At 69.7% G+C, this 56874-nt stretch carries 50 protein-coding genes and 2 pseudogenes (2 of these 52 only partly in view); 34 read left to right on the forward strand and 18 right to left on the reverse strand.

Annotated features, from left to right (window positions below; translation table 11 throughout):
* From AB0M62_RS09840 to AB0M62_RS09860, 5 genes are all read right to left on the reverse strand, one after another.
* Positions 1-545, reverse strand: the 5' portion of a protein-coding gene (locus tag AB0M62_RS09840; protein WP_366073612.1) for an ABC transporter permease. 274 nt of this gene lie to the left of the window's left edge; the window shows 545 of its 819 coding nt (coding positions 1-545); it begins with the start codon at positions 543-545; its stop codon lies beyond the left edge, outside the window.
* Positions 546-548: 3 nt separating this feature from the next.
* Complete coding sequence (locus AB0M62_RS09845; protein WP_366073613.1) at positions 549-1319, reverse strand: ABC transporter permease; 771 nt, start codon at positions 1317-1319, stop codon at positions 549-551.
* Positions 1316-2260 (reverse strand): ABC transporter ATP-binding protein, encoded by a 945-nt coding sequence (locus AB0M62_RS09850; protein ID WP_366073614.1) that lies wholly within the window; start codon positions 2258-2260, stop codon positions 1316-1318. The genes AB0M62_RS09845 and AB0M62_RS09850 overlap by 4 nt, the downstream gene beginning before the upstream one ends.
* 100 nt (positions 2261-2360) lie before the next feature.
* Positions 2361-3446, reverse strand: a complete 1086-nt coding sequence (locus tag AB0M62_RS09855) for a sigma-70 family RNA polymerase sigma factor (protein WP_366073615.1) — start codon at positions 3444-3446, stop codon at positions 2361-2363.
* A 54-nt stretch (positions 3447-3500) separates the two neighbouring features.
* Entirely contained in the window at positions 3501-4589 is a 1089-nt protein-coding gene (locus AB0M62_RS09860) for a lytic murein transglycosylase (RefSeq protein WP_366073616.1), read from the reverse strand.
* A 180-nt stretch (positions 4590-4769) separates the two neighbouring features.
* Here AB0M62_RS09860 and AB0M62_RS09865 point away from each other — a divergent pair, with 180 nt between their 5' ends.
* The 7 genes from AB0M62_RS09865 to AB0M62_RS09895 all read left to right on the forward strand — a co-directional run bounded on the left by AB0M62_RS09865 (position 4770) and on the right by AB0M62_RS09895 (position 10721).
* Entirely contained in the window at positions 4770-5018 is a 249-nt protein-coding gene (locus AB0M62_RS09865) for a hypothetical protein (RefSeq protein WP_366073779.1), read from the forward strand.
* A complete protein-coding gene (locus AB0M62_RS09870) occupies positions 5015-5392 on the forward strand; it encodes a helix-turn-helix domain-containing protein (RefSeq protein WP_366073617.1) in 378 nt (125 codons plus the stop codon). The genes AB0M62_RS09865 and AB0M62_RS09870 overlap by 4 nt, the downstream gene beginning before the upstream one ends.
* A 154-nt stretch (positions 5393-5546) precedes the next feature.
* Positions 5547-6059 carry a 2-oxo-4-hydroxy-4-carboxy-5-ureidoimidazoline decarboxylase gene (gene uraD / locus AB0M62_RS09875; protein WP_366073618.1) on the forward strand — a complete coding sequence of 171 codons (513 nt, stop codon included), beginning with the start codon at positions 5547-5549 and terminating at the stop codon, positions 6057-6059.
* Positions 6056-6460, forward strand: coding sequence for a hydroxyisourate hydrolase (uraH, locus tag AB0M62_RS09880; protein ID WP_366073619.1), 405 nt, complete (start codon positions 6056-6058; stop codon positions 6458-6460). Before uraD ends, uraH begins: the two co-directional genes overlap by 4 nt.
* Positions 6461-6465: 5 nt before the next feature.
* Positions 6466-7389 (forward strand): factor-independent urate hydroxylase, encoded by a 924-nt coding sequence (gene pucL, locus AB0M62_RS09885; RefSeq protein ID WP_366073620.1) that lies wholly within the window; start codon positions 6466-6468, stop codon positions 7387-7389.
* A 237-nt stretch (positions 7390-7626) separates the two neighbouring features.
* Entirely contained in the window at positions 7627-9003 is a 1377-nt protein-coding gene (locus AB0M62_RS09890; protein ID WP_366073621.1) for an 8-oxoguanine deaminase, read from the forward strand.
* A gap of 272 nt (positions 9004-9275) precedes the next feature.
* The gene (locus tag AB0M62_RS09895; protein WP_366073780.1) at positions 9276-10721 is read left to right on the forward strand and encodes a nucleobase:cation symporter-2 family protein; all 1446 of its coding nucleotides are present in this window, start codon (positions 9276-9278) and stop codon (positions 10719-10721) included.
* Positions 10722-11021: 300 nt separating this feature from the next.
* Here AB0M62_RS09895 and AB0M62_RS09900 read toward each other — a convergent pair whose 3' ends face one another.
* Complete coding sequence (locus AB0M62_RS09900) at positions 11022-12134, reverse strand: catalase family protein (protein WP_366073622.1); 1113 nt, start codon at positions 12132-12134, stop codon at positions 11022-11024.
* 120 nt (positions 12135-12254) lie between these two features.
* A complete protein-coding gene (locus tag AB0M62_RS09905) occupies positions 12255-12713 on the reverse strand; it encodes a MarR family transcriptional regulator (protein ID WP_366073623.1) in 459 nt (152 codons plus the stop codon).
* A gap of 47 nt (positions 12714-12760) precedes the next feature.
* Between AB0M62_RS09905 and AB0M62_RS09910 the strand changes: the two genes are divergently transcribed.
* Positions 12761-13444, forward strand: a complete 684-nt coding sequence (locus tag AB0M62_RS09910; RefSeq protein WP_366073624.1) for an alpha/beta hydrolase — start codon at positions 12761-12763, stop codon at positions 13442-13444.
* A gap of 89 nt (positions 13445-13533) precedes the next feature.
* Here AB0M62_RS09910 and AB0M62_RS09915 read toward each other — a convergent pair whose 3' ends face one another.
* Entirely contained in the window at positions 13534-14133 is a 600-nt protein-coding gene (locus AB0M62_RS09915) for a 3'-5' exoribonuclease (protein ID WP_366073625.1), read from the reverse strand.
* Positions 14134-14294: 161 nt separating this feature from the next.
* Here AB0M62_RS09915 and AB0M62_RS09920 point away from each other — a divergent pair, with 161 nt between their 5' ends.
* Complete coding sequence (locus AB0M62_RS09920) at positions 14295-14915, forward strand: 2-dehydropantoate 2-reductase N-terminal domain-containing protein (protein WP_366073626.1); 621 nt, start codon at positions 14295-14297, stop codon at positions 14913-14915.
* Complete coding sequence (locus AB0M62_RS09925; protein WP_366073627.1) at positions 14821-15240, forward strand: ketopantoate reductase C-terminal domain-containing protein; 420 nt, start codon at positions 14821-14823, stop codon at positions 15238-15240. The genes AB0M62_RS09920 and AB0M62_RS09925 overlap by 95 nt, the downstream gene beginning before the upstream one ends.
* Positions 15241-15323: 83 nt before the next feature.
* Here AB0M62_RS09925 and AB0M62_RS09930 read toward each other — a convergent pair whose 3' ends face one another.
* Positions 15324-15938 carry a TIGR03086 family metal-binding protein gene (locus AB0M62_RS09930; protein ID WP_366073628.1) on the reverse strand — a complete coding sequence of 205 codons (615 nt, stop codon included), beginning with the start codon at positions 15936-15938 and terminating at the stop codon, positions 15324-15326.
* A 53-nt stretch (positions 15939-15991) separates the two neighbouring features.
* Positions 15992-18061, reverse strand: coding sequence for a neutral/alkaline ceramidase (locus tag AB0M62_RS09935; protein ID WP_366073629.1), 2070 nt, complete (start codon positions 18059-18061; stop codon positions 15992-15994).
* Positions 18062-18321: 260 nt separating this feature from the next.
* Between AB0M62_RS09935 and AB0M62_RS09940 the strand changes: the two genes are divergently transcribed.
* Positions 18322-19395 carry an AraC family transcriptional regulator gene (locus AB0M62_RS09940; RefSeq protein WP_366073630.1) on the forward strand — a complete coding sequence of 358 codons (1074 nt, stop codon included), beginning with the start codon at positions 18322-18324 and terminating at the stop codon, positions 19393-19395.
* 104 nt (positions 19396-19499) lie between these two features.
* On the opposite strand, the gene aceB is transcribed toward AB0M62_RS09940, so the two are convergent.
* Together aceB and AB0M62_RS09950 are read right to left on the reverse strand one after the other, a co-directional pair.
* Positions 19500-21125 (reverse strand): malate synthase A, encoded by a 1626-nt coding sequence (aceB, locus tag AB0M62_RS09945; RefSeq protein ID WP_366073631.1) that lies wholly within the window; start codon positions 21123-21125, stop codon positions 19500-19502.
* Positions 21126-21384: 259 nt separating this feature from the next.
* Entirely contained in the window at positions 21385-22023 is a 639-nt protein-coding gene (locus tag AB0M62_RS09950; RefSeq protein ID WP_366073632.1) for a nucleotidyltransferase family protein, read from the reverse strand.
* 154 nt (positions 22024-22177) lie between these two features.
* Between AB0M62_RS09950 and AB0M62_RS09955 the strand changes: the two genes are divergently transcribed.
* The gene (locus tag AB0M62_RS09955) at positions 22178-22537 is read left to right on the forward strand and encodes a DUF5955 family protein (RefSeq protein ID WP_366073633.1); all 360 of its coding nucleotides are present in this window, start codon (positions 22178-22180) and stop codon (positions 22535-22537) included.
* A gap of 257 nt (positions 22538-22794) precedes the next feature.
* Here AB0M62_RS09955 and AB0M62_RS09960 read toward each other — a convergent pair whose 3' ends face one another.
* The gene (locus tag AB0M62_RS09960; RefSeq protein ID WP_366073634.1) at positions 22795-23607 is read right to left on the reverse strand and encodes an IclR family transcriptional regulator; all 813 of its coding nucleotides are present in this window, start codon (positions 23605-23607) and stop codon (positions 22795-22797) included.
* 329 nt (positions 23608-23936) lie between these two features.
* On the opposite strand from AB0M62_RS09960, the gene allB reads away from it, so the two are divergent.
* Together allB and alc are read left to right on the forward strand one after the other, a co-directional pair.
* Positions 23937-25283 carry an allantoinase AllB gene (gene allB, locus AB0M62_RS09965; RefSeq protein ID WP_366073636.1) on the forward strand — a complete coding sequence of 449 codons (1347 nt, stop codon included), beginning with the start codon at positions 23937-23939 and terminating at the stop codon, positions 25281-25283.
* 4 nt (positions 25284-25287) lie between these two features.
* A complete protein-coding gene (gene alc, locus AB0M62_RS09970) occupies positions 25288-26412 on the forward strand; it encodes an allantoicase (protein ID WP_366073637.1) in 1125 nt (374 codons plus the stop codon).
* Between the two features lie 73 nt (positions 26413-26485).
* On the opposite strand, the gene AB0M62_RS09975 is transcribed toward alc, so the two are convergent.
* Positions 26486-27226, reverse strand: coding sequence for an SDR family oxidoreductase (locus AB0M62_RS09975; protein WP_366073638.1), 741 nt, complete (start codon positions 27224-27226; stop codon positions 26486-26488).
* 232 nt (positions 27227-27458) lie between these two features.
* Between AB0M62_RS09975 and AB0M62_RS09980 the strand changes: the two genes are divergently transcribed.
* Complete coding sequence (locus AB0M62_RS09980) at positions 27459-28760, forward strand: hypothetical protein (protein WP_366073639.1); 1302 nt, start codon at positions 27459-27461, stop codon at positions 28758-28760.
* Positions 28761-28777: 17 nt separating this feature from the next.
* On the opposite strand, the gene AB0M62_RS09985 is transcribed toward AB0M62_RS09980, so the two are convergent.
* A complete protein-coding gene (locus tag AB0M62_RS09985) occupies positions 28778-30628 on the reverse strand; it encodes a transglycosylase domain-containing protein (protein WP_366073781.1) in 1851 nt (616 codons plus the stop codon).
* Positions 30629-31378: 750 nt separating this feature from the next.
* Here AB0M62_RS09985 and AB0M62_RS09990 point away from each other — a divergent pair.
* The 4 genes and pseudogenes from AB0M62_RS09990 (at position 31379) to AB0M62_RS10005 (ending at position 33229) form a co-directional block, all read left to right on the forward strand.
* Positions 31379-32314, forward strand: coding sequence for a DMT family transporter (locus AB0M62_RS09990; protein WP_366073640.1), 936 nt, complete (start codon positions 31379-31381; stop codon positions 32312-32314).
* 30 nt (positions 32315-32344) lie between these two features.
* Entirely contained in the window at positions 32345-32731 is a 387-nt protein-coding gene (locus AB0M62_RS09995) for a hypothetical protein (protein WP_366073641.1), read from the forward strand.
* A gap of 4 nt (positions 32732-32735) precedes the next feature.
* Positions 32736-32981: pseudogene (locus AB0M62_RS10000) on the forward strand (response regulator); the annotation flags it as partial.
* Positions 32873-33229, forward strand: coding sequence for a PaaI family thioesterase (locus AB0M62_RS10005; RefSeq protein ID WP_366073642.1), 357 nt, complete (start codon positions 32873-32875; stop codon positions 33227-33229). The pseudogene AB0M62_RS10000 and the gene AB0M62_RS10005, both read left to right, overlap by 109 nt.
* Positions 33230-33340: 111 nt before the next feature.
* On the opposite strand, the gene AB0M62_RS10010 is transcribed toward AB0M62_RS10005, so the two are convergent.
* Positions 33341-34345, reverse strand: coding sequence for a Gfo/Idh/MocA family oxidoreductase (locus tag AB0M62_RS10010; RefSeq protein ID WP_366073643.1), 1005 nt, complete (start codon positions 34343-34345; stop codon positions 33341-33343).
* 146 nt (positions 34346-34491) lie between these two features.
* On the opposite strand from AB0M62_RS10010, the gene AB0M62_RS10015 reads away from it, so the two are divergent.
* From AB0M62_RS10015 to AB0M62_RS10045, 7 genes are all read left to right on the forward strand, one after another.
* A complete protein-coding gene (locus AB0M62_RS10015) occupies positions 34492-35211 on the forward strand; it encodes a GntR family transcriptional regulator (RefSeq protein WP_366073782.1) in 720 nt (239 codons plus the stop codon).
* A gap of 121 nt (positions 35212-35332) precedes the next feature.
* The gene (locus AB0M62_RS10020) at positions 35333-36346 is read left to right on the forward strand and encodes a sugar ABC transporter substrate-binding protein (RefSeq protein WP_366073644.1); all 1014 of its coding nucleotides are present in this window, start codon (positions 35333-35335) and stop codon (positions 36344-36346) included.
* 98 nt (positions 36347-36444) lie between these two features.
* Positions 36445-37452, forward strand: a complete 1008-nt coding sequence (locus AB0M62_RS10025) for a sugar ABC transporter substrate-binding protein (protein WP_366073645.1) — start codon at positions 36445-36447, stop codon at positions 37450-37452.
* A complete protein-coding gene (locus tag AB0M62_RS10030; protein ID WP_366073646.1) occupies positions 37449-38510 on the forward strand; it encodes an ABC transporter permease in 1062 nt (353 codons plus the stop codon). Before AB0M62_RS10025 ends, AB0M62_RS10030 begins: the two co-directional genes overlap by 4 nt.
* Positions 38477-39349: an ATP-binding cassette domain-containing protein gene (locus AB0M62_RS10035; protein WP_366073647.1), complete on the forward strand. Its 873-nt coding sequence runs from the start codon at positions 38477-38479 to the stop codon at positions 39347-39349. The genes AB0M62_RS10030 and AB0M62_RS10035 overlap by 34 nt, the downstream gene beginning before the upstream one ends.
* 256 nt (positions 39350-39605) lie before the next feature.
* The gene (locus AB0M62_RS10040; RefSeq protein WP_366073648.1) at positions 39606-40757 is read left to right on the forward strand and encodes an ROK family glucokinase; all 1152 of its coding nucleotides are present in this window, start codon (positions 39606-39608) and stop codon (positions 40755-40757) included.
* Positions 40757-41332 (forward strand): hypothetical protein, encoded by a 576-nt coding sequence (locus AB0M62_RS10045; RefSeq protein ID WP_366073649.1) that lies wholly within the window; start codon positions 40757-40759, stop codon positions 41330-41332. Before AB0M62_RS10040 ends, AB0M62_RS10045 begins: the two co-directional genes overlap by 1 nt.
* A gap of 675 nt (positions 41333-42007) precedes the next feature.
* Here the strand turns inward: AB0M62_RS10045 and AB0M62_RS10050 are convergent.
* A complete protein-coding gene (locus AB0M62_RS10050; RefSeq protein ID WP_366073650.1) occupies positions 42008-42616 on the reverse strand; it encodes a DJ-1/PfpI family protein in 609 nt (202 codons plus the stop codon).
* A gap of 691 nt (positions 42617-43307) precedes the next feature.
* Between AB0M62_RS10050 and frc the strand changes: the two genes are divergently transcribed.
* The 5 genes and pseudogenes from frc to AB0M62_RS10075 all read left to right on the forward strand — a co-directional run bounded on the left by frc (position 43308) and on the right by AB0M62_RS10075 (position 51401).
* Positions 43308-44537 (forward strand): formyl-CoA transferase, encoded by a 1230-nt coding sequence (gene frc / locus AB0M62_RS10055; protein ID WP_366073651.1) that lies wholly within the window; start codon positions 43308-43310, stop codon positions 44535-44537.
* Between the two features lie 441 nt (positions 44538-44978).
* A pseudogene (locus AB0M62_RS10060) lies at positions 44979-47271 on the forward strand (FdhF/YdeP family oxidoreductase).
* A 566-nt stretch (positions 47272-47837) separates the two neighbouring features.
* The gene (locus AB0M62_RS10065) at positions 47838-49223 is read left to right on the forward strand and encodes an OFA family MFS transporter (RefSeq protein WP_366073652.1); all 1386 of its coding nucleotides are present in this window, start codon (positions 47838-47840) and stop codon (positions 49221-49223) included.
* Positions 49224-49612: 389 nt separating this feature from the next.
* Complete coding sequence (locus AB0M62_RS10070) at positions 49613-50164, forward strand: carbonic anhydrase (protein ID WP_366073653.1); 552 nt, start codon at positions 49613-49615, stop codon at positions 50162-50164.
* Positions 50165-50600: 436 nt separating this feature from the next.
* Entirely contained in the window at positions 50601-51401 is an 801-nt protein-coding gene (locus AB0M62_RS10075; RefSeq protein ID WP_366073654.1) for an acyl-CoA dehydrogenase family protein, read from the forward strand.
* A gap of 264 nt (positions 51402-51665) precedes the next feature.
* Here AB0M62_RS10075 and AB0M62_RS10080 read toward each other — a convergent pair whose 3' ends face one another.
* Positions 51666-52352, reverse strand: coding sequence for a GntR family transcriptional regulator (locus tag AB0M62_RS10080; RefSeq protein ID WP_366073655.1), 687 nt, complete (start codon positions 52350-52352; stop codon positions 51666-51668).
* Positions 52353-52785: 433 nt separating this feature from the next.
* Here AB0M62_RS10080 and AB0M62_RS10085 point away from each other — a divergent pair, with 433 nt between their 5' ends.
* The 3 genes in view from AB0M62_RS10085 to fdhF are tightly spaced (each overlapping or abutting the next) and all read left to right on the forward strand, a layout consistent with a single transcriptional unit that may run on beyond the window.
* Positions 52786-53262 carry a formate dehydrogenase subunit gamma gene (locus AB0M62_RS10085; RefSeq protein WP_366073656.1) on the forward strand — a complete coding sequence of 159 codons (477 nt, stop codon included), beginning with the start codon at positions 52786-52788 and terminating at the stop codon, positions 53260-53262.
* Positions 53262-54875: an NADH-quinone oxidoreductase subunit NuoF gene (locus tag AB0M62_RS10090; protein ID WP_366073657.1), complete on the forward strand. Its 1614-nt coding sequence runs from the start codon at positions 53262-53264 to the stop codon at positions 54873-54875. Before AB0M62_RS10085 ends, AB0M62_RS10090 begins: the two co-directional genes overlap by 1 nt.
* Positions 54872-56874 carry the 5' portion of a formate dehydrogenase subunit alpha gene (fdhF, locus tag AB0M62_RS10095; RefSeq protein WP_366073658.1) on the forward strand. Its footprint extends 814 nt past the window's final position, so only the first 2003 of its 2817 coding nucleotides appear in the window; the start codon lies at positions 54872-54874; its stop codon lies off the right edge, out of view. The genes AB0M62_RS10090 and fdhF overlap by 4 nt, the downstream gene beginning before the upstream one ends.

The raw sequence follows: 56874 nt of genomic DNA on the forward strand, positions 1-56874 counted from the left end.
TAGCCGGTGGTGATCGTCCGCGCGGCGAAGTACGAGGACAGCAGCCCGACCACGTACAGCGGAATCACGGCGACGAAACCGGCGATCATCCGGGTCGTCACCAGGAAGGGCAGCGAGGGGACGCCCATCACTTCGAGCGCGTCGGTCTCCTCACTGATCCGCATCGCTCCGAGCTGCGCGGTGAACCCGGCCCCGACCGTCGCGGACAGGGCGAGTCCGGCCACCAGCGGGGCGATCTCACGGGTGTTGAAGTACGCCGACAGGAACGCGACGAAGTTGGAGGTGCCGAGCTGGTTGAGCGCCGCGTACCCCTGGAGGCCGACCTCGGTACCGGTGAAGAAGGACAGGAAGGCGATGACGCCGACCGTGCCTCCGACCACGGCAAGGGCACCGCGGCCGAAGCTCACCTCGGCCAACAGACGCAGGATCTCCTTCTTGTAGCGGCGCAGGGTGCGGCCGGTCCAGGCCAGTGAGCGCCCGTAGAAGGACAGCTGGGTGCCCAGTTCCTCGAGGCGGTCCAGCAGCAGACGATTCATCAGCGGCATCGGTCAACCCCTCTGCGGAACGACCTGGAAGTACACCGCGGTCATCACGAAGTTCGTGACGAACAGCAGCATGAAAGTGATCACCACCGACTGGTTGACGGCATCGCCCACGCCCTTGGGCCCGCCCTTCGCGGTCAGTCCCTTGTACGAGGCGACGATCGCGGCGATCGCACCGAACACCAGGGCCTTCAGCTCGGCCGCCCACAGATCGGACAGCTGGGCGAGGGTGGTGAAGGAGGCCAGATAGGCGCCGGGCGTGCCGTCCTGCAGGATCACGTTGAAGAAGTAGCCGCCGGCCACTCCGACCACGGACACCAGTCCGTTGAGCAGCACCGCCACCAGCATTGTGGCCAGCACGCGCGGTACCACCAGCCGGTGTATCGGATCGATGCCCAGGACCTGCATCGCGTCGATCTCCTCGCGGATCTTGCGTGCCCCGAGGTCCGCGCAGATCGCGGTACCGCCCGCTCCCGCGATGAGCAGTGCTGTGACGATCGGCGAGGCTTCCCGGAGCACCGCGAGCACCGAGGCGGCGCCCGAGAACGACTGGGCCCCGAGCTGCCGGGTCAGGCTGCCGATCTGAAGGGCGATGACCGCCCCGAAGGGGATGGAGACCAGCGCGGTGGGCAGGATCGTGACACTCGCGATGAACCAGGTCTGCTGGATGAACTCCCGCATCTGGAAGGGTCGTCGGGGCAGCGTCCGGACGACGTCCAGGGCCATCGCGAAAAGGCTGCCCGACTGTCGCAGCGCGCCGACCGGAGACAGACTCATGCGTCCGTCACCACCCCTCGGTGGAGTTCCGCCTCGCGCCGCGCGATGGCTTCCCAGCGGGGCGGGCGGGTGATCCCGGCGCTGGGCAGCAGGCGGGGCGTCATGACCGCGGTCTCCGCGGTGGCGCCCCGTTCTCCGTCGCTCAGCTGCAGGAGCTCCTGCTCGACCTGGGCGGCGTCCTTCTCCTCCGCCATGCCGATCGGCCCCTGCATCCGTCCGTTCAGGAACTGCCGTACGACCGGCTCGTCGCTGGTCAGCAGCTGTTCACGGGGGCCGAACATCACCAGCTCGCGCCGGAACAGCAGCCCGATGTTGTCCGGGACCTGCCGGGCCGAGGCGATGTCGTGCGTGACGATCAGGAAGGTCGCGTCGATCTGCGCGTTGAGATCGACGATCAGCTGGTTGAGGTAGGCCACGCGCACCGGGTCGAGACCCGAGTCCGGCTCGTCGAAGAGGATGATCTCCGGGTCGAGCACCAGGGCACGCGCCAGACCGGCCCGTTTTCGCATTCCGCCGGATATCTCGCCGGGCAGCTTCTCCTCGGCGCCGATCAGTCCGACCATGTCCATCTTCTCGAGGACGATCTGCCGTATCGCGCTCTCCTGCTTGCGAGTGTGCTCCCGCAGGGGGAACGCGATGTTGTCGTACAGATTCATCGACCCGAACAGCGCGCCGTCCTGGAACAGCACGCCGAACAGCTTCCGTATCTCGTACAGATCGTGTTCGCGGAGCTCGGTGATGTCCGTTCCGGCGATCCGGATGGAGCCGCGCTCCGGCCTGAGCAGCCCGACGAGCGTCTTGAGGAACACCGACTTGCCGGTGCCCGACGGGCCGAGCATGACCGAGACCTCCCCGGCGGGCAGCGTCAGTGAGACGTCCTGCCAGATGACCTGGCGCCCGAAGGACTTGCTCAGTCCTTCCACGCAGATCTCGACACCCATCCGGTTCACCCTTCAGCCGTGGAGCAGCTCCTACATCTGCTCTACGGGGAGGGGCGGCCGGTCTGTCGCGGCGATCGTGAAATTTTTCCCGGGGCGGAAATCAGGGGGTAACAGCGGTGTGCGCGGGGCCGTCCGGCAGCTCGACGGGCGCGGTCTGCCGGGTCGGCGCGTCCGGCGCCGCCGGTACTTCGGGTACGCCGGGCACGTCCACCGGGACGGATGGAGCCGGCACGGCCGACGACGGCAGGGGCACCTCGGGCAGAGGCACCTCGGGCACGGCAGGTACGGCGGGCACATCGGGGACGTCCGGAGTCGGCAGGGCCGGTAGCGGGACTGGGGGCAGCGCCGGCAGCGACGACGGCACGGGCAGCCCGTCGCCGGGCGACGCGGCCGTGCCGTCACCGGCCGGCGGGCCGGGGCGTTCGGCCGACGGCCGTGTCCGGTCGTGACCCGGTGTCGTGACATCGGCGGCCTGCGAGGTCGAGGGCGTGGCGGGCCGCGGCGAGACCTGCCGGTCCTCGTCGTGGACGTACGGCAGGACGAGGACCGCGACCACCAGGGTCGCGGCCGTCGAAGCCACGGCCATCGCCTGGGCGTTGCCGCCCATCCGCGGCCGGCCACGGCCGCACAGCCACAGGGCCAGACCCAGGGTGCCGGCCAGCGACGTGCGCAGCGTCCGGCGGGCTCTGGCCAGCAGCGACTCCACCGCCTGGTACGTCAGACCCATCTCGTCGGCGACCTGCCCGACGTCCAGGTCCTCCGACTTCAGCCGGAGCGCCTCCGCCTGACGGGCGGGCAGCTCCCCGCTCCGTACGGCCAGCCACTTCGCCTCGGCGCGGTCGCACACCACTTCCTCGACCGGCGCCGGTCCGGGGGCGATCAGCCGGGGACTGCTGCGCACTTCGGCCTCGCGGTTGACCTGCCGGTACCGGTCGACGCACAGCCGCACGGTGACCGTGGTCAGCCAGGCGCCCAGCCGTTCGTCGTCGAGGTGCGGGTTCTCCGCGGCGCGCAGCATCGCCTCGTGCACGGCGTCCTCGGCGTCCTCCGGGCTCATGGATCTGCGGCGGGCCACCTTGAGCAACTGCTCGCGGTGGCTCCACGCCCGCTGCCAGCGGTCGTGGGCCGCTTTCGCGCCCGTGCCGCCTGCCACGCCCGGCTGCGCGGGATGCATGTCCGTCGCCATGAGGGCCCCTTTGCGCTCACCCGCCGGGCCCGCTCCGCCCCGCGGATTGCGACATTACCGCCGGGTAGCCGGGGTTGTGGAGGGGGTGGCGCTCATCGAGTCCTTACCGTTGTCACCGCTGCCGGCCTGCGGGAGTGCACCGGGCAGCACGCCGTCGCCGGGGATTGCGGTTGCGGTGGCGGTTCCGGGAAGCGGAAAGAGCGGCTCCGCGGGGACCGGGCCGCTGCCCGGCGCGGTTCGCGTGGGCGAGGGCGTTGGCGTACCGGGCGCGGCGGTGGCCGAAGGGGAGGGCTCCGGGCGCGCCGGACGGGAGGAGCTGGGCTCGGGAGCGGGGGACTGCGGCTTCGGACGGTCACCGGCGCCGGCGTGGTGGTCCGGCACCGCGAAGTGCCCTTCCAGGTAGTACGCGTACCAGGCCCTGACCGTACGCAGATAGGCCTCGGAGTGGTTGTAGCCGAGGATGGCCCGGTCAAGACCGGCCGGGTCGGCCAGGTCCCCTCCGGCCGCGCAAAGATAGCGGCCGGCGGCGAGGGCCGCGTCGTACACGTTGTTGGGATCGGCGCGACCGTCACCGTTGCCGTCGGCGCCCCACCCGGCCCACGTCGACGGAATGAACTGCATCGGTCCGACCGCGCGGTCGTAGGCCGAGTCCCCGTCGTACGCTCCGCCGTCCGTGTCCCGGATCAGGGCGAACCGGTCCCCGTCCAGCCGCGGCCCTAGGATCGGGGCGAGGGTCGTACCGTCCGCGGTCACCCGGCCGCCGCGCGCCTGTCCGGATTCCACCTGACCGATCGCGGCCAGCAGCTGCCGGCGCAGATGGCAGCCGGGGTCGCTGTCCGCGAGCGCCGACTCGGCCCGCAGGTACGCGTCCAGGACCGTGGCGGGCACCCCTCCGTGCACGGTCACCGCCGAGCCATCGTCCGGCCCGCCCGCCGCCGCGCCCGCTCCGTCCAGTGTCCGCAGCGGCGGGAGCTCGGTGCGGAAGGCGGTGTCGCCCGGGACGGCGTGTCCCGGCGCGGCCGCCGCCTCCTGCGGAGCGGAGGCGGCCGCCACCTGTCCCGGCGCCTGCGAGGCGGTCAGCGCAGCCATGGCCGCCGCCGCGACCGCCGTTCCCCGTACCGCTCCGTGCTTGCGTCCTGGCATGATGCAGGCCCCTCCCTGTGCCGTTGCCGCACCGCCGGATGAGTACCGGTACGGCTTTCCGTCATCTGCTCTACGCGGCGGGGGCCCCGGTCCGTCGCGCGGACCGGGGCGTCCCGGCGGACCCGGACGGGAGGGGAGGCGGACAGCGACGCGGGAGGGCACGGCTAACGTGGGGGCATGGTGCGACTGAGAGTGGAGTTCACGACCGAGCCGTTCGACCTGGATGAGCCGCCGCCGCACGCGCTGGCCGCCCGTGACGTCGTTCAGGGCGCGGACCTGGACACGGTGGACGTCGGCCCGTTCGGCAACACCGCCGAGGGCGGCGCGGACGAGGTGCTGACCGCCGTCGACGCACTGCTGCGCAAGGCCCTCGCGGCCGGCGCCACGCGAGTCTCCCTCCAGGTCAACGTGCTGGAGGAGCAGGCATGACCGGGCCCGCCGATCACGCACTCGTACGCGCGGTCAAGCCGCTCGTGGACGCCATGGGGGCGGAGCTGCTCGCGCCCGGCGAGGCCTCCGAGGACGACGTCATACTCAGCTGGGAGGGCGAAGACGTCCTCGCCGTCCGCCTTCCGCAGCTCGCGGACTCCCTCGACCACATCCTCGCGGCGCTGGAGCGGCAGCACGGCAGACCGCTCGCCGAGCTGGACCGCAAGACGAAGCAGTCGGTGGTACGGAGCCTGGAGGCGCGCGGCGCCTTCTCCGTGCGCCATGGAGTGGAGACCGTCGCGGGGGCTCTCGGGGTAAGCCGCTTCACCGTCTACAACTACCTGAACCGCGAGAACGCAGCCAAGAGCGACTAGGTGATCACAATGAGTGGCGAGCCGCCGTCCGGATGCCCGGGCGGCGGCTTTTGTGTACGCGAGATTTCAACAAAGTGTTGACGCGGTGTTGTGGAGGGCGTTAGCTATGCGAAGCCCGTCCAACGCAAGTGAAATGCAGCCACGGAGGCTTCCCGTGACTTCGAGTCCGACACCGGGTCCGGCCCGGTTCAACACCCTTGAGGACAGTGCGGCACGGGCCGCACTCCACGAGGTGTGTGCCAGCTCGGCATGGGGGAGCGAAGTGCTCGCCCAGCGCCCGTACGCCACCGCAGACGCCCTGTTCGCCGCGAGCGACGCCGCCATGGCGGGACTCACCGACGCGGACCTGGACGAAGCGATGGCGGGCCACCCGCCGATCGGCAGGCCGAAGCCCGGCGACCCGACCTCCTCCCGCGAGCAGCGGGGAATGGCGGGGGCCTCCGAGGAGCTCAAGGCGGAGATGCTCGAACTGAACCTGGCGTACCAGGAGAGGTTCGGCCATGTCTTCCTGATCTGCGCCACCGGTGCGACCGCTGAGCAGATGCGGGACGCGATGAAGGCCAGGATCGGCAACTCGCCGGAGCAGGAGCGGGAGATCGTCCGCACCGAGCTCGGCAAGATCAACCGTATCCGCCTGACCCGCCTCCTGGAGGAAGAGACCGCATGAGTACCGCCACCACGGCTTCGGTGTCCACGCACATCCTGGACACCAGCATCGGCCGCCCCGCCGAGGGCGTCGCCATCCTCCTGTCGGCCCGCAGCGGGTCCGGCGCGGATTGGACGGCGCTCGGCGGCTCCGCGACCGACGCGGACGGGCGCTGCAAGGACCTGCCGGCACTGCCGGAAGGCACCACCCACGTACGTCTCGACTTCGAGACCGAGACGTACTTCACGCGTCCAGTCAACACAGTGAAGCAAGCCGAGGCGCAGCAGGACGCCCCCCGCGTAAGGGACAGCGGTGCGTTTTTCCCCGAGGTGACGATTACTTTCGCCGTCACGCCGGGCGAGCACTACCACGTACCGCTGCTGCTCAACCCGTTCGGCTACTCCGTTTACCGAGGGAGCTAGCAGACATGCCCACGATTCTCGGCCAGAACCAGTACGGCAAAGCAGAGAACCGCGTCGTCAAGATCACGCGGGACGGCGACACCCACCACATCAAGGACCTGAACGTATCCGTCGCCCTCTCCGGCGACATGGAGGACGTCCACTACTCCGGCTCCAACGCCAACGTCCTGCCGACCGACACCACCAAGAACACGGTGTACGCGTTCGCCAAGGAGTACGGCATCGAGTCCGCCGAGCAGTTCGGCATCCACCTGGCCCGTCACTTCGTGAACAGCCAGGAGCCGATCCACCGGGCGCGTATCCGTATCGAGGAGTACGCCTGGGAGCGCATCGAGACCTCGGACAACAACTCACGCTTCATCGGCGCCGACGAGGTCAAGCACTCCTTCGTCCGCAAGGGCCAGGAGACCCGCGTCTCGCAGATCACCTTCGACGGTGAGAAGTGGGAGGTCATCTCGGGCCTCAAGGACCTCGTGGTCATGAACTCCACCAACTCGGAGTTCTGGGGCTACGTGAAGGACAAGTACACGACCCTGAAGGAAGCGTACGACCGCATCCTCGCCACCCAGGTGTCCGCCCAGTGGCGCTACGGCTGGTCCAGCGACGAGCAGCGGATGCCGAACTGGGAGAAGTCCTACGAGCAGGCGCGCAAGCACATGCTCCAGGCCTTCGCCGAGACCTACTCGCTCTCGCTCCAGCAGACGCTGTACCAAATGGGTTCGCGGATCATCAACAGCCGCAGCGAGATCGACGAGATCCGCTTCTCGCTCCCCAACAAGCACCACTTCCTGGTCGACCTCGAGCCGTTCGGGCTCAAGAACGACAACGAGGTCTACTTCGCGGCCGACCGCCCGTACGGTCTCATCGAGGCCACCGTCCTGCGGGACGGCGTCGAGCCGCAGATCCCGGTCGACATGACCAACCTCTGACGTCGTCCGCCCCGGACGACACGCCTCGAAACCTCTGACGCGCGCGCCGGCGTCGACCCCCGGGACGGAAGTGCCGTTCCGGGGGCCCGGAGGTGAGCGGGGGCATCTGCGCACTACCTGCGCGTGCGGCCGCCATGATGCGGTGGTACGTGCAGCACGGACTCGGTCGTCACCCCGCTCGGCCCCCGGGTCCGTACGAACCGGGCAGCAGCCCGAGGGAAGAAACGAGGAACCGCCATGGCGGCTTCGCGCATCGTCATCGAGAACTGTGCCATCGCGACCGTGGACGCGAACGACACCGAGTACGCCTCCGGCCACATCGTCGTCGCGGACAACGTGATCGAGTCGGTCGGCGCGGGCAAAGCTCCCGCGAACCTGGAGAACGTGGTCCGCCGCGTCGACGGCACCGGTCACCTGGTCACGCCCGGCCTGATCAACACGCATCACCACTTCTACCAGTGGATCACGCGTGGTCTGGCCACCGACCACAACCTCTTCAACTGGCTCGTGGCGCTCTACCCCACGTGGGCGCGCATCGACGAGCCGATGGCCCGCGCGGCCGCCCAGGGTTCCCTCGCCATGATGGCCCGCGGTGGTGTCACCACCGCGATGGACCACCACTACGTCTACCCGCGGGGTTCCGGCGACCTCTCCGGCGCGATCATCGGCGCCGCCTCCGAAATGGGCGTCCGGTTCACCCTGGCCCGCGGTTCCATGGACCGCAGCGAGAAGGACGGCGGCCTGCCGCCGGACTTCGCCGTGGAGACCCTCGAAGGCGCGCTCGCCGCCACCGAGGAGACCGTCGACAAGTACCACGACTCCTCATTCGGTGCCATGACGCAGGTGGCGGTCGCCCCCTGCTCGCCGTTCTCCGTCTCCACCGAACTGCTGCGCCAGGGCGCCGAACTGGCCCGCCGCAAGGGCGTACGCCTGCACACCCACGGCTCGGAGACCGTGGAGGAGGAGCAGTTCTGCAAGGAACTGTTCGGCATGGGCCCCACCGACTACTTCGAGTCGACCGGCTGGCTCGGCGAGGACGTGTGGATGGCGCACTGCGTCCACATGAACGACTCGGACATCGCAGCCTTCGCCCGTACGAAGACCGGTGTCGCGCACTGCCCGTCCTCCAACGCCCGCCTGGCCGCCGGCATCGCCCGGGTCCCGGACATGCTGAAGGCCGGCGTCCCGGTCGGCCTGGGTGTCGACGGCACCGCCTCCAACGAGTCCGGCGAGCTGCACACCGAGCTGCGCAACGCGCTGCTGATCAACCGCCTGGGCGCGCACCGCGAGGCGGCGCTCAACGCCCGCCAGGCGCTGCGTCTGGGTACGTACGGCGGTGCCCAGGTGCTCGGCCGCGCCGACCAGATCGGTTCACTCGAGGCCGGGAAGCTCGCCGACCTGGTCATGTGGAAGATCGACGGGCTCGGCCACTCCACCATCGCCGACCCGGTGACCGCCATCGTCTTCGGCGCGGCGGCCCCGGTCACCCTCTCGCTCGTCAACGGCAAGCAGATCGTGCGGAACGACCGTCTGCTCACCGTCGACGAGGACGCCATCGCGCGCTCCGCGCGGAACGAGGCCCAGCGCCTCGCCCGTATCGCCGCCGAGGGCTGATCCCTCCGGCCGCGACACAGAAGTCCGGCCGGGGGGGACGGCCCCCGGCCGGCGGCCCTGGACCCGAGCGGGGTTCATGGCAGCCGTGTCCGGGGGGTTCGGGCAAGAGTGTCCGCACCCCCCGGGACGGTGACTCGTTTCAACTGGGCACGCACCACCTGCACCACCTGCACCACAGGCTTCACCCGCACGACCGCACCGCTTCGCTCCACCTCCCTGACACCCACGTCCCTGTCGGCGTGTAACCGACCGGAGGAACCGCCGTGGCCGCAATGCCCAGGTTTCGCGCCGCACTCTCCCGGGGCACGACCCCCGGATCCTCGGCCGTACAGGCAGAGGGGGAAACCGACACCGGGAAGCATCCGGTTGACGAGACCCTGCCCCCTGTCAAAATGTTCACCAGCGGCCTGCAGCACGTGGCCGCCATGTACGCGGGTGTGGTGGCCCCGCCCATGATCGTCGGCCCCGCAGTGGGCCTCTCCGCCACGGAAACGGCCTTCCTTATGGGGGCCAGCCTCTTCACGGCCGGGATAGCCACCCTCCTCCAGACCCTCGGGTTCTGGAAGATCGGCGCCAAGCTCCCCTTCGTCAACGGTGTCTCGTTCGCCGGAGTGACCCCGATGATCGCAATCGGAAAGGGCGAGGGCGACAACGCGATACCGATCATCTTCGGTGCGATCATCGTCGCCGGCGTGCTCGGTTTCCTCGCGGCCCCCTACTTCGGGAAACTGGTCCGGTTCTTCCCGCCCGTGGTCACCGGCACCGTGATCACCCTGATCGGTGTCTCCCTCCTGCCCGTCGCCTTCAACTGGTCCCAGGGCGGCAATCCCCAGGCCACCGACTACGGCTCGATGACCAACATCGGGATGGCGGGGCTGACCTTCGTGATCGTGCTCGCCCTGCGCAAACTGCTGCGCGGTTTTCTCCAGCAGATCGCGATCCTCCTCGGGCTGGTGGCGGGCACACTCATCGCCGTGCCGGTGGGCATCACCCACTTCGACGCCATCAAGAACGCCGACCTGGTGGGCTTCCCGACCCCGTTCCATTTCGGGGCGCCGCAGTTCGAGGTCGCCGCGATCATCTCGATGTGCATCGTGATGCTGGTCTGCATGACCGAGTCCACCGCCGACATGCTGGCGCTGGGCAAGATCGTCGGCCGCCCGGCGGACGAGAAGACCATCGAGGGCGGCCTGCGGGCCGACACCCTGGGCAGTGCCATCAGCCCGCTCTTCAACGGCTTCATGTGCAGCGCGTTCGCGCAGAACATCGGGCTCGTCGCCATGACCAAGGTGCGCAGCCGCTTCGTCGTCGCGGCCGGCGGCGGCATCCTGATCCTGCTCGGCCTGTGCCCGGTGCTGGCCTCGGTGATCGCCCTGGTACCGCTGCCGGTCCTCGGTGGCGCGGGCATCGTCCTCTTCGGCTCGGTGGCAGCGAGCGGCATCCAGACGCTGGCGGGCGCCGCCCTGGAGAAGGGCGAGAACGCGCTCATCGTCGCCGCGTCGGTGGGCATCGGCCTGATCCCGATCGCCGCGCCGGGCTTCTACCACGCCTTCCCCGAGGACCTGCTGGTGGTGCTCGACTCGGGCATCAGCACCGGGTGCGTGGTTGCCATCATCCTCAACCTGGCCTTCAACCACCTGGGGAAGAAGGGAAGCGCGGACGAGCCACTCGTCACCGCGACCCCGGAACCGGTCTCGGAACCGGTCGCGGTCCACTGATCCGCGCACGGCACAGCCGCCCCGGGGGATACGACCGGGGCGGCTGCGGTGTGTCCGCGTTCGCTTCTCGCCATGCGCGGGAAGGTCACGCTGTCCGAACCGGCCGCTCGAACCGGGGCTCCCGGCGCAGCGCCGGGAGGGCACCGCGGGGAACCTCACGCCGGGCCCCGACGACCTGAGCGATCTCGACGACCCGGACAGCGGTTGACGGACCTGCTGCTGTTCGCCTTCGAGGGCGAGGCGGACGAGCTCAATCCGCTCGGGACGGTCCGATCCCGCAGCCCTGACCCAGCCGACGGCTCAGCCCAGGAGCTCGGCGCTGCTCGCCGGCTCCTGGCGCGGCTGTCCGTTCAGGCGGTGCCGCTCGACGGAGGAGCGCCGGTAGACCTCCTCGCGCACGCGCTGGATCTCGCCGATGGGCCGGTGGTCCTCGCGCACGCGCCACGGGGTGATCGAGGTGCCGTCGGCGGCGGCGAGGTTGTCCGCGCCGGAGATGTCCTGGCGGGGAATGGCGATCCGGGCCACCGTGACCCACGGGGACAGCTGCTCCGGCCACTCCACCGAGGTGTTGTCCACCGGCATCCGGACCAGGTCGGCGTTCAACTGGACCTGGAGGTCGAAGAAGTGGTCGCGCTCACCGGCCTCCGCCACCAGCGTGTTGCGGAAGGCCTCGCCGTCCGCGAGCACATCGACGGTGCCGTGCCCGATGCCGGCCAGGGAGTCCGGCGTCGGGACGGTGCGCAGCTTGGCGATGTGGTCGCCGTACCGGAAGGCGCCCATGCTGTTGTACGTGTACGAGAAGAGGTTCTGGCGCGGGACCTTTGCGAACGACAGCATCGCGAACAGCTCGTCCCACAGCCACTCGTCCGCCGTCTCCAGGGTCCCCTGCCGGGTGAGGAACTCGCCCATCCAGGACTTCCGCCGGGCCGGGTTCACCAGGGCGTCGGGCAGTTCGGCGAACAGGCGCTCGATCACCATGTAGTCGTAGGCCGTGTTGGCGAAGAACACCCGGTTGTTGATCAGGTTGAGGTCGAAGGTGGAAGCCTCGGCCTCGTCCGCCAGCAGGGAGGCGCCGGGCACGCCGAACATCTTGACCCCCATGCCGCAGGCCGCGCCGAGCAAGGAGTCCGCGCGAAGGTGTCCCAGCCCGTTCGAGTAGCGCACCACGGCGTCGTAGACGCCCGGTGCGGCGAAGATCCCCTGGGTGTACGGGCCGGGCAGTTCACCCACCGTGACGGTCGCCCTCACCAGGCCGTAGGTCTTGCCGTGCGCGGTCCGCACGGCACGAGCCGCGCCCTGCCGCTCGACGGACTCCCGGGTGCCGTGCGCGACGTTGCGGACGATCTCGTCGAGTTCCTGCCGATAGGTGGGGCGCTCGACGGGGGTGTACTCCTCGTACCTGACGAATTCCATAAGGCACTCCTCTGTGCGACCGGCGGCGGGGCAGCTCGCCCTCCAGAACGATAGCGCACAATTTAATTGTGCACGATGTAACTGGACTTGAGGGGTCTCACCCTTCGGTGGGGGACTCGGTCAGGCCGTCCCGGCCCGGCTCAGCCGGTCGATCAGATCCCGCAACTGCGCACGCAGCCGGTCCGCCTCCTCGACGGTCAAGCCGTAGCTCCGCCCCATGGCCCCCGGCACCTGCTCCGCGCGGGCCCGCAGCGCCCGGCCCTTCTCCGTCACGGACACGGTGATCAGCCGCTCGTCGTCCGCCTGCCGCTCCCGGCGGACCAGTCCGGCCGCCTCCAGCCGCTTGAGCAGTGGGGAGAGCGTGCCGTAGTCCAGCCCGAGCACCGCGCCCAGCTGCTTCATCGGGACGTCCCCGCGCTCCCAGAGGGCCAGCATCACCAGGTACTGCGGATAGGTCAGTTCCAGCTCGGCGAGCACGGGCCGGTACGCCGCAGTCACCGCCCGGGAGGCAGAGTGCAGCGCGAAGCACAGCTGGTCGTCGAGCGCCATGGAAACGGCCGGAGGTCTGATCTCACCCATGGGCCCATTGTCCGTGATCAGTCGCGTCGGGCTGTAGCGTCGGGGGCATGGACGATCACTCTGTAGTCGACGTGGGCGATGTGCGGCTGGCGTACCGGACCTGGGGAGACCCGGACGGCGCGCCCGTCGTGCTGCTGCATGCCCTCGGCGGGTCCTCGGCGGACTGGGAGCAGGCCGGCCGTGCGCTCGGTGAGGAGTGGCGGGTGTACGCGCTCGACCTTCGCGGGCACGGCGAGAGCGACTGGCCGGACGAGTACTCGCTCGAGCTGATCCGGGACGACGTGCTCGGATTCCTCGACGAGTCCGACCTGGACCGGGTGGGTCTGGTCGGGCACGCGATGGGCGGCGTGGTCGCCTATCTGCTGGCCCAGGAGTATCCGGACCGGGTGGAGCGGCTCGTACTGGAGGAGACACCGCCGCCGTTTCCCCGGGAACCGGTGGATCTGGTGGCGCCCGACGAACCGCTGGACTACGACTGGCCGGTCGCACCGGCGGTCCAGCGGCAGATCTCCAGTCCCGATCCGCAGTGGCGGGAGCGGCTGGGGGAGATCACCGTGCCCACCCTGATCGTGTCCGGCGGCCACGACAGCTCCATGCCGCAGGGCCGGATCCAGGACATGGCCGACCTGATCCCCGACTGCCGGCTGATCACGATCCCCGTCGGCCACCGGGTCCACGAGGTGGAGCCACGTCAGTTCGCCCAGGAGGTCGGTGATTTCTTCAGCGGCTGACCGCCCCGTCCGCTGCCGCTGTCGGCCGACGGTCGCGCATGCGTTCTCTTCGACGGTGCGTCAGAATCCCGCGACTGAGGCGCGCCCGGTCACCTCGGGCCTCCGGATCCTTCCCAGCGCATGAGATTGCTGAACAGCTCCGCCTGTTCGATCGCGTCGTCCAGGGCGTGATGGGTGTGCCGTCGCCGTGAGAGCAGCTCGCGCGGCATCGTGCCCTTCGCGACGGCGCGCAGCGGCAGCCGGGCCTTCGTTGCGTACAGCGTCTTCATGTCCAGGCAGCCGGAATGGCCGAACGGGCTGGCTCCGGTGAAGCGCTGCAGGTACCAGTACAGGAAGGTCCAGTCGTACGAGGCCGGGTACCCGCACATCACGGGCTGTGCGCCCGCACCGGCCTCCCGCACCCAGGCGCTGAACTCGGCCATCGCGACGGCCGGTTCCGCCCCCTCGGCAAGGAGCCGGTCCCGGTCGAGGCCGCTGACGGCCAGGGCCTCAGGAACGAACTCCTCGCTGATGGGCCGCAGTTCGCGGTAGAAGGTGGCCTGTTCGGGGTCGGCCGGCCGATATCCGTCTGCATCCTGCCGTCCGGCCACGGCAGCGCCGAAGCTGATCATCGAGTACGGCCCGGGGATCGGGCCGTCGGCCTCGACGTCGACTGAGATGTAGAGGCTGGGTTTCACTCGGGGGGGCATAGGGGGAGCATGGCAGGCCCCGTCCTCCTGGGTCATCCGGGTTTCCGGCGCGCTTCGGGAGCGCGCCGGGGAGTGTCCCCGGCCTCTTGCCGAATGTCCGATGACGATCATACGCTCGGGGTGTTCGCCTTCCATTGAACACTTGTCGAAGGGCCCTACGTATGAAAATCCTCGTTACGGGCGCGGGAGCCACGGGGGGCTTCTTCGGTGCCCGCCTCGCCCGGGCGGGACGGGATGTCACCTTCCTGGTCCGCCCGCACAGGGCCGCCGTTCTGCGCCGCCGGGGTCTGCGCATCACCGGGCTCGGTGCCGAGGAGGTGATCGTTCCCCAGCTGGTCACCGCCACCGAACTCGCGGGCCCGTACGACGTGGTGCTGCTGTCGGTGAAGGCCACGGCTCTTGAGCAGGCCATGGAGGACGTCGCGCCGGCGATCGGTCCGCGGACCGCGATCGTCCCCGTTCTGAACGGCCTGGCCCATCTCGACGAGCTCAATGCCCGCTTCGGTGGCCGAGCGGTTATGGGCGGCGTCGCCAAGGTCGTCACCACCTTGAACGGAGAACGGAGACGGAGACATCGTCCGGCTGGCCCCGCCGGCAAGCCTGGTCATCGGCGAACAGGACGGCCCGCCGTCACCGCGGGCGGCCGAGATCCACGCGCTCCTGCAGGTCGCGGGCATCGACGCGAGCGTGTCGGCGGACATCGTCGCGGCGATGTGGCACAAGTGGGTCTTCATCACCACCGCCGGCGCGCTGACCTGCCTGATGCGCGGCACGGTCGGTGACGTAAACGCCGTCCCCGGTGGATCCGCTGTCGCCCGCGCCGTCCTGGCCGAGGCCGCCGCGGTGTCGGCCGCGGCCGGATACTCCGTCCCGGAGGACGAACTGGCCGCCACTACGGCGACGATGACACAGGCGGGGTCCCCCTTCGCACCCTCGATGTACCGCGACGTCGTGGCCGGACGCCCGACAGAGGTCGAGCACGTCTTCGGCGACCTACTGACCCGGGCCCGCGCCCTGTCGGTCGAAACCCCCCTGCTCGATCTGGCCACCCTCAGTCTGCGCGTGCACCAGCACCGCGCCGCCGGCCACGCACTCGAACCGCGGTGAACCGGGGCGGTCCCGCCGGGGCCGCACCCGGCCATGGCGCGCGCGGGCCCGCGAGGGCCCCGCGGCCACAGCCCCCGACACAGCTACGACGGATCCGTCCCCGGCTTCCAGTCGGGACGGCGACCGCTGAGTCCGATCACCAGGTCCAGCAGTGGGGCGTCCCGCGGTGCCCGGACGACCGGGCCGAAAAGCGAGCCGCGCGACTGTGGATCGTCCGCCGCGGGCGCCAGCACCTCGTACGCCGCGTCCAGGCTCGCCCGGTCCTGCGTGTACGGCTGCCCGGTCGCGCGGGCCAGGTCCCAGCCGTGAATGACCAACTCGTTGAGCGCGACCTGGCCGGCAACGTCCGCGGGGAGGGTGACGCCGCCCGCCTGCGTCATGCCCTCCCAGGCCTCCGGCGCGCGCCAGGCCGCCGCGAGCTCGTCGAGCTGCCGCGGCAGGACGGTGCGCCAGTCGTCGCCGAGCACCGGCCGGGACGCGCCCGGATCGGTGTTCGTCGTCGGTCCCAGCTCCTTCGCCGCCGCGTCACGGAAGGCGGCGGTGAGGCCGACGAAGTGGGCCAGCAGGTCGCGTACCGCGTAGTCGGGGCAGGGAGTGGGGTCCGCGAGCTGGTCCGCGCCGATGGTGTCCAGCAGCCGGGCCACCTGCCGGGCGGCGGGTGCGAGGTCGAGCATGGGTGCCTCCGTGTTCGTGTCCATATCCATCGGACCCGACCGGCGGGCAGAACTCATCGGCACCTCGCCGGATTCCCTCAGGAGACGGTGAAGGTACGGGAAGTGCCGGTGAAGGGCGTGATCGTGCCCAGCAGGCTCCTGGCGTCGCCGAAGTGGACGATGCGGTAGGTGCCGGGCGGGGTGTCCGCCCCGATGTCCCAGGTGATCGTGGCCTTCGAGGTACCGGTCAGGCCGTTGATACGGGTCCAGCGGTACTTGGTCTGCCAGTCGCCGTCGTCAAGCATCCGCACCCAGCGGCCGTCCACGAGCCGCTGCACCTCCAGGAACGTGCCGCCCCGGCGCAGGTTGTTCTTGGGGTGCCCGGTCACGAAGTCGACGGTGGCGGTCCCGCCGCGCTGGTACGAGGCCGCGGCCTCGGTCAGGACCTGCCCGAACGACGTGAACGCCGGCGGGTTGTCGTACACCACGCCGGTCTGGAGGCTGAACTGGCGCGCGGACTCGTCGGGCGGCGCGGTGCCCCGCTCGAGCGGGGTGCCCTGCCGCAGGGAAGCGGCGACGCGGGCGTACTCCTGCTGGTAGGCGGGCAGCGTGTAGCGGCCGTAGAGCGTCGAGCCGCCTTCGTACTGCTGGGCGTCGTACTCCTCGGGTGTCGTCACGTACTGGCTGTACGCGTTGGCGTAGCCCTGGAGGAGGACGTGCTCCAGGGGCACGCCGAGCTGTTGGGCCACGGTCCGCCGCACGCGCAGTCCGGCGGTGATGGTGAACTCGCCGGGTCCGGCCACCAGATGGAACTGGCCGATCTTGACGATCTGCAGGGGCAGGATCCTCGGGGTGACCGGGTGGACGTGGTCCAGCAGTCCGGTGGGCACGAGACCCGCCTTGGGGTACTGGCACGTGGCGAGCCAGTCCGGGACGTCCACCTTCAGGGCGTCGACGATGTGGGCGATCGGGGTGCGCATGCCTTCGGTGAAGCCGGGGATCGCCGGTCCGTCCTCGACACTGCCGGCGAGCGTGGAGGCGCCGACGACGGCGGGACAGGTGCGGTGCTCCCTGCCGTCGGGCGTGTACGCGCCGCCCACGGTCACGTTCTCCATGTCGACGTACACCAGACGGGAGTCGACGCTGCCGGTGATCGCGGTGTCCGCGTCCTGGAACACCTCGCGGGCCTTGGCGAGCTGCCGCCCGCCGATGATGCGGGTGTTCTCGAACTCGTCCTCGGTGGGGCCGGATCCGGGCTTGAGATTGAGGTTCGGGGACATGTCGCCGGCGTTGGTGTTGGGGAAGGCGGAGACGAATCCGGGCTTGTCTTCGAGGTAGCGCACGCCCTCGTGGTCGTGCTCCCACGCATAGGCGGCATAGCCCTTGTTGTCGGGGCTGATCAGGGTGTTCTTGTTGGTGATGGAGGTGTTGTGGGTGGCGAACCAGCTGATCGCCCCGACGTCCTCGGCGCCCTGCCGCAGGCGCAGCACGGTCATCGCCGGGTCGATGGCCCCCGGGAAAGCGGCCCGGTCGGCGGCGGGGTTGCGGTCGAAGGAGGTGCGGGAGCGGTTGACGCTGGCGTTGGTGAGTGTGCCCGTGCCCAGGGTGATGGTGCCGGGCCTGACGTCCTGGTGGGCCTTGACCACGGATTCGACGATCCCGTCGACGATGGCCCGGTAGGTGCCGCTCTGGAAGCCGAGGACGGACAGGTTGTAGGCGAGGTGGTGCGAGTAGCCGCCGGGTCCGGAATGGGTGTGGGTGGCGGACAGGAGCACGTTCTCCTCGGTGTAGAGACCGCCGAAGCGCTCCCTCAGGCGAGCGGCGACGCCCTGCTGTACGGACTGGAAGATCATCGCGAGGTCGGCGTTGACGTACACGACCCGCTTGCCCGTCGCGCGGTCCACCACGACGAAGGCGCGGGAGCGCTGACGCTGGTGGATGCCGGAGGTCTTCTGGTCGAAGCTGGAGTAGCCCATCATGCCGGTCTCGGCGGCCTCGCCGGTGACGTCGGAGATGCCGCGGCCGACCAGATAGCCGGGGTCCGCGGCGGCGGCCGCGGTCCCGGCGGACGCCGACGGTGTGGCGGGCACGGCGCCCAGGGACACGGCGCCCAGCGTCGCGGCCAGCGCCAGGGACAGGCGCCTGCGCCGGGTGCGGGTGGGGGGCATGGGACCTCCAGGGCAGGTGTGGGGTGCCCCGACGGTAGGACCTGCGGAGGATGCCGCAGAGGTCAGTACCGGCCAGTAAGGGGGTTCTCGGCGGCCATTCGCCCTGTCCTTCCGGAGCCCGCGGGGCCTACAGTACGCACGCCCGGGCACCCTCGGCGGGTTCCCCGTCCGTTGCTCCGTTGCTCCGTTCCCCGGCCCGGCACCGTTCTCCGTTGTTCTCCGTTCTCCCTTCCCCGTTCTGCCGCACACAGGGAGCAGAGGTGTCCCGTCACGCGTCCGCCACCGTCACCCCGCACATCCTGCGGTACGTGGCGGTCGTGGCCGCCGAACGCGGCTGTCCGGTGGGGCCGTTGCTGCGGCGGGCCGGACTGTGCGAGGACGACCTGGCCGCGGTCGGGCTGCGGGTGTCGTACCGTCAGGGCAGCCGTTTCATCCGCGAGGCGATGACCGCCCTGGACGATCCGGGGCTGGGCCTCGCGGTCGGGCGGCGTCAACGGGTCACCGCGTGGGGGCTGCTGGGCCTCGGCCTCCTCTCGGCGGCCACCGTGCGCGAGAGCCTGACGCTCGGGATGCGGCACCAGCAACTGGCCGGGTCGATGCTCGACTTCCACCTGGAGGCGGAGGAGGGACACGCCACGGCCGTCGTCGCCACCACCCGGTACGCGGACGGCGATCTGCAGGCGTTCCTGGTGGAGGAGGCGTTCGCGAGCATCGTGTCGGTGGTCCGGTCCGCGGACAGCGAGGGGTTCGCCCCGCTGGCGGTGACGGTCCGCCATGCGCGGCCGGAGTACGCCGCGGAGTACCGGATGCACTTCCGCTGCTCCGTACGGTTCCGGGCACCGCAGAACCGGCTCGTGCTGGACGACGCGTGGCTGGACCGTACGCTCCCCACCGCCGACCCGTACACCCTGGCGACGGTGGTGGGCCTGCTGGACGAGGCCGCCGGCCCAGGCCGGGAGCGGCGGGACCTGGTGGAGAGCGTCGAGTCGGCCGTCGCGCGGAGCCTGCCACGACCCCCGACACTCGCTCAGCAGGCCCATCAGCGCGCCGTGAGCGAACGGACATTGCGCAGGCGGCTCGCCGAATGCGGCACGAGCTACCAGGCCCTGGTGGACGGGGTACGGCTGGCCCGGACCGAGGAGCTGCTGGGGGGCACGGACCTGCCGCTGAGCCACGTGGCGGCCCAGGTCGGCTACGCCGATGTGCGAGCCCTGCGCCGTGCGGTGGCGCGCTGGTTCGGAACCAGCCCGTCGGCGGTCCGCCGCCGGCGTCAGGACACTGCGGTCGGATACCTTCCCGACGCACCAGAACCCACCGAGATCCGGCAGGGGTAGTTGCCGGCCGGCCTGGCGTGGACCAGGGACAGGCAGAAGGAGCGCCTCCGCCCCCGGTGCTGTGCGGTACCGGGGGCGGAGGCGTCGTCAGTGGTGTTGCGGTGTCAGCCGGCCAGCTGCTCGTAAGCGGGCAGGGTGAGGAAGTCCGCGTAGTCCGCGTCCAGCGAGACCTGGAGCAGCAGGTCGTGAGCCTGCTGCCACTTGCCGGCCGCGAAGGCCGCCTCGCCGGCCTCGGCACGGATGGCCGCCAGCTCCTGGGCCGCGACCTCGCGGGCCAGCTCGGCGGTCGCCCGCACGGGCTTGCCGTCGTGCTCGAAGACGACCCCCGCGTTGATCCACTGCCAGATCTGGGAGCGGGAGATCTCCGCCGTGGCGGCGTCCTCCATCAGGTCGAAGATGGCGACCGCGCCGAGGCCGCGCAGCCACGCCTCGATGTACCGGATGCCGACCTGGACGGCGTTGCGCAGGCCCTCGTACGTGGGCCTCGCGTCCAGCGAGTCGATGGCGATCAGGTCACCGGGCGCTACCGAGACGTCTTCGCGGAGGCGGTCCTTCTGGTTGGGCCTGGAACCCAGCACCGCGTCGAAGGAGGCCATGGCGATCGGCACCAGGTCCGGGTGGGCGACCCAGGAGCCGTCGAAGCCGTCGCCGGCCTCCCGGTCCTTGTCGGCCTTGACTTTCTCGAACGCCACCTTGTTGACCTCGGCGTCACGGCGCGAGGGGATGAAGGCCGCCATGCCTCCGATGGCGTGCGCGCCGCGCTTGTGGCAGGTGCGCACGAGGAGTTCGGTGTACGCGCGCATGAACGGGGCGGTCATCGTCACCGCGTTGCGGTCGGGCAGGACGAACTTCTGGCCGCCGTCACGGAAGTTCTTGACGATGGAGAAGAGGTAGTCCCAGCGGCCCGCGTTGAGTCCGGCCGCGTGGTCACGCAGTTCGTACAGGATCTCCTCCATCTCGTACGCGGCGGTGATCGTCTCGATGAGGACGGTCGCGCGGACCGTGCCCTGCGGGATGCCCACATAGTCCTGGGCGAAGACGAAGATGTCGTTCCAGAGGCGGGCCTCGAGGTGCGACTCGGTCTTCGGCAGGTAGAAGTACGGGCCCTTGCCGAGGTCGATGAGGCGCTGGGCGTTGTGGAAGAAGTACAGGCCGAAGTCGACCAGAGCGCCCGGGACGGCGCGCCCGTCCGCCCGCAGATGACGCTCGTCGAGGTGCCAGCCGCGAGGCCGCATCACGACGGTGGCGAGCTCCTCGGCGGGCTTCAGGGCGTAGGTCTTGCCCTGCGGGGAGGCGAAGTCGATCCGGCGCTCGTAGGCGTCGATGAGATTGAGCTGGCCGAGGACGACGTTCTCCCAGGTGGGAGCGGAGGCGTCCTCGAAGTCGGCGAGCCAGACCTTGGCGCCCGAGTTGAGGGCGTTGATGGTCATCTTGCGGTCGGTCGGACCGGTGATCTCCACACGGCGGTCGTTGAGCGCGGCCGGAGCCGGCGCGACCTTCCAGTCGCCCTCACGGATCTGTGCGGTATCCGGGAGGAAGTCGAGGCTGGATGTGCGGGCGATCTCGGCACGGCGCTCGGTACGGCGGGCGAGTAGCTCGTCACGCCGGGGCGTGAACAGCCGGTGCAGCTCGGCCACGAAGGCCAGGGCCGCCTCGGTGAGAACTTCGTCCTGCCGGGGCAGGGGCTCGGCGTCGACGATGGCCAGCGTGGACGGCGCTGGTGCGGACATTGGCTGTCACTCCTTCAGCGGCGGTGCCCGGCGGCCGCCGGGAGCGCTCGAAACGGCACGGAGTGCCGGGGAGTCGCGAGTGTTCCGAGATACGGTCGCGGGCGCCGTCGGGGGTTCAGGGCGCTTCTGACCTGTGGATAGTAGTTTCCTCATGGTGGAAGTTCAATGGTTTGTTGATGTCGAGATTCTTCTCGTCGACAGAAGCGTCCCCCGAACGGCTCTCAGTGCCACATCCGTCACAACCCGTTCACAACTGCCCTCACTCGAGGTGAACAAGGTCCTCCGTGGTGTCGATGTCGTAGGCCGCCGCAACGTCCCCGCACTCCACCAGTGTGATGTCGGCCGCGTGAGTCCGCAGGTGGTCACGCGCCCCGCGATCACCCACCGCGGTCGCAGCGATGTCCGCCCACCGCTGTGAGCCGAACAGCACCGGATGCCCGCGCTTCCCGTCGTACGCCGCCGCCACCAGGCTGGCGGGGGAGCGGTACGCCGCCCGGACCCGGGCCACCGCGGCCGGCCCGATCCCCGGCTGGTCCACCAGCGACACGAGTACCGCGTCGGCCCCGCCGGCCGCCAGCGACGTCAGGCCGGCCCGGAGCGAGGACCCCATGCCCTCCGCCCAGTGCGGGTTGTCCACCAGGACGCAACCCGCCAGATCGGCCCGCTCCCGCACCTCGCCGGCCGCGGCGCCGAGCACCACGTGCACCGGCTCGCAGCCGCCCTCCCTGAGCACCCGCACCGCGTACTCGACCAGTGGCCGGCCCTGGTGTCGGAGCAGCGCCTTGGGCCGCCCGCCGAGCCGTCGCCCGCCGCCCGCGGCGAGCAGCAGTCCGGCGATCACCGGAGTTTCGTGGCCGTCGTCGTCATCGTCATGGGGGGTGCGTGCCGTCTGCCTCATGGGACCTGCATATCGCACCTCTTCGTGTCAGAGAGTGGCGCAGCGCGCACCCTGTGGCGTTTACTGGCCCGCAAGACCGGCGGCGAGGCATCAACGCGGGGCGGGGCAGAGGCACTTGCGGACAGTCAGCACAAAGGCGTGCGAGAGGACAGCTTTGTTGCAACGTGTGGGGCAGGGTTGTGTGACCGTGAGCGGCGAGGACCCGAAGGTGGCGGAGCTGCGCACCGCCGTGTCCCGGCTGCGCCGGGCACTGGCCGGGCACCCCGCCGAGTTCCCGGACCGGGGAATCGCCGAGGAGGAACTGGCGGCCCTCGACGCGATGGCGGCCGGCGGGGTGCCGGAGATCCCGCGGCTGCGGCGCTCACTGCTGCTCGTCGCCGGTGCGATCGGCTCGGTCAGCGCTCTGTCAGCAGCGCTGACGGCTGTGCGGGGCGCCGTCGAGCTGTTGGGTGAGAATCCGCCGGCTTCTCCCGTCTCCCCTGCTCCGCCCAGTCGGCCGGCTCCGCCCGTCTGAGCGCAGTCGCCCGGCGTTCGCACGAGGGCGCGGAAGAGCGCGCACAGCGAACGCCCCGGATGCGTCGGCTCCGCGACCCGTTCCTCGTGCCGCTGCTCCAGCTGACGCTCGTACGCATCGCTGAGAGGTGCGGACACGGTTTCACACTCGCCGAACGGGCGCTGGGCTGCGGTGTACGCATCGAGGGCGGCGCCCGCTTCGGCGCGGTGGGACGGGCCGTGCTGCCGGCCGCCGGCCGTGCTGCGGGAGTGGCCGGGCTAGGCCGGGCTCTGGCTGGCCAGTGCCACCGACAGTTCCGCCGCGACGCCCTGGAGGATCGGTACGATCCGCTCGGTCGCGGCCTCGGTTACCCGTCCGGCCGGGCCGGAGATCGAAATCGCCGCGGCGGTGGGGGAGTTGGGCACCGGGACCGCCAGGCAGCGGACGCCGATCTCCTGCTCGTTGTCGTCCACCGCATAGCCGGCCTTGCGTACCTGGTCGAGTGCGTCGAGGAAGCCCTCGGGCGTCGTGATGGTCTTCTCCGTGGCGGCCGGCATCCCGGTCCGGGACAGCAGCGCGCGTACTTCGTCGGCCGGGGCGTGCGCGAGCAGCGCCTTGCCCACTCCGGTGGAGTGGGGCAGCACCCGGCGGCCCACCTCGGTGAACATCCGCATGGAGTGCTTGGAGGGCACCTGCGCGACGTAGACGATCTCGTCGCCGTCGAGCAGTGCCATGTTCGCGGTCTCGCCGGTCTCCTCGACCAGGCGCGCGAGGTACGGGCGGGCCCAGGTGCCGAGCAGCCGCGAGGCGGACTCGCCGAGCCGGATCAGGCGGGGCCCGAGGGAGTAGCGGCGGTTCGGCTGCTGTCGTACGTAACCGCAGGCCACCAGTGTGCGCATCAGGCGGTGGATGGTGGGCAGTGGCAGCCCGCTGGTGGCGGAGAGCTCGCTGAGCCCGACCTCACCGCCGGCGTCGGCCATCCGCTCGAGGAGGTCGAAGGCGCGCTCGAGGGACTGGACACCGCCGCTGGCGGCGGCAGGCTTGGAGGCGGCGACATCGGTGGAGGCGTCGCTGGCGCTGGACGTCGGCACGGCGCGGTCCTTTCGGTGCTGGCAGGCAAGGAAGCAGCCTACCGGGCTGTTGTGGGCCTCCATAGCGCCCGGGAAGGCCGTCCTGGCCGGTCAGAGGGGGTTTGTCCGGGTGGCGCAGGGCCCGCGGAGGTGTCGGTGATGCTCCTGCTGGTGAGGGCTGCGTTCTGTAGAGCGAAATCATAATTCCATTCTGTGGAAACATCCAATGTGCCGTGTGCGCTGGGGCGCGGACGGCCGGGCCGCTCTTGACGCGTCCCGCGTCGGGGTGAAGACTCGTTCAACAGAACGTTGAATTTCGCTCTGCGGAATGAGGAAGAGGAGGGGCCGGGGTGTCCGACTGGGACCTGGTACTGCGCTCGACGCGTGTCATCACGCCCGCGGGGACGCGGGCCGCATCGGTCGCCGTCGCCGACGGGAAGATCGCGGCCGTGCTGCCGTACGAGACCAAGCCGCCGGCCGGGGCCCGGCTGGAGGATTTCGGGGACGACGCACTGCTTCCCGGCCTCGTCGACACCCACGTCCATGTGAACGACCCGGGCCGCACCGAGTGGGAAGGCTTCTGGACCGCCACCCGCGCCGCGGCCGCCGGCGGCATCACCACCCTCCTGGACATGCCGCTGAACTCCCTGCCGCCGACCACCACGACCGGCCACCTCGCCACCAAGCGGGAGGTCGCGCGCTCCAAGGCGCACATCGACGTGGGCTTCTGGGGCGGTGCCGTTCCGTCCAACGTCAAGGACCTGCGGCCGCTGCACGACGCCGGAGTCTTCGGGTTCAAGTGCTTCCTGTCACCGTCCGGCGTGGAGGAGTTCCCCGAGCTCGGCCAGGAGGAGCTCGCCCGGTCCATGGCCGAGACAGCCGGCTTCGGCGGCCTCCTGATCGTGCACGCCGAGGACCCGCACCACCTCGAGTCCGCCCCGCAGCAGGACGGTCCCAGGTACGCGGACTTCCTCGCCTCCCGGCCCCGCGACGCCGAGAACACCGCGATCGAGGGCCTCATCGCGCACGCCAAGCGGCTCGGCGCCCGCGTCCACGTGCTGCATCTGTCCTCCAGCGACGCGCTGCCGCTGATCGCCGCCGCCAAGCGCGACGGGGTGCGGATCTCCGTCGAGTCCTGCCCGCACTTCCTCACCCTGACCGCCGAGGAAGTCCCGGACGGCGCCACCGAGTTCAAGTGCTGCCCGCCGATCCGCGAGGCGGAGAACCAGGACGCGCTGTGGCAGGGGCTCATCGACGGCACGATCGACTGCATCGTCTCCGACCACTCGCCCTGCACGCCGGAGCTCAAGCGCTTCGACACCGGTGACTTCGCCGCCGCCTGGGGCGGTATCTCCTCCCTCCAGCTGGGCCTCCCGGCGATCTGGACCGAGGCCCGTAAGCGCGGCCGCTCGCTCGAGGACGTCGCCCGCTGGATGTCGGCGGCCCCCGCCGAACTGGCCGGGCTGGCGCAAAAGGGCGCCATCGAAGCCGGCCGCGACGCCGACTTCGCAGTCCTCGCGCCCGACGAGACCTTCACCGTGGACCCCGCGGAGCTGTTCCACCGCAACCAGGTCACGGCGTACGCGGGCAAGACCCTGCACGGCGTCGTCAAATCCACCTGGCTGCGCGGCGTACGCATCGCCGACCGCGGCACCCTCACCGAGCCCACCGGCCTCCTCCTCGAAAGGCAGAACTGACCGCATGACGGCGATCCAGAGCTTCACCGGCGACGCGAATCCCTTCGGAGGCGGCGACCCGTACGCCGACTACCGCACTGCCGACTTCCCCTTCACCCACCTCGCCGATCTCGCCGACCGGAGGCTCGGCGCGGGTGTCATCGCTGCCAACGACGAGTTCTTCGCCGAGCGCGAGAACATGCTCAAGCCCGAGCCGGCCGAGTTCGACCCCGAGCACTTCGGCCACAAGGGCAAGATCATGGACGGCTGGGAGACCCGCCGCCGCCGGGGCATCGGCGCGGAGCAGCCGCACCCCACCGAGGACGACCACGACTGGGCGCTCGTACGGCTGGGCGCGCCCGGCGTGATCCGCGGCATCGTCATCGACACCGCCCACTTCCGCGGCAACTACCCGCAGGCCGTTTCGGTCGAGGGCACCTCGGTGGCGGGCTCCCCGTCCCCCGAGGAGCTGCTCTCCGGCGACGTGAAGTGGACGACGCTCGTCCCGCGTACGGCCATCGGCGGCCATGCGGCCAACGGCTTCGCCGTCGACGCCGAGCAGCGCTTCACGCACCTCCGGGTCAACCAGCATCCCGACGGCGGCATCGCGCGCCTGCGGGTCCACGGCGAGGTCGCACCGGACCCGGCGTGGCTGGCGACCCTCGGCACGTTCGATCTCGTGGCGCTGGAGAACGGCGGCCAGGTCGAGGACGCGTCCGACCGCTTCTACTCACCGGCCACCAACACCATCCAGCCGGGCCGGTCCCGCAAGATGGACGACGGCTGGGAGACCCGCCGCCGTCGTGACAAGGGCAACGACTGGATCCGCTACCAGCTGGTGGAACAGTCGCAGATCCGCGCGGTCGAGATCGACACGGCGTACCTCAAGGGGAACTCGGCGGGCTGGGCGGCGCTTTCCGTCCGCGACGGCGAGTCGTCCGAGTGGGTGGAAATCCTTCCGCGCACCAGGCTGCAGCCCGACACCAACCACCGCTTCGTACTCGGCTCCGGTACCGCCGGCCGAGCGGCGACCCACGTCCGCATCGACATCTTCCCCGACGGTGGTATCTCGCGCCTCCGGCTGTTCGGCTCCCTGACGGAGGAGGGCGCCGCCCGTCTGGCGGCCCGTCACCAGGAACTGGGCGGCTGACGCCCCCCGCATGTCCATGGTGGGGCATGTGTCCGTGGCAGGGCATCCAGGGCAGGACCTCCAGGGGCAGGGCCTAAGCCGCGTGGCCGCCGTCCACCGCGAACTCGGCGCCCGTGATGTACGCCGCCTCGTTCCCCGCCAGGAAGGCGACCAGTGCGGCCACTTCGTCCGCGCCCCCGAAGCGGCCCAGGGCGGTCAGGGCTGTCTGCGCCTGTGCGAAGGGGCCGTCCGCCGGATTCATGTCCGTGTCGACCGGACCGGGGTGCACGATGTTCGCCGTGATACCCCGCTCGCCCAGCTCTCGCGCCAGCGCCTTCGTCAGGCCGATCAGCGCGGACTTGCTCATCGCGTACAGCGTCCCGCCGGGCCCCGGCACCCGCTGTGTCATGCAGGTGCCGATGGTGATGATCCGGCCGTCGCGCCCCAACCGTGCGGCCGCCGCCTGCGAGGCGAGGAACACTCCCCGTACGTTGACCGCCAGCACACGGTCGACCTCGGCCCGCTCGAGCCCGTCGAGCGGGCCGAGCACGCCGATACCCACGTTGTTGACGAGGATGTCGAGTCGCCCCAGTCCCTCCAGGGCGCGCTCCACGGCGCCGGCCGCCGCGTCCGCGTCCGCGGAGTCGGCGCGGATCGCGATCCCGCGCCGCCCCGTCGCCTCGATCTTCCGTACGACGTCCCGGGCGGCGTCCTCGCCGTTGACGTAGGTCACCGCGACGTCCGCCCCGTCCTGGGCGAGCCGCAGCGCCGTCGCGGCGCCTATGCCGCGGCTGCCGCCGGTCACCAGTGCTGTTCTCCCCGTGAGTGCAGCCATCAGGAGCCTCATTTCCGTCCGTGGAGATGTGTGGTTACGGCTCAAGGAAACCGGCTCGGCGCAGCGGGTACCGGCGGGAATCGGACGGCGAGGACGCCCGGCCGCGGGGGAGCGGAGTACGGCCGGGCGCTGTGACAATTGACCGCCTCGATTCCGGTTCTGACGAACCACGTATTCTCGGGCAGGCGTGTTGTGGGGACACGCGTTGGTCATCTTGGGGGGAGCGAGTTCCATGGCACGGAGTGATCGCGCACGAGCGCGTGCGCGCGCTCGTAAACGCGCCCGCATACGCATGGGCGTCGCCGCGGTGGTGCTCATCGTGGCCGGGGTCCTGCTCATGCGGCTGCCGGGCGGTGACGAGGACGCCGAGGCGGGTACCCCGGCCGGCAAGGGCGAGGCAGCGGAAGAGCAGCTGCACGGCGCGGCGAAGGGCAAGTCCGGCAAGGGCAAGGAGGAGCCCTGGGACGGCAAGGTCAAGGTCCTGGGTGACGGTTCTACTTCGTATACCGGACCGCAGCCCAACCAGCTCAAGCCCGAGCGGCTCAAACCGGGGCAGAAGCCGCCGCAGTTCGTCGTCTTCTCCTGGGACGGCGCGCTGGAGGGCGACGACCGGACCTTCTCCCGCTTCCGGCAGGTGGCGAAGGAGAGCAAGGCACGGATGACGTTCTTCCTCACCGGCATATACCTGCTGCCCAAGTCGAAGTCGGGCCTTTACGACCCGCCTCAGCACGAGGTCGGCGCCTCGGCCATCTCCTATCCCACCGACGAGCACATCAGGACCACCCTGGAACAGCTCAGCGGTGCCTGGAAGGAGGGCAACGAGATCGGCTCGCACTTCAACGGCCACTTCTGCGGGCCCAAGGGGGGCGGAGAGTGGAGCACTGCCGAATGGAAGAGCGAGATCGAGCAGACGTACTCCTTCGTCAAGAACTGGAAGACGAATACGGGTATGACCGATCTCCCGCCGCTGCCATTCGACCCGGACCGGGAGACCGTCGGTGGCCGCGCCCCCTGCCTGGAGGGACAGAAGACCCTCATTCCCGCGAGCAAGGAGTTCGGCTGGCGGTACGACGCCAGCTCCTCCGGTGACTTCCAGATCTGGCCGTCCAAAATCGACGGCATCTGGAACTTCCCGCTCCAGCTCCTGCCCTACCCGGGCAAGGAACTCCAGGTCCTCGCGATGGACTTCAACTTCCTCTACAACCAGTCCAAGGGCAGTACCGAGGGCAACCCGGCGATGTACGGCGCCTGGGAGGAGGAGACCCGGGACGCGTACATGAACGGCTTCGAACGGGTCTACAACGGAAGCCGCGCACCGCTGTTCGTCGGCAACCACTTCGAGGACTGGAACGGCGGCATCTACATGGACGCCGTCGAGGAAGTCATCCGCGACGTCTGCCCCCGGTCGGACGTCAAATGCGTCTCCTTCCAGGAACTGGCCGACTGGCTGGACGCGCAGGATCCGCAGGTCCTGGCCAACCTGCGCGGCCTCGACCCGGCCCAGTCCCCGGACTGGAAGACGGTCGTCGACTAGCGCGGTCGGCCGGGGCCCTACCGGCGCCCCGGGCTCGCCGACTGCATGTGCTCTTTCCAGATCTGTACGGGCAACGATGCGGGATCCGGTGCCTCTGGACCCCCCAGGCCGTCGAGGGACAGCAGTTCCAGCTTTCTGAGATCCGTCCGGTACAGCACGACGGCCGTGGACTCCTTCGCGGTGTATCCGACGAACCAGGCCGCCGTGTTGTCCGGGGTGGTGCCCGTCTTGCCGGCGGCCTCGGACCCCACCGACCGAGCGGCCTTTCCGCTGCCCTCCTGGACCGACTCCTGGAGCGCGTCGGTGACCTGTTCGGCGACATCCTCGCGCAGCGCGCGCACGGGGCGCGGGCGTGGCAGATCGAACGGCTTGCCGTTGCGGGTGACCTTGACCACCGAGTACGGCTCGGTGTGCATGCCTCCGGCGGCGAAGGTGCCGTACGCCGTGGCCATCCGGATGGCGCTGGGCTTGGAGTTGCCGACCGAGAAGCCCGGCACCGAAGGCCCGAAGCTGGACGGCAGCAGGCCGCTGGCCTTCGCCGTACGCCGCACCCGGTCCAGTCCGACGTCCATGCCGAGCTGGAGGAAGGGCGTGTTCACCGAGTTGGCCAGAGCCCGGTGCAGGCTGATGGCGCTGCCCCAGGACTTCTCTCCGTCGTTGCTGCCCTTGACGACCTTGCCGGCGCGGTCCCAGTACGGGCCTTCGGGCGTGCGCACCGCCACATCGTGGTTGCCGTTGTAGAGCGAGTCGGGGGACACCGGAACGCGGGGCGCACCCCGCTCCTTCTGTATGCCGTCGCCCAGAGCCGCGGCATAGACGAAGGGGGTGAACGCGGACCCGGCCGGCACGGTCACCGCGTTCGCCTCGTTGAACCCCTGCTTGAGGTAGTCCGGCCCGCCGTAGACAGCGAGGATCCGGCCGTCGGGTGCGACGGAGGCGGCACCGGTCTTCACGTACTGGTCGGTGGCGCGCTTCTTAGGGTCGAACCCGGCGCGCACCTTCTCGACGGCCTTGGAGAGCGACTCGACCTTCGACTTCTCGAACGTGGTGTGGATCTGGTAGCCGCCCAGGTCGAAGTCGGCGTCGGAAATGTTGCCGTTCTTCGCGATGTAGTCCTTGGCCAGTTCGACGAGGTAACCCTGCTGGCCGCTCAGGTTGGTGGGCCGCGTGACCTTCTTGGGTTCGGGGAACTTCGTGAACGTGGCGCGCTCGGCGGCGGAGAGCTTGCCGATCTGGACCATGCGGTCCAGGGTCCAGGACCATCGCTCGACGGCCCGGACACGGTTCTCCGCGCTCAGGGACGGATCGTAGAGGCCGGCGCCCTTGAGGAGGGAGGCGAGGAAGGCGCCCTCGCTGGCGTTCAGCTGCGAGACCTCCTTGCCGTAGTACGCCTGCGACGCGCGCTGCATTCCGTACGTGCCCCGCCCGAACCAGCTGGTGTTGAGGTACCCCTCGAGGATCTCCTCCTTGCTCAGCCGGCTGTCGAGCTTCACCGCGAGCAGGACCTCGGTGAACTTCCGGGAGAACGTCTGGTCCTGGTTGAGATAGGCGTTCTTGATGTACTGCTGCGTGATGGTCGAACCGCCCTGTGTGCTGCCGCCCCCCGCCATCCTGCCCAGCGCGCGCGCGATTCCCGAGGGAGAGACGCCGGGGTCGGAGTAGAAGCTCGCGTTCTCGGCCGCGAGCACGGCCCACTGGACGTCCTCCGGCACCTGGTCGAGCGGCATTTCCTGGCGGCTGACCCAGCCGGTCCTGGCCATCTTGGACCCGTCGGCCCAGTAGTAGACGTTGTCCTGCTGAGTGGCGAACGAGTTCAGGTCATCGGGGATGTCGGTCCCCGCGTAGGCGACGCCCACAACGGTCGCCATGCTGCCGATAGCGATCAGGAAGGAGCTGAGGACCTGCCGCAAGGACGGCACCCAGCGGCGCAGTCCCTGCCGGCCCGAGCGCGGGTAGTCCACCCGCCCCCAGGCGGCTGCCAGCGCGGCGAGCGGCCGGAGTTCGCGGAGGTCGCTGATACGGACGCTGCGCAGGTCCCCGATTCCGCGCAGCCCCCGGAGCCGGCCGGTGCCGCCGGTCGTGGGGGCACCGCCGGTGTCATGGGAATCGCCGTTCCCCCGGGCGTCGCCGTGCTCGCGCGTAACGCCGTTCCCACGCGTGCCGCCGTTCCCACGCGTGCCGCCGATCCCGCGGGTGCCACCGGTCCCGCGGGCTCGGCCGGTGCCCCTCTTCTGCCGCGCGGTACGGGAAGTCCGTACACCCGGTATGCCGGAAGCATCCGATTCGTTATGTATGTCCGGGCGGTCGGCGGGCTTCCCCTGCCCGCGTCCGTGCTTACCCACTGGCCGCCCCCGCCTTCCGCCGCCCGCCTGCTATGTGTCCAGCCTCGGTGGACATCTTTCCCCCCAAATCACGCCGACCCGGAGGCCGGTACCTCTCCCTGGCGATTAACCCTACGTATCGCACCTTGCCCCGATCCATCCGCCCCGGGGGTCCGGCCCCTTCCCGTCCACCCCGCGGAATACCGCTTCCGCGCCCGGCCGCCCCCGGCTACGTTGATCGTTCCGCGTGCGAGCCGCCGTTGTCTCCACACCGCCCCACCCGTGGAGCCCGCCCCCGTGACCTCCCTTGCCGCCCCCGCAACCGACGCTGTCCCGCGCCGGACCTGGCCGACCGACCTGCCCGTGCTGGTGGTGGCCGTGGTGTGGGGGGCCAGTTATCTGGCGGCAAAGGGAATCACCACCAGCCACACTGTTGTCGCGGTTCTCGTGCTGCGCTTCGGCATCGTACTGCCGGTGCTGGCCGTGGCCGGGTGGCGGAGGCTCCGCGCGCTGACCGCTGCCCAGTGGCGTGGCGCCGGCCTGCTGGGACTCGTACTGAGCGGGATCTTCCTGCTGGAGACGTACGGAGTCGTCCACACCTCGGCCACCAACGCGGGACTCATCATCAGCCTCACGATGATCTTCACGCCGCTCGCGGAGGCCGCGGTGACCCGCGTACGCCCACCGCGCGCTTTCCTGGCGGCCGCCGGCCTCTCCGTCGGCGGCGTCGTGCTGCTGACCCAGGGCGGCGGCTTCAGCACCCCCTCCACCGGGGACCTGCTGATGCTGCTGGCCGCCCTCGCCCGTACCGCGCACGTGCTGTTCATGGCCCGTATCAAGGCCGTGCGGACCGCCGACGAGGCGGACTCGCTGTCCCTGACGACCATCCAGCTCGGTGCGGCCGTCGCGGTGTTCGCCGTCCTCGCCGCGGCCCCCGGCAGTGGCGAGACGCCCTGGTCGGTGGCGGTCGGCTTCGGTGCCCGGGAGTGGGCCGGTCTGCTCTTCCTCTCCGTCTTCTGCACGCTCCTCGCGTTCTTCGTGCAGATGTGGGCGGTGCGCCGCACCTCGCCCTCCCGCGTCAGCCTGCTGCTCGGCACCGAACCCCTGTGGGCGGCGGCCGTGGGCATCGCGCTCGGCGGCGAACGCCTGGGCTTCCTGGGGCTGCTGGGGGCCGTACTGGTGCTGGCCGGGACAATCTGGGGCCGCCGCGCCGCGGACCGGGCGGCTTGCTAACTTCGGGTCTTCGACAACAGGGGGAGTCCCGTGCGTTCGCTCACGTACGACATCGAGTTCCGCAGGCGCGCCAAGCGTGCGCAGGCCTGGGGTTTCGGGCTCCTCAGCGCCGCCGCGCTGCTGTGGCTGTGGTGCGGGATGCTGCTGCTCACGCCCTACGAGGTGGAACGAGAGCGTTCCTCAAGGGACTGCGAATCACGGTTCTTCACGGAGTACGGGACGGCCAACGAGGGCGCGGCGAACGGCAGCAGCTGCGCGGCCGAGCGCGACTGGCCCGAACTCCTCGCCGTCCTCGGGCTGTCCGTGCCGGTCTCGGTCGTCGGTGCCGTCCTCTACACCGGCGGCAGCGTCAGCAACCGGATGAGCGAGCACGCCGCCGAGCTCGAGCGCCTCAACGCACTCGCGGACCGGTCCTAGGATCATCCGCATGCCCGGCATGGACGGCCTCACCGCGACCGAGGCCCTGCGCGGCCGCGAGCACGCGCCCGAGGTTGTCGTCCTCACCACGTTCCATGCGGACGAACAGGTGCTGCGTGCCCTTCGGGCCGGGGCGGCCGGGTGCGTACTGAAGGGCACCCCGTCCGCACGGATCGTCGACGCGGTACGCCGGGTGGCGGCGGGCGACCCGGTGCTCTCCCCGGCCGTCACCCGGCAGCTCATGGCGCATGTCACGCCGCCGACAACGCGATCACCTTCGCCGCTGGAACGGTCCTCGGCCCGGCCGTCCTCACCGGCGGGTTCTCCATCCATCACGTACGCCCGGCGGCGGGCCGCACCCTCGTCGCCCGCGCGTCGGTCGTGCACGGCGGGCGCCGGCAGGCCGTCTGCCGCAGCGATCTGTACGTCGCGGACGAGACGGGCACGGAGAGCCTGTGCGCGGTGGCGCAGGGCACGGTCCTGAGCGCGCAGAAGTAGAGCGACGCCGGGCAGGCCCGGAAGCCAGGCCCGGAAGCCAGGCCCGGGAGACCGGCCCGGGAGACCGGCCCCGGGAGACACCCCTCCATGCGCCCGGTCCAAGCGCCCGGTCTAAGCGTCCGGGATCTCCGCAAGCCGTACCGGGCGGTGATCGCGCCGGGACAGCTCGCACGCCTCCGCGATCCGCAGCGCGTGCAGCGCCTCGCGGCCGTCGCAGGGGTTCGGGCCCTCGCCCCGTACGAGCCGTACGAACGCGTCCAGTTCCGCTTCGTACGCGGGGGCGAAGCGCTCCAGAAAGCCGGGCCACGGCTTTGTCGCGGCGGGCGGCCCCTGCGGTTCGGTCGAGGTGATCGGCGTACGGTCGTCCAGGCCCACCGACACCTGGTCGAGCTCGCCGGCCAGCTCCATCCGTACGTCGTAGCCCGCGCCGTTGCACCGGGTGGCCGTCGCGGTGGCCAGCGTCCCGTCGTCCAGGGTGAGGACGGCCGCGGCCGTGTCGACGTCGCCCGCCTCCCGGAACATCGCCGGCCCGCTGTCCGAGCCGGTCGCGTACACCTCGGTCACCTCCCGGCCGGTCACCCACCGCAGGATGTCGAAATCGTGGACCAGGCAGTCCCGGTAGAGCCCGCCGGACAGCGGCAGGTAGTCGGCCGGCGGCGGCGCCGGGTCGGACGTCATGGCCCGTACGGTGTGCAGCCGGCCGAGCCGCCCGGAGCGTACGAGTTCGCGCGCAGCCCGGTACCCGGCGTCGAAGCGGCGCATGAAGCCCAGCTGCAGGATGCCGTCCGCCGCCTCCACCTCGCGCAGCGCGGTCAGGGTGCCGGCCAGGTCGAGCGCGATCGGCTTCTCGCAGAACGTCGGCAGACCGGCCCGCGCGGCACGGCCGATCAGCTCGCCGTGGGCGGAGGTGGCGGAGGTGATCACCACGGCGTCCACCCCCCAGGAGAAGATCTCGTCGACCGAGGGCGCGGCGGTCGCGCCGAGCCGGTCGGCGACCGCGACCGCCCGTGCCGCATCGGCGTCCGCGACGAGCAGGGCCCCCGCCTCTCTGTGACGGCTGAGAACTCCGGCGTGGAAGGAGCCGATGCGGCCCGTCCCGATCAGTCCGATGCGCATGGAGACAAGGTGAACCGTGCTGGTCCGCCTGTCAATGCGTTTGTCCTGACAACCGAACCTCCAGACTTCCTGTGGTCCTTACGTGCGACTACGCTCACCCCGTGTCCAAACAACTGACGGACTCCACTGTGTCCCTTCAGCTGAGCGTGGACCGTACGAGCCCGGTCCCGCTCTATTTCCAGCTGTCCCAGCAGCTCGAGGCGGCCATCGAAAAGGGCCGGCTCGCCCCCGGCAGTCTTCTCGGCAACGAGATCGAGCTGGCGGGCCGGCTCGGCCTGTCCCGGCCAACCGTCCGGCAGGCCATCCAGTCGCTGGTCGACAAGGGCCTGCTGGTGCGCCGCCGCGGCGTCGGGACCCAGGTGGTGCACAGCCAGGTCAAGCGGCCGCTGGAGCTGAGCAGCCTGTACGACGACCTGGAGGCGGCCGGTCAGCGCCCGGCCACCCGGGTCCTGCGCAACACCGTCGAGGCGGCGACCGCCGAGGTCGCGGCCGCACTCGGCGTGGCGGAGGGCAGCGAGGTGCACCTCGTCGAGCGGCTGCGCCTGACCCACAGCGAGCCGATGGCGTCTCTGCGCAACCACCTGCCCGCCGGTCTGCTGCCCCTGGACACCGAGCGGCTCGAAGCCACCGGCCTGTACCGGATGATGCGCGCCGCCGGGATCACCCTGCACAGCGCCCGCCAGTCGGTCGGGGCCCGCGCGGCCACCGCGTCGGAGGGTGAGCAGCTCGGCGAGCCGGAGGGTGCGCCGCTGCTGACCATGCAGCGCACCACTTATGACGACACCGGCCGCGCCGTCGAGTTCGGGTCGCACATCTACCGGGCGTCCCGTTACGCCTTCGAGTTCCAACTGCTGGTGCGTCCCTGAAGCCTCCAGCCGGACAAGTCCGCGTCAGAATGTTCGGACAAAGTCTTGACGGGGCGCTTCACTCGCCGTTACAACTCCTCCAGCCGCACCGGTGCGGCTCGGCAGGAAAGGCGGAACCACCATGGCGCGCAGGCGCACGGCCCGCGGGGCCCGTACTGCAGCTGTCCTCGCGGCAGTGATCGCACTGGCCGCGGCCGGTTGCAGCGGCTCCGGCGGCAAGGAGTCCGAGGACAAGCCCGAGCAGAGCGGAGGTGGTGGCGAAGGTCCCGGGACCCCACGGATCAAGATCGCGATGGTCACCCACTCCGGCGAGGGCGACACCTTCTGGGACATCGTGCAGAGCGGCGCCAAGAAGGCGGCCGCCAAGGACAACGTCGAATTCCTCTACGCCGCCAACAAGGACGCCAAGGAACAGGCGCAGCGGGTGCAGCAGTACATCGACGCCGACGTGGACGGGATCATCGTCACCCTCGCCAAGCCGGAGGCGATGCGGGACGCCGTCAAGAAGGCGGTCGCGGCCGGCATACCCGTGATCACCATCAACTCGGGAGCCCAGTTCTCCAAGGCCCTCGGGGCACTCAGCCACATCGGCCAGGAGGAGATGATCGCCGGCGAGGCCGTCGGCGAGGAACTCAACAAGCGCGGACTGAAGAAGGCCGTCTGCGTCATCCACGAGCAGGGCAACGTCTCGCTCGAGGAGCGCTGCGCGGGAGTGAAGAAGACCTTCCGCGGTTCTGTCGAGAACCTCAACGTCGAGGGCACCAACATGCCCTCGTCGCAGTCCTCCATCGAGGCGAAGCTGCAGTCGGGCAAGGACATCGACGTGGTCGTCACACTCGGCGCCCCCTTCGCCGCCGCCTCGGTCAAGGCCAAGGAAGGCGCCGGGAGCAAGGCGGAGATCAACACCTTCGACCTCAACGAGGAAGTGGTCAAGCAGCTGAAGGCGAAGCAGATCGGCTTCGCCGTCGACCAGCAGCCCTACCTCCAGGGCTACCTCGCGGTGGACGGACTGTGGCTCCACAAGACCAACGCGAACGTCCTCGGCGGCGGCAAGCCGGTGCTCACCGGCCCCGCGATCATCACCGAGAAGGACGTTCCCGCGCTGGAGAAATACACCGCCAACGGCACCCGATGAACGCTCCGCAATCAGCTGTGACAGATACTTGGGCGGCCGGGACGACCGAGATCACTTCCCGGCCGCAACGAGTGGCACAGCAAGAAGGGCGCGGCTTCGTGGCAACGGTTCGGACAGGGGTGCGCGCCATCGGCGCCGTGCTGGCAGCAGTGCTCGGAGCTTCCCTGGCGGGATGCAGCAGTACGGGAGGCAAGCGCGCCGAGGAGCGGGCGGCGGAGGCCGCTCAGGGCCGCGCGGTGGATACCCCGCGCTGGACCTTTGCGATGGTCACGCACTCGGGCGACGGCGACACCTTCTGGGACATCGTCCAGAAGGGCGCCCGGCAGGCCGCGGACAAGGACAACATCAAGTTCCTCTACTCGCACGACGACCAGGCCCAGCAGCAGGCCCAGTTCGTGCAGACCGCGATCGACCAGGACGTCGACGGCCTGATCGTCAGTCTGGCCAAGCCCGACGCCATGGAGGACGTCGTGACCAAGGCGGTCCGGGCCGGTATTCCGGTGATCACCGTGAACTCCGGATCCGGGCAGTCGAAGCAATTCGGCGCGCTCACCCACATCGGGCAGGACGAGACCATCGCCGGCGAGGCCGTCGGTACGGAACTGAACAGGCGCGGCAGGAAGAAGGCGGTCTGCGTCCTGCACGAGCAGGGCAACGTCGGCCACGAGCAGCGGTGCGCGGGCGCGAAGAAGACCTTCGACGGCGAGCTGCAGAACCTCTACGTCGAGGGCACCAACATGCCTTCCGTACAGGCGGCCCTGGAGGCCAAGCTCCAGACGGACCGCTCCATCGACGCGGTGGTCACCCTCGGCGCGCCCTTCGCGCCCACCGCCGTCCGCGCCAGGGAGCAGGCCGGCAGCAAGGCCGAGGTCGACACCTTCGATCTCAACGAGCAGGTCGCCGAGGACCTCCAGTCCGGCACGCTCGGATTCGCCGTCGACCAGCAGCCGTACCTCCAGGGCTACGAGGCGGTCGACCTGCTCTGGCTCTACAAGTACAACGCCGATGTGCTCGGCGGCGGCCGGCCGGTCCTCACCGGGCCCCAGATCATCACCGGGAAGGACGCCGCCGGGCTGGCGGAATACACGATTCGGGGGACCCGATGACAGCAACCGCACCAGCGCCCGCTCCGGCACCGGCCGACAGAACCGATGAACGCCTCGTGCGGACCTCCCTGCTGCGCAGGCTCCTCGGCCGGCCCGAACTCGGCGCGGTCGTCGGCGCGGCCGCCGTCTTCGTCTTCTTCTCGGTCGTGGCGGACACGTTCCTTCAGGCGAACAGCCTGTCGACGGTCCTGTACTCGGCATCGACGATCGGCATCATGGCGGTCCCCGTCGCCCTGCTGATGATCGGCGGCGAGTTCGACCTCTCGGCCGGCGTGATGGTGACCAGCTCGGCGCTGATCTCCTCGATGTTCAGCTACCAGATGACGGCGAACGTCTGGGTCGGGGTGCTCGTCTCGCTCGTGGTCACCCTGGCCATCGGCTTCTTCAACGGCTTCATGCTGACCCGTACCAGACTGCCGAGCTTCATCATCACGCTCGGTACGTTCCTGATGCTCACCGGCCTCAACCTCGGCTTCACCAAGCTGATCAGCGGCACCGTGTCCACGAAGTCCATCGGTGACATGGAGGGCTTCGAGTCCGCGAAGGCCCTTTTCGCCTCCCGGCTGACGATCGGCGACGTCACGCTCAAGGTGACCGTCCTGTGGTGGATCGGCCTGGTCGTCCTGGCCACCTGGATCCTGCTGCGCACCCGGGCCGGCAACTGGATCTTCGCTTCCGGCGGCGGCGCGGACGCGGCCCGCGCCGTCGGCGTGCCGGTCGACAAGACCAAGATCGGGCTGTACATGGGCGTGGCCCTGTGCGCCTGGATCTCCGGCCAGCACATCCTCTTCTCCTTCGACGTGGTCCAGTCGGGAGAAGGAGTCGGCAACGAGTTCCTCTACATCATCGCGGCCGTGATCGGCGGATGCCTGATGACCGGCGGCTACGGGTCGGCGATCGGCTCCGCCGTGGGCGCGTTCATCTTCGGCATGACGAGCAACGGCATCGTCTACGCCGAGTGGAACCCGGACTGGTTCAAGTTCTTCCTCGGAGCGATGCTCCTTCTGGCCACCCTGCTCAACGCATGGGTCCGCAAGCGTGCGGAGGCGACCACATGACCGGCACCGCGCTCGTCGAGCTCGACGGCGTCAGCAAGTTCTACGGCAACATCAAGGCTTTGGAGGGCGTCTCCCTCGAGGTCCACCCGGGCGAGATCACCTGTGTGCTGGGTGACAACGGCGCCGGCAAGTCGACGCTCATCAAGATCATCGCGGGGCTGCACCAGCACGACGCCGGCTCGTTCCTCATCGACGGGTCGGAAACCACCCTGTCCTCGCCGCGCGAGGCACTGGACCGCGGTATCGCGACGGTCTACCAGGACCTCGCGGTCGTCCCGCTCATGCCGGTCTGGCGCAACTTCTTCCTCGGCTCGGAGCCGACCCGGGGGGCCGGCCCCCTGCGCCGCCTCGACGTCGGCCTGATGCGCGAGACCACCCGTACCGAACTGCTGCGCATGGGCATCGACCTGCGCGACGTCGACCAGCCGATCGGCACGCTGTCCGGCGGCGAGCGCCAGTGCGTCGCGATCGCCCGCGCGGTGTACTTCGGCGCCAAGGTCCTGGTGCTGGACGAGCCGACGGCTGCGCTCGGCGTCAAGCAGTCGGGTGTCGTGCTGAAGTACGTCGCCGCCGCCCGGGACGCCGGGCTGGGAGTGGTGCTGATCACGCACAACCCCCACCACGCTTATCTGGTCGGGGACCGCTTCGTGCTGCTCAAGCGCGGCGCGATGTCCGGCAGCCACAGGAAGGACGGCATCACGCTGGACGAGCTGACCCGGCAGATGGCGGGTGGCTCCGAGCTCGAGGAGCTCAGCCACGAACTGGAGCGTGCCCCGGTCCCGACGCACCTGGGCGGCCACCCGACCGGGGGCGGACCGGACCCGAAGCGGACCGCCTAGAGGCCCCCGGTCGCTCGGCCGGGCTCGTGGCGCCCGCTGATCCGGCCGCCGGCCGGACACCGGCGACGCCGGCCGCGGCGCAGCGGGAGGACGGACGCCCGCCCACCGCAGATGGCAGAATCGGCCACGGCGGGCGACGCCCGCCGCCGGAAACGGCCCCCGAGACCCCAGGGACGACACGACTCGTGCGAGCAGGCCGGACAGCACCCCGCCACCGCTCCCGCCGGGGCATCCGCGCAGAAGGGCCGCACGCAACATGAGTACGTACCGGGATTTCGCACTCGCGCACCGCGAGGCCGCGCGGGCCACCGTCCTGCGGACCGTCGGGACGCGTGAGCGGCGCTCGCTGCTCACCGCTCCCCGTGTCCCGACCGTGGGCATCGACATCGGCGGTACGAAGGTGATGGCCGGGGTCGTCGACGCCGACGGGGTCATCCTTGAGAAGATCCGCACCGAGACGCCGGACAAGTCCAAGAGCCCCAAGGTCGTCGAGGACACCATCGTCGAGCTGGTCCTGGACCTCTCCGACCGTCACGACGTGCACGCCGTCGGCATCGGCGCGGCCGGCTGGGTGGACGCCGACCGGTCCCGGGTCCTGTTCGCCCCGCACCTCGCCTGGCGGGACGAGCCGCTCAGGGACGCGCTCTCGGCGAGGCTCGCCGTCCCGGTCATGGTCGACAACGACGCAAACACCGCTGCCTGGGCGGAATGGCGCTTCGGTGCCGGTCGCGGCGAGGACCACCTGGTCATGATCACGCTGGGTACCGGCATCGGCGGCGCGATCCTCGAGGACGGCCAGGTCAAGCGGGGGAAGTACGGGGTGGCCGGCGAATTCGGCCACATGCAGGTCGTGCCCGGAGGCCACCGCTGCCCCTGCGGCAACCGCGGCTGCTGGGAGCAGTACAGCTCCGGAAACGCCCTCGTGCGGGAGGCCCGCGAGCTCGCCGCCGCCGATTCCCCGGTCGCGTACAACATCATCGAGCGGGTCGGCGGAAACATCCAGGAGATCACCGGGCCGCTGATCACCGAACTGGCCCGCGAGGGCGACGCCATGTGCGTCGAGCTGCTGCAGGACATCGGCCAGTGGCTCGGCGTGGGCATCGCCAACCTCGCCGCCGCCCTCGACCCGTCCTGCTTCGTGATCGGCGGAGGCGTCAGCGCCGCCGACGACCTGCTGATCGGGCCCGCCCGCGACGCCTTCCGCCGACACCTCACCGGCCGTGGCTACCGTCCCGAGGCACGCATTGCCAAGGCACAGCTCGGCCCGGATGCGGGTATGGTCGGCGCGGCCGACCTGGCCCGGCTGGTGGCCCGTCGCTTCCGGCGGGCCAATCGCCGCCGCGTAGAGCGTTACGAGCGCTACGCGCAGGCCAACCGAACGACCCGCACCACCCAGGGATTGCAGTAATGACGGTACCCAGGCAGTCGTCGCCGGCGGACGAGAACGGCGGCAAGCCGCCGGAGGACCGGCGGCACATGATCGGGCGCCGCTGGCTGACCGCGGTCATCATCGTGCTGCTGATCGGTGTCCCGGCCGGCTATCTGCTGATCTCCGCCGACCAGAGCCGCGACAGCGGCCGCAACAAGGCCAGGAAGGCGTCCGCCACCGGTCTGACCCCCGGCTGGCCGTCCAAGGTCCAGCGCAGCGTCTACGAGGTGCCGATCCCGCACACCGCCAGGGGCGTCGCCTTCTACGAGACGAACAACTGGAAGACCAGCAGGCTTTACGTCCAGTTCAAGACGACCGACTCCGGCCTGGACAGCTTCCTGAAGGGCGTGGGCTCCAGCCGTGCCGCGCTCAAGGAGGGGGTGACGATCGGCGAGCGGGACTCCGCCGTCGTCGGCTGGAAGTTCCTCCCCGGGCATCGGTGGTGGGGCACGACCCACACGCAGAAGGACCCGCGGCCCAGCCAGGACATCACCGTCGACTTCAGCGACCTGTTCGGGCCCCGGGTGTACCTCGTCTCCACCGCGACCCCCTGACACCGGCCTGCAGGGTGCTCACTAACCTGGAGCGAGTGAGTGAGACGAAGACGCTTCAGTACCGGTTCGACGGCCCCGAGGACGCGCCCGTCCTGATCCTCGCCCCCTCGCTCGGCACCACATGGCACAGGTCATAGCGACTGTCCAGGGGCGTCCGGCCGATCCAGGACGGGAGCTTGATGCCAGGTCAGGGCCTCATAGTCCGGGGGAGTCAGCACAGTCCGTGAGGTCCGTGTGAGAGCTTCTCCTCACCCGCCCCGACAAACTGCGGGACAAGGACACCGAGCTCCTGCGGGAACTCACCGCCGCCTGCCCCGAGATAACTGAACTCGCCCCCTCGTGAAGCCGCTCGTTTGACAGACCCTTGGCTGGACAGACCCGGAATTGACTTGAACGCTCACGAGTCGGCTCACACTTGAACCTTCATGTGTCGCTGCCCTATGTGACATGAAAGTTCAAAATATGCCTCGTTCTGTGCAGTGTGCCTAAGGTGGGGGGGAAGGCCCGGAACATCGTCCTGTGGGTCCTTCAGGTCGTCCTGGCCATCCTGTTCGTCATGGTGGGGGCTTCGAAGAAGCAAACCCGCGCACGGCCGGCAGCCCGCGGATCTCGGCCACGGCCCGGCCGATTGTGAGCTCGTTTCGTATAGCGGCGAGCCCCTGGTAGCGCGGGGCGTCAGTGCAGTGCAACCTCGCCCGTGTGGACGGCGCGCATGGCGCGCTCGACGGTCTCCTGGTTTTCGCCGACCGGAGCCACGTAGTCGAGGATGTCGCGCGCGGCGTCCTCCCCGAGCATGCGGGTGATCACCCACGTGGCAAGGTACTGGGACGCCAGGCAACCGCCCGCCGTAGCGATGTTCCCCTCGGCGTGGAACGGTGTGTCCAGCACGGTGACGTCGCAGGCTTCGAGGAAGGGCCGGGTCTTCTTGTCTGTGCAGGCCGGCATGCCATTCAGTAGTCCCAGCCGGGCGAGCACCAGCGCGCCGGAGCACTGCGCACCGATCAGCTGTCGCGAAGGGTCGAGCCGCAGCCTGGAGATCAGCTGGTCGTCGTCGACCACTTCTCGCGCTTTCACGCCGCTACCGATCAGCACGACGTCGGCTTCGATCACGAACTCCATCGGGCGCTGACCTGTCACCTCGACGCCGTTCATCGACGTGACCACTGGCGTCGGTGTCGTGATGAAGGCTTCCAAGCCCTCCTTACGGCATCGGTTGATCAGCGCGGAAGCGATGAAGCTGTCGAGTTCGTTGAACCCGTCGAAAGTGACCACTGCTACCTGCATCACAACTCCTTAACGTACGGCAACACCTCCGCAGTCTCCCTGGCGCGCCGTTCTGGAGCGAGGGCCAACCTGCGGCTGGTGGCCTGCCTACCAGCGCTCTGCGTTTCGAGCACCGAGCCCTGACTGACGGCCGAAGGCTGGCCATGCTCAGCTTAGCGAGAGCACAACCGTGCTCAGGCCGCGGACGAGGACCTGGACTGGGCAGCGTCGTTGGGCCGCCGGGAAGGCCGGTGACGCACCGCCCTTCCATGCGGTGATGACATGAGCCCAGCTGCCGGGGCACGGTCAGGCCCTCCAACGTCATGTCGCTGGCCTCGACGTATGACCACCGGTCATCCAGGGGGCCGCTTCGGACGTTCCTGCGGCTGGTCGCAGCGCCTGTGGCTTCGAGGGGGTCCGCGGGCATGGTCACGGCCGACCGATCCGCTGGAGTACCGCCAACGCAAGCACCACAACACGCTTTGTCGTGTCGTAGCCGCCTTGAGGTCATGGTGGGGAACTGGCCCAGGGGCCTCCACGCGGCGTGAAGAGAAAAGTTCCTCGCATCCCCTGGACATCCCTTGCGTCTGTCGCAACCATGAGGGGCGGCCCCTACGGTATGCAATCTACAGTATGGAATTCGGTCGGGCGTGAGGGCTGCTGCGCCCCCGGGTTCATGTATCTGATCTTGTTCGAGTGAGGGGCGTCGGCCATGAGCAAGGCTCTTGAGGGCATCCGTGTGCTGGACATGACGCATGTTCAGTCGGGCCCTTCCGCGACTCAGCTGCTCGCGTGGCTCGGCGCGGACGTGGTGAAGCTGGAGGCGCCGGGCGGTGACATCACGCGCAGGCAGTTGCGTGATGTCCCGGGCGTCGACTCGCTCTACTTCACGATGCTCAACTGCAACAAGCGGAGCATCACCCTGAACACCAAGACCGAGCGTGGCAAGGAGCTGCTGACCGAGCTGATCCGGCGCTCGGATGTGATGGTGGAGAACTTCGGTCCGGGTGCGGTGGACCGGATGGGTTTCTCCTGGGAGTGCATCCGGGAGATCAATCCGCGGATCGTCTATGCCTCCATCAAGGGATTCGGTGAGGGCCCGTACACCGACTTCAAGGCGTACGAGGTGGTGGCTCAGGCGATGGGCGGGTCGATGTCCACGACGGGGTTCGAGGACGGTCCGCCGCTGGCGACGGGTGCCCAGATCGGTGATTCGGGCACGGGGGTGCACGTGGTGGCGGGCATCCTCGCCGCGCTGTTCCAGCGGGTGAGCACCGGGCGCGGGCAGCGGGTCAATGTGGCCATGCAGCACGCCGTGCTCAACCTGTGCCGGGTCAAGCTGCGCGATCAGCAGCGGCTCGCGCACGGCCCGCTGGCCGAATACCCGAACGAGGACTTCGGCGACGAAGTCCCCCGTTCCGGAAATGCGTCCGGCGGCGGCCAGCCGGGCTGGGCGGTCAAGTGCGCGCCGGGCGGCCCGAACGACTACGTGTACGTCATCGTCCAGCCGGCCGGCTGGGAGCCGGTCACCCGGCTGATCGGCCGGCCCGAGCTGGCGAGTGATCCGGAGTGGGCCACCCCGGAGGCACGGCTGCCGAAACTCGGCAAGATGTTCCAGCTCATCGAGGAGTGGACCAGCACCCTGCCCAAGTGGGACGTGCTTGGGAAACTCAACGCCCACAACATCCCCTGCGGCCCGATCCTCTCCACCAAGGAGATCATCGAGGACGAGAGCCTCAAGGCGAACGACATGGTCGTCCAGGTGGACCACCCCGAGCGCGGCACCTACACCACCGTGGGATCCCCGCTGAAACTCTCCGACTCCCCCGTCACCTTCGAACCGTCCCCCCTGCTCGGCCAACACAACGCAGAGATCTACCTCGGCGAACTCGGCATCTCCCACGATGAGTTGCCGCTGCTCAAGGCGCAGGGCGTGATCTGACCGATGACCGTGGACCATGAGTCGACCGACCGTGACACACCGCGGCGCAGCCCGACTCCGTACGGGCGGATGATCGCCGGGCTCTCGGTGCGCCCGAGGGCAAGCGCCCCGGCACCACCCGGCCGCGCCCGGGACGGCATCCTTCCCCGCACCGGGCCATGCACTGACCCGCGCTGAGGTGGCGCAGCGGCCTCAGCGTCCGCGCCCCGCCGCAGTGCGCCATGTCGCACGCCCGCACACCCAAGATCGTGCGCGCGGACGACGGACCGGATCCGTCGTCCTCGCCACGGGTGCGGGGCCGGACGGTGATTCAAGGCGCCCCCTGGCACCGTCCGGCCCCGCCCGCCTCCATCGTCCTTTCGGGCGTCGGATGTTCCGGCGTTCGCTGCGGCACCCGAGCCGTCGTGAGCGCGAGAACAGCAGAAAGGCACAGGCAAGACCTTGAGCACCATCGAAGACCCGACAGACGACCGTCTGGAGGTCACCCCGCCCAAGACCTGGGCGACCGGACTGCCTGGGGTGACGCATGCGATTCAGTACTCCCTGGGCCAGACCTCGGTCCGGCGGACCGCGCTGACACTGCTGAACGTCAACCAGACCAAGGGCTTCGACTGCCCTGGCTGCGCTTGGCCGGAGCCCGGACCGGGCCATCGGCACATGAACGAGTACTGCGAGAACGGCGCCAAGCACGTCAACGACGAGGCGACCTCGCGCCGGGTGACCGCCGACTTCTTCCGCAGGCACTCGGTCGCGGAGCTGGGCCGGAAGTCCGACTACTGGCTCAATCAGCAGGGCCGGCTCACCGAGCCCATGGTCAAGCGGCCCGGTTCGGGCCACTACGAACCGATCGGCTGGGACGACGCGCTCGACCTGCTCGCCGCGGAGCTGACCAGGCTGGACTCCCCGGACGAAGCCCTCTTCTACACCTCGGGTCGGCTGGGCAACGAAGCCGCGTTCCTCCTCCAGCTCTTCGCCCGGGCCTACGGCACCAACAACCTGCCCGACTGCAGCAACATGTGCCATGAGTCCAGCGGCTTCGCACTGCAGGAGACGCTCGGCATCGGCAAGGGCAGCGTGAGCCTGGACGACATCCACCACGCAGACCTGATCTTCGTCGTGGGCCAGAACCCCGGCACCAACCATCCGCGGATGCTCTCCGCTCTGGAGGAGACCAAGCGCAACGGCGGCCAGGTCGTCGCTGTGAACCCGCTGCCCGAGGCCGGGCTGATCCGGTTCAAGCACCCTCAGAAGCCCCGCGGCCTGGTCGGCCGTGGCACCCCCATCGCCGATCAGTTCCTGCAGATCCGTCCCGGTGGCGATCTCGCGCTCTTCCAGGCGTTGAACCTGCTGCTGCTGGAGGCCGAGGACGCCAGGCCAGGGAAGGTGCTGGACCACGGCTTCATCGAGACGTCCGACAGGGTTCGCCGAATTCGCCGAGCACGCCAGAAAGGTCTCCTGGGAGGACATTCTCACCGCCACCGGGCTGACCCGCGAACAGATCGAGCAGGTCCACGAGCGGGTTCTGCGGAGCAAGAGCGTCATCGTCTGCTGGGCCATGGGCCTGACCCAGCAGAAGCACGGCGTCCCCACCATCCGCGAGGTCGTCAACTTCCTCATGCTGCGGGGCAACGTCGGGAGGCCCAGGGCGGGCGTCTGCCCGGTGCGCGGCCACAGCAACGTCCAGGGCGACCGGACCATGGGCATCTGGGAACGGATGCCGCAGGAGTTCCTGGACGCGCTGGAGCGCGAGTTCGCCTTCACCCCGCCCACCAGGCACGGCTGGGACTCGGTGGACTCCATCAGGGCCATGCGCGACGGCCGGGCGAAGTTCTTCCTCGGTGTCGCCGGCAACTTCGTGCGGGCCGCCCCCGACAGCGAGATCACCGAGCGGGCGATGCGGCGCTGCAGACTGACGGCTCATATCTCGACCAAGCTGAACCGCTCCCACACGGTCTGCGGTGAGACGGCGCTGATCCTGCCCACGCTGGGACGCAGCGACAAGGACATCCAGGCCGGCGGAGAGCAGTTCGTCACCGTAGAGGACTCGATGAGCGAGGTTCACGCGTCCCGCGGCCGTCTCGATCCGGCCTCCGGCACGCTGCTCAGCGAGGTGGCGATCATCTGCCGACTGGCCCGCCGGACCCTCGGCAACACACCGCCCCTTCCGTGGGAGGAGTTCGAGGCGGACTACGGCACGATCCGGGACCGGATCTCCCGGGTCGTGCCGGGTTTCGAGGACTTCAACGAGCGCGTGGCCAAGCCGGGCGGCTTCCGGCTGCCGAACCCGGTCAATCACGGGACGTTCCCCACCTCGAGTGGCAAGGCGGTCTTCACCTGCAACGCCTTCGAGATGCTGCGCCCGCCCGAGGGGCATCTCGTGCTGCAGAGTCTGCGGTCCCACGACCAGTGGAACACCGTCCCGTACGCGATGAACGACCGATACCGGGGCATCCACAACGCCCGCCGGATCGTGCTCGTGAACCCGGTGGATCTCGATGCGCTCGGACTCGCCGACCGCGACCACGTCGATCTGGTGAGTGTGTGGCGGGACGGGGTGGAGCGCCGCGCACGGGACTTCCGATTGGTTGCCTACCCGACGACACCGGGCTCCGCTGCCGCGTACTACCCGGAGACCAATGTCCTGGTGCCGTTGGACAGCGTGGCCGACATCAGCAACACGCCCACCTCCAAGGGCATCGTGATCCGACTGGAGCCTGCCGGCGTCCGCGTCTGAGCCGACGCCCGAGAAACCTGGACCGCAGCCGCCCCCGGCGTCGCGCCGGGGGCGACGGCAGCTGCATCAGCCGGTGCACGGGGCCATGCCCTTCCGGCTCAGGGTGCCCCCTGTCCCGACCGGCGGACCGAGGCGGGCGGCGGCGCATGTCAACACCACGGCCTCCGCACGTCAGACGAGGTCTTCAAGGCGCGTGGCGTCAGCTCCCTCGACTCCTCGAATCGCCAGGAAACCCTCGTGCACACCTCTAGACAGCGAGGTGATCCAGTACACAGAATGTCGGCTGATCTGGAATACTGACTACTCCATATCGTATACAAACGCGCTCCGGCTGCAGGATTGAGCCGTCGAACCCATTTCCCGTAGAGGGGGAGTCGCTGATGACGTGATGGGGCCGCAGGGCCTGCGGTGGGGGAGCACGCCCGATGGCGTCCGGTGGTGGCAACGGCTTGTCCCGTGACCGGCGCCGTGGCTGACGCGTACTTCCGTCGCCGCCGAGGGTCCTGAGACGAAGAGAACCGGACAGGGGGCGCTGGCCAGGGTTCTTCGACGCAGGGGATTCGACAATGACGACAATCGATATCCAACCGCCAGTCCGCTACAAGGAGGTGACGGACCGAAACGGTCGGAACTACCGGATCGGTGAGACCGACCGGGACATCATGGGCCGGCCTCGCTGGACCATGGTGCTGTTCCCATGGATCGGCATGATGGGCATCAGCTCGTCGGAGTATGCCTTCACCTCGGCGGAGGACACGCTCCACACGGCCCATATGTGGAACAGCGGGCACATCTTCTGGCTGATGGGCGTCTGGGTGTTCTTCCAGGCGGCCGTCGCCTTCCCCGCGGGACAACTGCGCGAGAGCGGTCGGCTGCCGGCCCGGAACGCCATGATGCTCGGCGCGCTGGGCACGCTCCTCGGCTACGTGTCGCTCGCCTACGCCCCGCACGTGCTCGTCGCGTATCTCGGCTTCGGCATGTTCAGCGGCATCGGCGCCGGTCTCGTGTACGCGACCAGCGTGAACATGGTCGGCAAGTGGTACCCGGAGCGCAAGGGCGGCAAGACGGGCCTCGTCAACGGCGGATTCGCCTACGGCTCGGTGCCGTTCGTGTTCCTGTTCGCCTCGTACATGGACCTGAGCAACTACCAGGGCGTGCTCGTCTCCGTCGGCGTGATCTGCTGCCTGGCGGTCGCGATCGCCGGCTGGTTCTTCAAGGACCCGCCGAAGAACTGGTGGCCCGCCCACGTCGACCCGCTCAAGGTGTCCGAAGACCCGCGGATCGTGCGGGCGTTGGAGAAGAACCCTCCGGCGGTGAAGCAGTACACCCCGCGGGAGGCGGCCCGTACGCCGGTGCTGTGGATGATGTGGTTCTGTCTGCTGTGCACGGCGGGTATCAACATTTTCGGCATCGCCTTCCAGGTCCCCTTCGGCAAGGACATGGGATTCGCGGGCGGGATCGTGGCCACCGCGATGTCGCTCAAGGCGATCGTCAACGGGACCGGCCGAGGCGTGATCGGCTGGATCTCGGACCGCTACGGCCGGCGCAGCACGCTCGTCATCGTGTGCATCGTGCTGGGCTCCGCCCAGTTCGGCGTGCTGATCTCGGGCTCCATGGGGAGTATGCCGTTCTTCCTGTTCTGCTCGATGGTCTCGGGCTTCGGCGGCGGCGCGATCTTCCCGCTGTTCGCCGCCATGACCGCGGACTACTTCGGTGAGAACAACAACGCCAGCAACTACGGCATGGTCTACAGCTCGAAGCTGATCTCCGGTCTGGTCGGCTCCGGCATGGGCGCGGTCGTCGTCTCCGTCTGGGACTACGAAGGAGCGTTCGTCCTGGCCGGCTCCATCGGACTCGCGTCCGCCGTACTCGCCCTGTTCCTACGGGCGCCAGAGCGGCCTCGGGCCGGACGCGTTCCAGCCGATCGGCAGATCATCGGGGAGGCCATGTGACCCCATGACCCGGCTCGGCCCCGCGCGGCACCGCAGCGAGCGCAGGTGCTCGCTGGAGTGGCGGGCGAGGCCGGCCTGGGGGTTGACCGCGTCGCAGGGCTCCACGAGCCAGTGGTGGCCACGGCGACGCTGTGCCTTCCGACGCCGATGAAGCGCTTGCAGCCGAGGTCGCCGTCCGCGATGTCCACCGTGCGGTGGGTGTCGCGGACGGCCTGTGCCGTAGTTCCCGCAGTCGCACCAGGGACGCCGGACGCGGTGCACGGCCGCGGCGAGGAGATCGACGGCGCCGAGCTCGCGGTACTGCCGCGACGTGACTCTCGCTCACCTGCACAGGCTTCCCGAGGCGATCAGTGGTCCTTTCGAACGCGACCGGAGAGAGGTAGCCCAGCATGTCGACATCAACACGCCGTTCTGCGCAGTCCACCACCAGCGCCCTGGCCGGTGAGACGGTCATCGACCGCCTCGTGGAGGCCAACAGGGCATACGCCGCCGGATTCATCGACCCTGGCATGGGCGCCCGCCCGGTCCTGCAGGTAGCCGTCGTGGCCTGCATGGACGCCCGCCTGGACCTGCACGCCGCGCTCGGACTGGAGCTGGGCGACTGCCATACCATCCGCAACGCCGGCGGTGTGGTCACCGACGACACGATCCGCTCCCTCACCATCAGCCAACGCGCGCTGGGCACGCGCAGCGTCATACTCATCCACCACACCGGCTGCGGTCTCGAGAAGCTGACCGAGGACTTCAGGCACGAACTGGAGATGGAGGTCGGACAGCGACCGGCGTGGGCTGTGGAGGCCTTCCGCGACGTCGATCAGGACATCCGGCAGTCGATGCAGCGGGTACGCACCTCGCCGTTCCTGCCACACACCGATGACGTCCGGGGCTTCGTCTTCGACGTGTCGACGGGGCTGCTCCGGGAGATCCACCCGCACCCCTGAGCCACCCCACGAGGGGATCACGGGGAGCGTGGAGGGACTGTGCGGCCAGGTTGTTGACCCCCCCACAGGCGTGCGCGCGGATCGGCGGCGGCTACCTGGTCGACAAGGCATGCGGTAGGTCAGGTCCCGACCGGGAGGCCGACGCGCACGGTGACGGGCCCGGTCGGCCGGTGTGCTCGCTGCGCCGACCGAGTTCCTCGGAACGGTCGGCGTAGCCCTCGGGGGGGGCAGTGCCGGCAGGGCGGGCCACGGGCGTTCGCGTCCGTCGCCCGCCTCCCGTAGGCGACCCGGATCGGAATCGGCCCCACTCTGGCGCATCCGGGAGAGGCGCGGCATACTGTATGCAATTCTTCTCCACGCCAACTTCCCCGGCTGTGCCCCCTGCCCGCCCGCCGCCTGGCAGCTGACCAGAAACCACACCTGAGGGGGTCACCCCGTGTCGTACCGCAACGCTTTCTCCGACGTCCTGACCGGCGTCATCGCGCCCTCCGCCGAACGGACCGGCAGGGAGGGGAGGTTTCCGCGTGGCTCGGTGACGGCCCTCGGCCACGCCGGGCTGCTCGGACTCACCGTGTCCGCAGAACTCGGCGGCGGCGGGCTCGGCCTGTCGGACGCCGCCGAGGTGGTGGCACAGGTTGCCCGCGCCTGTCCGGCCACAGCGGCCGTGCTCCAATCCCACTTTGCGGCGGTCGCCGTCATCGAGGCGTACGGCAGCCGCTGGCTCCGTGGCGAGATCGCCGCCGGACGCCACCTCAGCAGCCTCGCCCTGGCCGAAGGCGACCCCGGCAAGCAGGGCGTGCACGCCCAGGCCCGGGAACCCCGCTCCACCGCCGCCCGCTCCGGTGACGTGGTCGCCCTGCGCGCGCGCAAACACGAGGTGGCCGCGGCCGCCGAGGCCGACAGCTACGTCTGGTCCTCCGGGCCGCTCGCCGTGCAGGACGGGCTGACTCTCTGGGTGGTCCCCGCACACGCCTCCGACCTGTTCGTCCCGGCCCGGCCGGACGGGGGAGGGCCGTGCGGCAGCGCGACCTCAACTGTCTTCGCCGACCCGGTCCTTGTCCCCGCGGACGCGATGCTCGGACCGGACGGCGGAGGGCTCGACGTGGTGCTGCGCACCGTCCTGCCGTGGTTGCTCGAACTGCAGGCCGCCGTCGGTACCGCCGCCATCCATCCCTCGGTGGCCGCCGCCTCCCCCGGGCCCGCTCGCCGCCCTGCCGATTCCCTCGCGTTGTCGTGAACCCGGTCGGCGGGTGGCGGGCGACAACTCGACGACTGACGCCGAAGGGTCGGCACCGCCGGGAAGACCGGCAGCCCGTACGCGGTGGCCACGTTCGGATACTCCTATGGATGCCGGGCGGCCTCACCGAGGTCTCCTCGAGTGGTCTGCCGGTTGTCGGTGACCTGCAGACGGCGGGTCCGGTCGACCGCCTGGGTACGGGACGGCCGGCCGGCCGGTGTGGGTCGGTCCCTGAGTCGGACCCGGCGGCGAAGCCGCCACACATCACCGTCGGGCTGACCCCGCGGCGATCGCCTTCCGGTACTCGCCGGTGCGTTCGGTGTGCTTGCGCATGATCTCGCTCGCACGGTCGGCGTCGCCCTCGGCGATGGCCTCGATGAGCTGGGCGTGCTCGTTCCAGGCGTCCTTGCTCCGAGGCTTCGCGATGGGCATGTAGTACCAGCGCACCTTCCTGCTCACCTGCGAGATCAGGTCGGCCAGCACGGCATTGCCGGCTACGGAGGTGATGAAGGCATGCAGGGCGGTGTTGGCCGCGACCAGGCGTTCGGCGTCGCCGCCGGCGAGCGCGTCGACACCTTCCTGGTGCAGCGTCCAGAGGTGTTCGACGTCCTCGGGCTCCGCGTTCTGCGCGGCGAGCTGGGCCGAGTGGGTTTCCAGTACGGCGCGGACGCTGAGGAGTTGAGCGGCCTCTTCCTCGGTGGGGGAGTGGACGAAGGCGCCCTGGGCCGGGCGCAGGTCGACCCAGCCGTCGGTGTGCAGTCGCTGCAGGGCTTCGCGTACCGGCTGGCGGCTGACTCCGAGGTGCTGGGCGAGCTCCGCCTCGACCAGGTGCTGGCCGGGTTGGAGGGAGCCGCTGATGATGAGTTCGATCAGGGCGTCGTACACCGCCTGGCGCAGCGGCGCCGGGCGAGCGACGCGGCGGGATGCCGCGGCCGTCAGGGCCTCGCGCATGGTTCTCCCGTTCCGCCACCGAGCCTGTGGGGCCGGCGGCTCTGCCAGTGGGGGCCGCCGGGACGGTCGAGGGCGGCCGCGGGCCCGAGCATACAGGTTTTCGTATGCAAGATGGCGTGAGCTGCAGGTATGCATCAGGGCCCGCCGCCTCCGTGATGGCCTTGGCCAGCCCACGAGGTCGGTCGGCGATCGGATGCATCGGCTGTGGTCTCGAAAAGTCGTCACGGGATTCTGTATACAGAAGCTTGTATGCGGTATGGTCGCTATGTATCGCCAGCACCGATGGGAAGCGAAGCGGCTCTGTTCGTCGGTCACGAACCCCGTGCATCCGCAGAAGAGGTGAAGGGGTCTATATGTGCGTGAATCGATCTTGTCGGACCGTTGTGAGGTTCTCGCGCTCGTACTCCCGCGCGTGACGGAAGGCGGAGCGATCATGACCACCAGCGGGAGCGACGTGACGGTCGAAGACGTGGTCCGGACGGTTGTGGCAGGTCACCGGGGCCAGCGCGGCTCGCTGTTGCCGATACTGCACGCCATTCAGGCCGAGTTGGGCCATGTGCCACAAGAGGCGATTCCGGTGCTCGCCGACGAACTCAACCTCTCACGGGCGGACGTCCACGGAGTGGTGACCTTCTACCACGACTTCCGCCGAGAACCGGCCGGGCGCACCACGGTGCGGATATGCCGCGCCGAGGCATGCCAGGCCCTGGGGGCCGACAGCCTGGTGGGCTACGCCCGCGAGGCCGGACTTTCCCTGGGCGAGACGACCGCGGACGGCTCGGTGACCGTCGAGCAGGTCTTCTGCCTCGGCAACTGCGCCCTCGGGCCGGCGGTAGAGGTGAACGGTCGGCTGTACGGACGAGTGGGCACGGCCCGGTTGGGCTCGATCCTCAAGGAGACGGTCTCGTGATGAAGGTCTCTTCGGACTCCGCAGTGACGGTCTACGTCCCGCGCGACTCGGCGGCCAGGTCCGTCGGCGCGGACGAGGTCGCGGACGCCCTGCAACGCGCAGCCACCGGCGGAAAGTTCGACATCGACGTGGTGCGCAACGGATCACGCGGCATGCTGTGGCTGGAGCCGCTGGTCGAGGTGGCGACGCCGCACGGCCGCGTCGGCTACGGACCGGTGGCCGCATCGGACGTGGAGGGCCTTCTGGCCGCGGGCATGCTCGAGGGGGCGGACCATCCGCTGCGGCTCGGCGTCGTGGACGAGCTGCCCTGGCTGGCACGCCAGAAGCGGGTCACCTTCGCCAGGGTCGGCGTGACCGACCCGCTGTCGACGGAGGACTACCTGCTCCACGGTGGCCTGGTCGGGCTGCGTACGGCGCTGCAGCTCGCACCCGCGGACGTGGTCACCGAGGTCACCGAGTCCGGCCTGCGTGGGCGTGGTGGCGCGGGATTCCCGGCAGGCATCAAGTGGAAGACCGTGCTCGATTGCATCGACGAGCTCAAGTTCGTCTGCTGCAACGCCGACGAGGGCGACAGCGGGACCTTCGCCGACCGAATGGTCATGGAAGGTGATCCGTTCATGCTCATCGAGGGCATGACGATCGCCGCACACGCGGTCGGTGCGAGCGAGGGCTACATCTACATCCGCTCGGAGTACCCCGACGCGGTGGCCACGATGCGCGCGGCGATCGACATCGCGCGCGAGCAGGGGTGGCTGGGTACCGGCATCCTCGGCTCCGCGCTCACCTTCGACCTGCACGTCCGCGTCGGCGCCGGCGCGTACATCTGCGGCGAGGAAACCTCCATGCTGGAGAGCCTGGAGGGCAAGCGGGGAATGGTCCGCGCAAAGCCGCCGATCCCGGCGATCGAGGGCCTGTTCGGCAAACCGACCGTGGTGAACAACGTCCTCACGCTGGCCACCGTGCCCACCGTCCTCGCCAACGGGGCCAAGGCGTACCAGGAACTCGGCGTCGAGAGGTCGCGCGGCACCCAGGTGTTCCAGCTCGGCGGCAACATCGCACGCGGCGGCATCGTGGAGACGGCGTTCGGCGTCACTCTGCGCGAACTGGTCGAGGACTACGGCGGCGGGACGTTCTCCGGGCGCCCGGTGCGTACGGTGCAGGTCGGCGGTCCGCTCGGCGCCTACCTGCCGACGTCGATGTTCGACCTGCCGATGGACTACGAAGCCTTCGCGGCGGCCGGTGCCATGGTCGGCCACGGCGGCCTCGTGGTGTTCGACGACAGCGTCGACATGGCCGCCCAGGCCCGGTTCGCGATGGAGTTCTGCGCCGAGGAGTCCTGCGGCAAGTGCACACCGTGCCGGGTCGGTTCGGTGCGCGGCGTCGAGGTGATCGACAAGATCGTGGCCGGTGAGCACCGGGACGAGAATCTGGCGCTGCTCGAGGATCTGTGCGACCTGATGACCGATGGTTCGCTGTGCGCGATGGGCGGGCTGACGCCGATGCCCGTACGCAGCGCCATCGCGCATTTCCCCGACGATTTCCTCGCTCGCACGCCCGGCCAGGAGATCCAGCCCAAGCAGGCAAGCGGCGCGAGGACGGAGGGCACGGCATGACACTGCTCAAGGAACCCGACTTCGGCACCCCGGAGCGGCCCGGCGCGGCGACGGTCTCGGTGGAGGTGGACGGGCTGCCGGTGACCGTCCCGGAGGGCACGTCGGTGATGCGTGCCGCCGCGCAGGCCGGGGTCGACATACCCAAGCTGTGCGCCACCGACAGCCTTGAGCCGTTCGGGTCCTGTCGGCTGTGCGTGGTGGAGATCGACGGCCGGCGGGGCACCCCGGCGTCCTGCACCACGCCGGTGGCGGACGGGATGCGGGTGAGCACCCAGACGCCGAAGGTGGAGAAGCTCCGCCAGGGCGTCATGGAGCTCTACATCTCCGACCACCCGCTGGACTGCCTCACCTGCCCGGCCAACGGTGACTGCGAACTGCAGGACATGGCCGGCGTGGTCGGGCTGCGGCAGGTCCGGTACGGCTACGAGGGCGAGAACCACCTCGACGCCGAGAAGGACACGTCCAACCCGTACTTCGACTTCGACCCGTCCAAGTGCATCGCCTGCTCCCGCTGCGTGCGGGCCTGCGGCGAGGTGCAGGGCACGTTCGCGCTGACCATCGAGGGGCGCGGCTTCGACTCCAAGGTCGCGGCGGGCGCCGGCGAGACGTTCATGGACTCCGAGTGCGTCTCCTGCGGGGCATGTGTGCAGGCCTGCCCGACGTCGACGCTCCAGGAGCGCTCGGTGGTCGAGCTCGGAATGCCGACCCGTTCAGTGATCACCACCTGCGCGTACTGCGGTGTCGGCTGCTCGTTCAAGGCCGAGCTGCGCGGCGACGAGCTGGTCCGGATGGTGCCCTACAAGGACGGTGGCGCGAACGAGGGCCACTCCTGTGTGAAGGGCCGCTTCGCCTTCGGCTACGCGACGCACCCGGACCGGGTGCTCAAGCCCATGGTTCGCGACAAGATCACCGATCCGTGGCGCGAGGTCGAGTGGGACGAGGCGATCGGCACGGTCGCCACGAGGATGCGCGCGCTCCAGGACACGTACGGATCGGGTTCGATCGGCGCCATCACCTCGTCCAGGTGCACGAACGAAGAGGTCTACGTCGTCCAGAAGATGGTGCGCGCGGCCTTCGGCAACAACAACGTGGACACGTGCGCCCGGGTCTGCCACTCCCCGACGGGATACGGGCTCAAGCAGACCTTCGGCGAGTCGGCCGGCACCCAGGACTTCCGTTCGGTGGCGAAGGCCGATGTGATCATGGTGATCGGGGCGAATCCCACGGACGGGCACCCGGTGTTCGCGTCGCGGATGAAGCGCCGGCTGCGCGAGGGCGCCAAGCTCATCGTGGTCGACCCGCGCCGCATCGACCTGGTGCGCTCGCCGCACATCGAGGCCCAGCACCACCTCCAGCTCAAGCCGAGCACCAACGTCGCCGTGGTCAATGCCATGGCGCATGTGGTGGTCACCGAAGGCCTGGTCGACAGGTCCTTCGTGAACCAGCGGTGCGAGGACTTCGACGAGTGGGCGGAGTTCATCTCCCGCCCGGAGAACAGCCCGGAGGCGGCCGAGCTGATCAGTGGCGTGCCGGCCGATGAACTGCGCGCCGCTGCCCGGCTCTACGCGCAGGCACCCAACGGGGCCATCTACTACGGCCTCGGTGTCACCGAGCACAGCCAGGGCTCGACCATGGTCATGGGCATGGCCAACCTCGCGATGGCCTGCGGCAACATCGGCCGTGACGGCGTCGGTGTGAACCCGCTGCGCGGCCAGAACAACGTTCAGGGATCCTGCGACATGGGCTCGTTCCCGCACGAGCTGCCCGGCTACCGGCACGTCTCGGACGACGCCGTGCGCAAAGTGTTCGAGAACCTCTGGGGCGGCACGATTCTCGCCGAGCCCGGACTGCGCATCCCGAACATGTTCGACGCGGCGATCGACGGCACCTTCCGTGGTCTGTTCGTCCACGGCGAGGACATCGCCCAGTCCGACCCGAACCTCAAGCACGTCACCGCCGCGCTCGAGGCCATGGAACTGGTGGTCGTGCAGGATCTGTT

Origin of the sequence: Streptomyces sp. NPDC051219 (assembly GCF_040682335.1) — a bacterium.
Classification (GTDB): Bacteria; Actinomycetota; Actinomycetes; order Streptomycetales; family Streptomycetaceae; genus Streptomyces.

Bases quoted from the DNA above. Each gene is read 5' to 3' on its own strand.
- AB0M62_RS10065 (WP_366073652.1), top strand. From the start codon at position 47,838: ATGACGACAATCGATATCCAACCGCCAGTCCGCTACAAGGAGGTGACG.
- AB0M62_RS09975 (WP_366073638.1), bottom strand. From the start codon at position 27,226: ATGGCTGCACTCACGGGGAGAACAGCACTGGTGACCGGCGGCAGCCGC.
- AB0M62_RS09895 (WP_366073780.1), top strand. From the start codon at position 9,276: ATGCCCAGGTTTCGCGCCGCACTCTCCCGGGGCACGACCCCCGGATCC.
- AB0M62_RS09980 (WP_366073639.1), top strand. From the start codon at position 27,459: ATGGCACGGAGTGATCGCGCACGAGCGCGTGCGCGCGCTCGTAAACGC.
- AB0M62_RS09920 (WP_366073626.1), top strand. From the start codon at position 14,295: ATGAAAATCCTCGTTACGGGCGCGGGAGCCACGGGGGGCTTCTTCGGT.
- AB0M62_RS09930 (WP_366073628.1), bottom strand. From the start codon at position 15,938: ATGGACACGAACACGGAGGCACCCATGCTCGACCTCGCACCCGCCGCC.
- AB0M62_RS09860 (WP_366073616.1), bottom strand. From the start codon at position 4,589: ATGCCAGGACGCAAGCACGGAGCGGTACGGGGAACGGCGGTCGCGGCG.
- AB0M62_RS09910 (WP_366073624.1), top strand. From the start codon at position 12,761: ATGGACGATCACTCTGTAGTCGACGTGGGCGATGTGCGGCTGGCGTAC.
- AB0M62_RS09935 (WP_366073629.1), bottom strand. From the start codon at position 18,061: ATGCCCCCCACCCGCACCCGGCGCAGGCGCCTGTCCCTGGCGCTGGCC.
- AB0M62_RS09985 (WP_366073781.1), bottom strand. From the start codon at position 30,628: ATGGCGACCGTTGTGGGCGTCGCCTACGCGGGGACCGACATCCCCGAT.
- AB0M62_RS10030 (WP_366073646.1), top strand. From the start codon at position 37,449: ATGACAGCAACCGCACCAGCGCCCGCTCCGGCACCGGCCGACAGAACC.
- AB0M62_RS10085 (WP_366073656.1), top strand. From the start codon at position 52,786: ATGACCACCAGCGGGAGCGACGTGACGGTCGAAGACGTGGTCCGGACG.
- alc (WP_366073637.1), top strand. From the start codon at position 25,288: ATGACGGCGATCCAGAGCTTCACCGGCGACGCGAATCCCTTCGGAGGC.
- AB0M62_RS10045 (WP_366073649.1), top strand. From the start codon at position 40,757: ATGACGGTACCCAGGCAGTCGTCGCCGGCGGACGAGAACGGCGGCAAG.
- AB0M62_RS09905 (WP_366073623.1), bottom strand. From the start codon at position 12,713: ATGGGTGAGATCAGACCTCCGGCCGTTTCCATGGCGCTCGACGACCAG.
- AB0M62_RS10080 (WP_366073655.1), bottom strand. From the start codon at position 52,352: ATGCGCGAGGCCCTGACGGCCGCGGCATCCCGCCGCGTCGCTCGCCCG.
- AB0M62_RS09855 (WP_366073615.1), bottom strand. From the start codon at position 3,446: ATGGCGACGGACATGCATCCCGCGCAGCCGGGCGTGGCAGGCGGCACG.
- AB0M62_RS09845 (WP_366073613.1), bottom strand. From the start codon at position 1,319: ATGAGTCTGTCTCCGGTCGGCGCGCTGCGACAGTCGGGCAGCCTTTTC.
- frc (WP_366073651.1), top strand. From the start codon at position 43,308: ATGAGCAAGGCTCTTGAGGGCATCCGTGTGCTGGACATGACGCATGTT.
- AB0M62_RS09890 (WP_366073621.1), top strand. From the start codon at position 7,627: ATGGCGGCTTCGCGCATCGTCATCGAGAACTGTGCCATCGCGACCGTG.
- AB0M62_RS10010 (WP_366073643.1), bottom strand. From the start codon at position 34,345: ATGCGCATCGGACTGATCGGGACGGGCCGCATCGGCTCCTTCCACGCC.
- AB0M62_RS09850 (WP_366073614.1), bottom strand. From the start codon at position 2,260: ATGGGTGTCGAGATCTGCGTGGAAGGACTGAGCAAGTCCTTCGGGCGC.
- AB0M62_RS10020 (WP_366073644.1), top strand. From the start codon at position 35,333: ATGGCGCGCAGGCGCACGGCCCGCGGGGCCCGTACTGCAGCTGTCCTC.
- AB0M62_RS09870 (WP_366073617.1), top strand. From the start codon at position 5,015: ATGACCGGGCCCGCCGATCACGCACTCGTACGCGCGGTCAAGCCGCTC.
- AB0M62_RS10040 (WP_366073648.1), top strand. From the start codon at position 39,606: ATGAGTACGTACCGGGATTTCGCACTCGCGCACCGCGAGGCCGCGCGG.
- AB0M62_RS09950 (WP_366073632.1), bottom strand. From the start codon at position 22,023: ATGAGGCAGACGGCACGCACCCCCCATGACGATGACGACGACGGCCAC.
- aceB (WP_366073631.1), bottom strand. From the start codon at position 21,125: ATGTCCGCACCAGCGCCGTCCACGCTGGCCATCGTCGACGCCGAGCCC.
- AB0M62_RS10035 (WP_366073647.1), top strand. From the start codon at position 38,477: ATGGGTCCGCAAGCGTGCGGAGGCGACCACATGACCGGCACCGCGCTC.
- AB0M62_RS10090 (WP_366073657.1), top strand. From the start codon at position 53,262: ATGAAGGTCTCTTCGGACTCCGCAGTGACGGTCTACGTCCCGCGCGAC.
- AB0M62_RS09915 (WP_366073625.1), bottom strand. From the start codon at position 14,133: ATGCCCCCCCGAGTGAAACCCAGCCTCTACATCTCAGTCGACGTCGAG.
- AB0M62_RS10070 (WP_366073653.1), top strand. From the start codon at position 49,613: ATGTCGACATCAACACGCCGTTCTGCGCAGTCCACCACCAGCGCCCTG.
- AB0M62_RS10050 (WP_366073650.1), bottom strand. From the start codon at position 42,616: ATGCAGGTAGCAGTGGTCACTTTCGACGGGTTCAACGAACTCGACAGC.
- uraH (WP_366073619.1), top strand. From the start codon at position 6,056: ATGAGTACCGCCACCACGGCTTCGGTGTCCACGCACATCCTGGACACC.
- AB0M62_RS09900 (WP_366073622.1), bottom strand. From the start codon at position 12,134: ATGGAATTCGTCAGGTACGAGGAGTACACCCCCGTCGAGCGCCCCACC.
- pucL (WP_366073620.1), top strand. From the start codon at position 6,466: ATGCCCACGATTCTCGGCCAGAACCAGTACGGCAAAGCAGAGAACCGC.